Annotated in this window: 32 protein-coding genes (2 of these 32 only partly in view); 9 read left to right on the top strand and 23 right to left on the bottom strand. The window is 56.4% G+C overall.

The window, feature by feature from the left end; translation table 11 throughout:
• From tssC to tssA, 3 genes are all read right to left on the bottom strand, one after another.
• Positions 1-485, bottom strand: the start of a protein-coding gene (gene tssC / locus SV7mr_RS18710) for a type VI secretion system contractile sheath large subunit (protein ID WP_145275597.1). It extends 1015 nt beyond the left edge of the window; only the first 485 of its 1500 coding nucleotides appear in the window; it begins with the start codon at positions 483-485; its stop codon lies beyond the left edge, outside the window.
• A 20-nt stretch (positions 486-505) separates the two neighbouring features.
• Positions 506-1024, bottom strand: coding sequence for a type VI secretion system contractile sheath small subunit (gene tssB / locus SV7mr_RS18705; RefSeq protein WP_145275594.1), 519 nt, complete (start codon positions 1022-1024; stop codon positions 506-508).
• A 64-nt stretch (positions 1025-1088) separates the two neighbouring features.
• A complete protein-coding gene (tssA, locus tag SV7mr_RS18700; protein WP_145275592.1) occupies positions 1089-2315 on the bottom strand; it encodes a type VI secretion system protein TssA in 1227 nt (408 codons plus the stop codon).
• 484 nt (positions 2316-2799) lie between these two features.
• Between tssA and SV7mr_RS25580 the strand changes: the two genes are divergently transcribed.
• The gene (locus tag SV7mr_RS25580; RefSeq protein ID WP_419187594.1) at positions 2800-2976 is read left to right on the top strand and encodes a hypothetical protein; all 177 of its coding nucleotides are present in this window, start codon (positions 2800-2802) and stop codon (positions 2974-2976) included.
• Between the two features lie 205 nt (positions 2977-3181).
• On the opposite strand, the gene SV7mr_RS18695 is transcribed toward SV7mr_RS25580, so the two are convergent.
• The gene (locus SV7mr_RS18695; protein ID WP_145275590.1) at positions 3182-5812 is read right to left on the bottom strand and encodes a hypothetical protein; all 2631 of its coding nucleotides are present in this window, start codon (positions 5810-5812) and stop codon (positions 3182-3184) included.
• 812 nt (positions 5813-6624) lie between these two features.
• Here SV7mr_RS18695 and tssK point away from each other — a divergent pair.
• The 3 genes from tssK (at position 6625) to SV7mr_RS18680 (ending at position 11246) form a co-directional block, all read left to right on the top strand.
• Positions 6625-8055, top strand: a complete 1431-nt coding sequence (gene tssK / locus SV7mr_RS18690; protein WP_145275588.1) for a type VI secretion system baseplate subunit TssK — start codon at positions 6625-6627, stop codon at positions 8053-8055.
• 102 nt (positions 8056-8157) lie between these two features.
• Complete coding sequence (locus SV7mr_RS18685) at positions 8158-8808, top strand: DotU family type IV/VI secretion system protein (protein WP_145275586.1); 651 nt, start codon at positions 8158-8160, stop codon at positions 8806-8808.
• Positions 8809-8957: 149 nt separating this feature from the next.
• Complete coding sequence (locus SV7mr_RS18680; RefSeq protein WP_145275584.1) at positions 8958-11246, top strand: type VI secretion protein IcmF/TssM N-terminal domain-containing protein; 2289 nt, start codon at positions 8958-8960, stop codon at positions 11244-11246.
• A 163-nt stretch (positions 11247-11409) separates the two neighbouring features.
• On the opposite strand, the gene SV7mr_RS18675 is transcribed toward SV7mr_RS18680, so the two are convergent.
• The 10 genes from SV7mr_RS18675 to SV7mr_RS18630 form a co-directional block, all read right to left on the bottom strand.
• Positions 11410-12027, bottom strand: coding sequence for a bL17 family ribosomal protein (locus tag SV7mr_RS18675; protein ID WP_145275582.1), 618 nt, complete (start codon positions 12025-12027; stop codon positions 11410-11412).
• A 96-nt stretch (positions 12028-12123) separates the two neighbouring features.
• On the bottom strand, positions 12124-13113 hold the full coding sequence (locus SV7mr_RS18670) for a DNA-directed RNA polymerase subunit alpha (protein ID WP_145275580.1): 990 nt from the start codon (positions 13111-13113) through the stop codon (positions 12124-12126).
• Positions 13114-13292: 179 nt separating this feature from the next.
• Positions 13293-13676, bottom strand: a complete 384-nt coding sequence (gene rpsK, locus SV7mr_RS18665) for a 30S ribosomal protein S11 (protein WP_145275578.1) — start codon at positions 13674-13676, stop codon at positions 13293-13295.
• A gap of 327 nt (positions 13677-14003) precedes the next feature.
• The gene (gene rpsM / locus SV7mr_RS18660; RefSeq protein ID WP_145278633.1) at positions 14004-14375 is read right to left on the bottom strand and encodes a 30S ribosomal protein S13; all 372 of its coding nucleotides are present in this window, start codon (positions 14373-14375) and stop codon (positions 14004-14006) included.
• Positions 14376-14733: 358 nt separating this feature from the next.
• Positions 14734-15267 carry a dihydrofolate reductase gene (locus SV7mr_RS18655; RefSeq protein WP_145275576.1) on the bottom strand — a complete coding sequence of 178 codons (534 nt, stop codon included), beginning with the start codon at positions 15265-15267 and terminating at the stop codon, positions 14734-14736.
• 135 nt (positions 15268-15402) lie between these two features.
• Positions 15403-16197, bottom strand: a complete 795-nt coding sequence (locus SV7mr_RS18650; RefSeq protein ID WP_145275574.1) for a thymidylate synthase — start codon at positions 16195-16197, stop codon at positions 15403-15405.
• 163 nt (positions 16198-16360) lie between these two features.
• Positions 16361-16690: a thioredoxin gene (trxA, locus tag SV7mr_RS18645; RefSeq protein ID WP_145275572.1), complete on the bottom strand. Its 330-nt coding sequence runs from the start codon at positions 16688-16690 to the stop codon at positions 16361-16363.
• A gap of 212 nt (positions 16691-16902) precedes the next feature.
• Positions 16903-17781 (bottom strand): NUDIX hydrolase, encoded by an 879-nt coding sequence (locus tag SV7mr_RS18640; protein WP_145275570.1) that lies wholly within the window; start codon positions 17779-17781, stop codon positions 16903-16905.
• An 80-nt stretch (positions 17782-17861) separates the two neighbouring features.
• Positions 17862-18608, bottom strand: a complete 747-nt coding sequence (locus tag SV7mr_RS18635) for a sugar phosphate isomerase/epimerase family protein (protein ID WP_145275568.1) — start codon at positions 18606-18608, stop codon at positions 17862-17864.
• 447 nt (positions 18609-19055) lie between these two features.
• Positions 19056-20072 carry a 6-bladed beta-propeller gene (locus SV7mr_RS18630; RefSeq protein WP_145275566.1) on the bottom strand — a complete coding sequence of 339 codons (1017 nt, stop codon included), beginning with the start codon at positions 20070-20072 and terminating at the stop codon, positions 19056-19058.
• Between the two features lie 292 nt (positions 20073-20364).
• Here SV7mr_RS18630 and SV7mr_RS18625 point away from each other — a divergent pair, with 292 nt between their 5' ends.
• A complete protein-coding gene (locus tag SV7mr_RS18625; RefSeq protein ID WP_145275564.1) occupies positions 20365-20856 on the top strand; it encodes an acyl-CoA thioesterase in 492 nt (163 codons plus the stop codon).
• A gap of 95 nt (positions 20857-20951) precedes the next feature.
• Here SV7mr_RS18625 and SV7mr_RS18620 read toward each other — a convergent pair whose 3' ends face one another.
• Complete coding sequence (locus SV7mr_RS18620) at positions 20952-22319, bottom strand: sulfatase-like hydrolase/transferase (protein WP_419187592.1); 1368 nt, start codon at positions 22317-22319, stop codon at positions 20952-20954.
• A 499-nt stretch (positions 22320-22818) separates the two neighbouring features.
• Here SV7mr_RS18620 and SV7mr_RS18615 point away from each other — a divergent pair, with 499 nt between their 5' ends.
• Complete coding sequence (locus SV7mr_RS18615) at positions 22819-23472, top strand: response regulator transcription factor (protein ID WP_145275562.1); 654 nt, start codon at positions 22819-22821, stop codon at positions 23470-23472.
• Between the two features lie 30 nt (positions 23473-23502).
• Here SV7mr_RS18615 and SV7mr_RS18610 read toward each other — a convergent pair whose 3' ends face one another.
• From SV7mr_RS18610 to SV7mr_RS18600, 3 genes are read right to left on the bottom strand one after another with little or no spacing between them, the layout of a single operon-like run.
• Positions 23503-26874, bottom strand: a complete 3372-nt coding sequence (locus SV7mr_RS18610) for a hypothetical protein (protein ID WP_145275559.1) — start codon at positions 26872-26874, stop codon at positions 23503-23505.
• A gap of 55 nt (positions 26875-26929) precedes the next feature.
• Complete coding sequence (locus SV7mr_RS18605) at positions 26930-27478, bottom strand: KdsC family phosphatase (RefSeq protein ID WP_145275557.1); 549 nt, start codon at positions 27476-27478, stop codon at positions 26930-26932.
• Between the two features lie 60 nt (positions 27479-27538).
• A complete protein-coding gene (locus tag SV7mr_RS18600) occupies positions 27539-28711 on the bottom strand; it encodes a KpsF/GutQ family sugar-phosphate isomerase (RefSeq protein ID WP_419187591.1) in 1173 nt (390 codons plus the stop codon).
• 339 nt (positions 28712-29050) lie between these two features.
• On the opposite strand from SV7mr_RS18600, the gene SV7mr_RS18595 reads away from it, so the two are divergent.
• The 3 genes from SV7mr_RS18595 to SV7mr_RS18585 all read left to right on the top strand — a co-directional run bounded on the left by SV7mr_RS18595 (position 29051) and on the right by SV7mr_RS18585 (position 32130).
• Positions 29051-30112, top strand: a complete 1062-nt coding sequence (locus tag SV7mr_RS18595) for a transporter (protein WP_419187590.1) — start codon at positions 29051-29053, stop codon at positions 30110-30112.
• Between the two features lie 51 nt (positions 30113-30163).
• Complete coding sequence (dusB, locus tag SV7mr_RS18590; RefSeq protein WP_145275553.1) at positions 30164-31207, top strand: tRNA dihydrouridine synthase DusB; 1044 nt, start codon at positions 30164-30166, stop codon at positions 31205-31207.
• A gap of 203 nt (positions 31208-31410) precedes the next feature.
• Positions 31411-32130, top strand: coding sequence for a sialate O-acetylesterase (locus SV7mr_RS18585; RefSeq protein ID WP_419187589.1), 720 nt, complete (start codon positions 31411-31413; stop codon positions 32128-32130).
• On the opposite strand, the gene SV7mr_RS18580 is transcribed toward SV7mr_RS18585, so the two are convergent.
• From SV7mr_RS18580 to SV7mr_RS18560, 5 genes are all read right to left on the bottom strand, one after another.
• The gene (locus SV7mr_RS18580; RefSeq protein WP_145275549.1) at positions 32120-35182 is read right to left on the bottom strand and encodes a protein kinase domain-containing protein; all 3063 of its coding nucleotides are present in this window, start codon (positions 35180-35182) and stop codon (positions 32120-32122) included. The two genes, SV7mr_RS18585 and SV7mr_RS18580, sit on opposite strands and share 11 nt — an antisense overlap.
• Positions 35160-35945 carry a sigma-70 family RNA polymerase sigma factor gene (locus tag SV7mr_RS18575; protein WP_145275547.1) on the bottom strand — a complete coding sequence of 262 codons (786 nt, stop codon included), beginning with the start codon at positions 35943-35945 and terminating at the stop codon, positions 35160-35162. Before SV7mr_RS18575 ends, SV7mr_RS18580 begins: the two co-directional genes overlap by 23 nt.
• 371 nt (positions 35946-36316) lie before the next feature.
• A complete protein-coding gene (locus SV7mr_RS18570; RefSeq protein WP_145275545.1) occupies positions 36317-38497 on the bottom strand; it encodes a peroxidase family protein in 2181 nt (726 codons plus the stop codon).
• Positions 38498-38762: 265 nt separating this feature from the next.
• Entirely contained in the window at positions 38763-44984 is a 6222-nt protein-coding gene (locus tag SV7mr_RS18565) for a WD40 repeat domain-containing serine/threonine protein kinase (RefSeq protein WP_145275543.1), read from the bottom strand.
• Positions 44985-45027: 43 nt separating this feature from the next.
• Positions 45028-57671: the 3' portion of a beta strand repeat-containing protein gene (locus SV7mr_RS18560; RefSeq protein ID WP_145275541.1), read on the bottom strand. The gene runs 2014 nt beyond the window's last position; only the last 12644 of its 14658 coding nucleotides appear in the window; its start codon lies beyond the right edge, outside the window — the gene reads right to left on this strand; it ends in the stop codon at positions 45028-45030.

The following is a 57671-nucleotide window of genomic DNA, read 5'->3' as shown; positions in this document are numbered from 1 at the left end:
CAGCCGTAAGGCTCGCCACCGAATTGGCCGTACTCTTCTTCGTACATCTTCTTGAAGATCGGGCTCTGATCCCAAGCGGTGCCTTTGAATTTCTTGACGGTTTTGTGAAGCTCCTTCTTGGTGATATTCATCACTCGGATCTTCAGCATTTCGTCGGTTTCGGTATTGTTCACCAAGTGGTGCAAACCGCGCCAAGCACCTTCCAGTTTTTGGAAGTCTTCGTTGTGAAGAATCTTGTTGACTTGCTCGCTGAGTTTGCCATCAATCTGAGCGATGATGGCTTCGATTGATTTCAGCACATCGTCTGAGATCAAGCCGGTTTGGGCGAGGGCTTGTTCGGCAAGCGTTTGGACGGCGGTCTCGACGGCCTCTTTGGCTTGGTCAGACTTGGGGCGGAACTCTTTTTGGAGGAGCGAGGAAAATTCGCTTGCTTCGAGAGTTGCTCCCTCTGCCGATCCTCCGGCAGCTGCTTCTTCAGTACTCATTGTTTTTTTCTCCCTAAAGGTTATTCGCCGGATCCTGCGTCATCGCTGCCGTCAGCAGGGGCTGAGGACAGAGACTGCAACAAAGCTGGATCATTTAATGCTTTGGCCAACAGTGCTTCTGCACCTTCTTTGCCGTCCATGTAGGTCAGCAGGTTGGAAAGCTGTTCACGGGCCTGCAACAATTTGTTCAACGAATCCACTTTGCGAGCAATTGCGGCGGGCGAGAAATCGTCCATGCTCTCAAACGTCAGGTTGACCGCCAAGTTCCCTTCACCTGTAAGGGTGTTTGGAACTTGCATTGCCACGCTTGGTTGCATGGATTTGAGACGTTCATCAAAATTATCAACGTCGATTTCCAGTGCCTTGCGCTCGCTGACCGGTGGTAGCGGTTCTGCCGGTTTTCCGGACAGATCAGCCATCACACCCATCACGAATGGGAGCTGGACCTTTTTCTCCGCTCCGTAAACTTCGACGTCATATTCAATTTGTACACGCGGAGCACGATTGCGCCCGATGAACTTTTGACCACTACTTGCCATTAGAAACTCCTAAGGAACGTAACGCATTACGACGAGTGTCGAATGCCTTTAAGTTGTCTATACCTTACCAACCATCAGATGCCTCTTCTTCCTGCGGAGCAGGAGAAGATTCTGAGGAACTTGCTGCAATGCCGCCGCCCAGCAGTTCTGCTTGTGAGACTGCGTCGGGAGCAAGGTCGCGCAAAATATCGAGGAAACTCTTCGATGCGAGACGCTGCGCCCGCCGGATCAGCAGCGGCAAAGGGCTTGATGGTTCGTTGGATTCGTAAAAATCGCAGACCGCGTCGAGCGCCTTAATGGCGTCTTGACGTGTGTTGATGCGCCCTAATTGCATTCCTGCTGCTGGAGCTGCCACGGTTCCACCCTGTTGCACGCCCGGACTTTCGTCTCCGGCGGCCTGCTCAGCCGGTTCGTCACTTTCAGCCACAGCGAACACACCTCGGCGTTCAAGCTGTCGATTGACAAACTCTTGCATCTCTTTAAGCAGATTGCGGACCGGCGCCAACGAAACCGCAAAGTTAAGGCTGACGTTGGTCGTTACGTTGGATTCGATCTCCGTAACATGCTCCAGCGTTTGACTGACCAGCTCTTCGGTCGCTTGAATCGTCTCGATTTCAACATCGGTGAACGCAGCTTCAATGGTGTCTAAACCTGGAACGCTGCTTTTTTCTTCCGTGCCCCCGGTGTCCCAGGATTCTTCATCGGGTTTGCTGGACGAAGAATGTTCCGCGGCATGTTCGGCGCGATGCACATCGGCCATGCTAAAGCGTCCCACCGCCCGTGACGCCACCAATGGCGCGTTACCGAGTTCCTTCAACAGGCCACCTTCATCGCACAGCATGATTAAGGTGTTGGTGCGGTACGTGGGGTCGTCGTTGTCTTCTGCGTCCAGTTCGGGGTGTAAAGTGGGCCAGAACGATTCGACGTAGTGACGGAGCAAGCGCATCGAAAACTCAAAGCCATCGAGGCCTTCTAAGTTCAGCGTTGCCCGTCCCCAATACACTGCCACACGCATGTCTCGCGTGCGAGTGAGCAGGTCATCGGCACACTTCTTGACCTCTTTCCAGTTCGCTCCTTCAGCTTCAACGATCGTGTCGCCGTATTGCTGTTCAGACGTTCCCTGTGAGGCGCGTTCCATTTCGCCGAAAACGGCGTCGTATTCCAAGTCGGGACCGCAGGGCTCGTCGTCCGAAAGCGGTTGAATCAGAGAATCAAAATCAGGCAGTTCCATTTTCTGACGATCTCGCTGGTGTGCAGTCTTGTAAATGGAGGAGTGATCAGCCGATTTCATGATGCGAACGCAGTTCACAATCAAAAACGACTCAATCGCATCCGTTAATTGTTGGAAGTTTGGTTTGAATTCATCGGCAAATTCAATTGCCTGCCAAGCCGTTGCCGCCTCCAGGCCCCAGCAAACGTTTAGGGCCTCAGCAAACGTTCAGGGCCTCAGCAAACGTTCAGGGCCTCAGCAAACGTTTAGGGGCGTTCCGCCTCCCAATGTTCTGCACCATCGAGCAGTCTTTCCTGTTGGGAGTCCGATACCAATCTGGCAGCCACTCGCCTATCATCTGTCCTGATAAGAACAGTCGTTATAGCTGTTTTGCCAAGCGATTGTGGTGCGGAAAAGGGTTCAGACGCCGAAATCTATAGGTTTTCACATTGCCCTGCGATGTCGTCGATCGATGATGTTTGAAATGGAGTTTATCGTCATGCTGTTTTCTTATCTATTTTCACATCATCTCCCTCTGGGAGATAGGTACTGATTCACCAATAAGATGGAAATTCACTCAGTGGTGAACGGTCCGTCGACAACCAGCACCCGTCGAGCGTTAGCGTTTGAAGCTTGCAGTGGAAAAGGTCCATCGATGGGGCTGGCGTTGGACGAAGGATACAGTTCGCTTCATCGGCTACGGTCGACGAAGGCACAACCGGAATGTCAACCGGTCGCTTAAAATCAGGAGCAACCGTGTGGGCTAGAAATAATGACGCGATCGTGTCGGTCGTGCCGGTTTCGGCGAGCGTATGAAAAGGGCCAGTTGGAATCGAAACAGGGCTGACAACATCGGTCGCCCATCCACCTGATGCCAGTGATTGCCTGCAGCACAGATAAGCCGAGCGGGCGTGGCATCACCAGTCAGCCTTTTGGCCCCTTCGCCTTTAGAAGGTCCAGCGAGCATCCAGGCGAATGATTTTGTCGTACCAATGTCGTTCAGAGATGGTAAAGCCACCGTTGAGGCCGAGCTCAAACACCGTTCCGGAGGAGCTGCGATCGCTGACCAAACGCAGGCCTGGATAGAGGTTCAAGATGTTCTCGCCATCGTAGGTCTCTGTTAAACCAAACTCGTTGGTCTTTTGTCCGTTGAGCGCTGACCAACCGACGATTTCGAAGGTGGGAATGATCGCGAACTGATCGCTGTCATACCAGAGGTGGGCGAATCCAGCTCCGTACCGCAGCACTGGCCCCGAAAAGCCCGGTTCGCCACCGAGTGGGAACCACAGCTTGAGTTCGTTGTTGATGATCGTTCGATCGGTCCAAGCAAAGCTTGAGACGAAACCTGGCTCCATGGACACATGGCCGTTGCCACGTCCTTTGGATGGAGTCCCGGTCGGCATCTGTGTGAGCAAGACTTGCGATAGTTTGAATCGCTCTTTGTCCATCATCAGTGTTTTAGCCACCGTCACCATATCACCCATGCCGCCGGTGTTCGGAGTGCTGGTGGGATTGATGAACCGCAGGGGGATTTCAGTGGTCATCGAAAACCTGGCGCCGCCGACTTCCATCGCCAGGCGAAAGTCTTGAAAGTCCACGCTGGTCTCAGGCGGGATCGAGACGCCCGGTCCCTTGCCACCAATGCGTGACCACAGGTATTCCGCTCGATCGGGATACTCCCAGTTATAGGCCGCTTGGGTGCGGATACGAAAATTGTTATTCGGCTGAGCGGCATCCATTTCAAACAAGGCGAACGCCAAACGCTCTTGTCCGACTCCAGCGTCATAACGTGGTTTGGTCTTCAGCGCTCGAGCCCCAGAACGGACCAGTTGCCAAGCCCGTTGCCGGACCGGCAGCGAGTGATCACGCAGGGGAGCTGGAATCCACAGCACTTCAGACTGTGAATCTTCAACGGGTAATTCGAGCACACTTCCCGACTGACCTTGGGACGCATCGATGATTTCGACGACGCTCTCGGCACCCTGATCTTGGCCGATGAGTGCCGCAACTGAAATCGTTGGTCGCAAGATGGAACGACCGGCTGCATCGCGAGCGGGCACGGCCGGTTGGAACAGAATACGAGGCCGTCCCGTTGCGGCGTCCACGTCGACACCACTGATCGCCTGAGAGCCAATGAGCTGCTCGCTTGGATCGTTCGGACGGATGGTTGCCAGTTCCGATGTTGCCACAGGCGGCAGAGCGATCGGTTCTTGCTGGCCGGGCTGGGACAAGTCGCTGACGGGATGGCTGGCTAGGACGCGGTCAGAGGGCGACGAATCAGGCGTGAACGAATCTTGGTCGATCAGGTCAAACGTGGCGACCTGATTGACACCAAGGTCTTCTCGCTGCGTGTCACTCACTAAATCCGCAAACTGGACTGAGCTCTTGCCCGCTGCTTCAATCGGGGGCAGGACCATCGGATCCGCCGTCGCCAGTGCATTGGGGGTTGCCGATTCTGGGGCCAGTCCTGGAGTCGGTACCGGTGCTGATACCGGTGGACCAAGTTGGCTGGGGATCGTTGTGTTGGGAGCTGCGTTGGTCTCCGATGGCAGCGAAACGCGTGGAGCCAAGTGATTGGCATACCGATCAGCCGCTGGAGGTTCAGTTGCCGACTCGATGGTTTGTGCGGGAGACGCTGTCGGCGCTGGACTCGCTGCTGCCACGATCTCAGGCTCAGCAGTGGGGAAAGCACCAGTGGGTAATGTGGCAGTGGGTAATGTGGCAGTGGGTGGTGTGGCAGTGGGTGGTGCTTCGCCGGTCACTCGCTGGTCTTGGGCGATCATCTGCTGCGAATCTAGAACAGCGCCGCTGGCCGGGCCAGCCGGTGAGGGAAAGAAGCTTCGCCGTGGATGGAGTGCCTCGCCAGCGCGATCAGGCGTTGGCACATTCGCTGTGGAACGAGCCAACGCAGGCGGTTGATTGAAGTCCAGTTCGACGGATTTGTTCGATCCTGTCCCCGATGGAGGTGCCACGGTGGATCCGACGCGGGAGGCAAGGGACGCGTCGCCCTGCCAGCCGGCTCCAGGGCTGGCATGCTGGACAGCGCCGTGTTGGGCGCTAAGCATCTGGCGGCCGCCCAGGGCAGGGAAGAAACCGGAGGTTTGCGCCACACTGCCCGGTTGATTGGCTGAATCAGAAGGCTGGCCAGCGTGATTGGGGCCAGTGCGATTGGGGCCAGTGCGATTGGGGCCAGTGCCCTGAGCGGGGACGGATTGGTACTCGGCCAGTTCTAGCCAGGAGGGCTGGTCTGGCTGTGCTTGCGATGCAGTGGCGACTCCACGATCTGATGTCGCTCTCCGGTCTGGTTGATCGACCAGCCAGGAAGGCATCGGTGGTTTGACTTTGCCATCTGCGATGTCTGCTTTGGCTTGCTGGATCTCAATCATTCCAGCGGCGGCCGGTTGGGGCGCCGGTGCACTGGCACTCGATGGGCCGCGTGTGGAACGCGACGAAGGGCGCAGAGGCCAGAAACCACTATCTGCCAGCGGTTGTGCAGGTGCGACCGCCATCACCAGCAAAGCCCCGCCAGCTAGCTTGGTAAAGGTCGATCGGCGTGTGATAAAGCGTAGGTCTAGCACAGTGCTGGTGTCAGAGGGGCTGTGAGGCTAGCGATTTGGAAGGTTCGAGGTTGTTGTTGGCAAAACTGCATGGTTCCGTTGTCCCAACATCAAACCACTCGCTCAGGGCAATTGGCATTCCTGGCACCGCCGCCGGCAGATTCACAGCCAGATCGATGGGTTTGACATGAGGCGTTTGCATTGGAGATTCAGACGCACTGATCGACGCAATCTCCCTGTAATGGTTGTATCGGACCTTCGGATGTTTCCGGTCATCAAAATTAGGTAAGATCTACCGGTTATTTTTTGATCGCCCCCAGATTCCGAACTGAATTGCCGCAGTTGCGACAGCTCCAGCATGCGGTTTGCCGATGACGAGCGCTAGAGGGTCCTGTATTTAGCTGCCAAAAACGGGCGTTGGTGGTTAGCCGCAGGGCCGAGTTGTTGTCGGTGCAGGAGCACTGGCGGCAACGGTTTTTTGCTCCGATGAATCGTCGCCGAGCTTCGACGCTCTGTGCAGTGAATTCGTTAGGGTTGCTTGTCCGCAGGGTGCTCAGAATTGGGCCCGCAGGTTGGTGACCCGTGAACGCGATTCGAAGGGGCGAATGAAATGTCTGCCGCAGCGCCCCGCAGCTGGCAGGCGATAGAATGTTGGCACGTCAGCCGATGAGTTGCCGGCGTCGATGGGGGGGATTGGCACCTGCTGGTCCAAGTGATTCCTGACTCCCAATGCCAGCCAACTCAACCAGCTAAGTTTCCTTGCAATTGCCGGTGCAACACTTCAGTCGCAGGATTGAAATTGCCCCAACGTAGATCGAAGGCCGAATCGTCGAATGAAAAACCCACGTGTGCATTGGTATCAAGGCCTGTTCATTAGGCCTCATCACCTGCAAGCCGCTGATCGTTTCTGGATGGAAACGGTTCACACCAGCGAGAGCTGGGATCATCCGTATGGTTATGGTGTGCATGCCATTGCCTATAGCCAAGATGCGTTGGCAAGTGGCCGGTTTCGCGTTGAGTCGCTCGAAGCGCGACTTCGCGACGGAACTCTGGTTCGCCTGAACGATGGTGAAGAGCTGGAGATCAACCTGAAGCAAGCCTTTGAATCCGCCAGTGATGTCGAAGGGGATTCAACGCTGATGGTCTACGTGGCGATCCCGAAATTGAATCTGGGAGGTGCCAACGTATCGGAGCCCGGCAGCAATGCGATCGCGCGGTACTCCTGCCAGCAACGCAGTGTGATGGACGAGAACGCTCAGGACGGCGGGCAACCGATTGAATTTCGAGGTCTGAATTTGCGTTTGGTTGCCGGCAATGAGATTCCTGGTTTTGAACTCTTGCCGATCGCCCGCATCAAGAGTGCCGGTGACCGAGACGTGCAGCCAACGGTGGATGAAAGCTACATCCCGCCGGTGCTTTCCACGCAGTCTTGGCCGCAACTGCGACGCCACTATGTGCAAGGCATTCGGGATGTGATCAGCGGAAACATGGACGCGCTCTGTGAACCCGTCCGGCAACTGAGTGTTGGTCGTCACAGTTTGGAACCGGCTGATTCCGGTCGAGTCTCCATGTTGGACCGGTTGAACGAAGCGTATAGCGTGCTGGATGTGATGTCGCCTGCTCAGGGTGTCCATCCTTACACTGCCTACATGGAACTGGCGCGGATCCTCGGACGTTTGTCGATCTTTGGTCCCGATCGTCGCGCTGTGGAAGTTGAACCCTACGATCACGATAACATTGGCTACATCTTTTCCGACTTGCGTGAAAAGATCTTGGGCATTCTGTACGCCACCAAGTTTGACGAATACCTTCGAGCAAACTTCGAAGGGCATGGCAACCAGATGCTGGTTCAATTGGGGCCAGAGTGGTTTGATCCCGAATGGGAATGGTACTTGGGTGTCGAGCGTGGCGGTGCCAGCGAATCGACCTTGCGCGACCTGCTGGAGAACTCTCCGGATTGGTTCGCGGTCTTTGCCAGTACCGAACAAGTGGAAAACTATTTCCATGTTCGGCAAACCGGCCTGCGACGCGACATTGTCAGCACCACCATTCCTGACCTGCCGTCACGACAATATTGGACGTACTACAAAGTCGCTCAAGACGAATATGATTCCCCTGCCTGGGCTGAAATTCGCCGGACTCAGTCGGTCGCGATGCGAGTGCGTAACTTTGAAGAACTAACCGGTGCCAGGCACCTGGATGTGGTGACGCCCGATGGTAACCGCGCCCGTTTACGGTTCGCCATGTTTGCCGTTCGCGGTTGATCCCGTTGTCGGTGTTTGTGTCCATCGTCGGTGGTTGCCCAGTCAGCCATCGTGTGATCCCCAGCAATTGCCAATCGCAACTCATTTGCTCACTGAAACCACATGACTCCACGTTTTGCCGATGCCGTTGACCCGATCTTGATTCATGCGTTTTCCTTGATGGAACGCATTGATGCCGGGGAAGATCTATCGGTAGCGGAAGAGAAGCGAACGCTTGAAGGCTTGATTCAGCAGGCAGATCAACGCTTGCAAGGGCATTGCGCTGATTGGCCGTTGGCAAAGTACGCCTTGGCTGCCTGGATCGATGAGATGCTGGTCGATGCGCACATTTGGCAGGGCCAAGACTGGTGGCGAGACAACGTTTTGGAGTGGTCGCTGTTTAAATCTCGGCGTTGTAATGACTTGTATTATGTTCACGCCAAGAACGCACTGGGTGAAGACTCCGATGACGCGTTGCAGCTGATTTACATTTGCGTGATGCTTGGCTTTCGCGGTTTGTATCGCGATGAAAAATTCAATCGCATGTTGATTGATCAGCACGGTTTGCCAGGCGATTTGCAATCCTGGACGACTGAGTACGGCAATGCCGTGCGTTTGGCGCGTCAGCGTTGGAATGATGCCAACGCCGGTCAAGAATGTGATCGAACCATTGAGCCCGCTGTGCCCTACTGGTCTCGCTCGCGAATGGTCTGGCCTTGGTTGATGGTTGTTGTGATGTGCGGTCTGTTGACCTTGATGGTTTATCGATCGTAATTCAGTGCTGCCAGCGAGCAATAACGAGCTGGTTGCTGTTGAATGAACTTGGCGTTGTTTGTTTTGGCAACACTTCGTTTGTGATTTAATCTTCGCATGATGCGCGGATTCAATTTGGTGTTATCGGATCTTTAGTTACCAATAGTCTCATGCCTGACGAACCACAAGAAGCTCCCAAACGCCCGTTCTATCGACGGCTTTGGCCAACCACGATCGCTGGCAAAGCAGCACTGGTGACCACGTTGGTGTTGACGTTGATCTTGGTCGCAGTCTGGCTGCTGCGTTTCTTTGGTCCCGATAGCGTCCGTGTGTTGCACGCGGTTTCAAACACCCAGGTGGTGATTGAAATTCTGTTGGTGATCCTGATTCCCATCGTCTTGTACTGGGGCATTCGACGCTGGAATCAAGTCATTGAAGGTGACTATCCCGATATTGATCTGGCCTGGAAAGCGGGTGTCGCTGCCTTGAAAGCCAAGGGCGTTTCCATTAGCGATTATCCCGTGTTCCTTGTGCTAGGTAGCCCTGATGACCACGTTGAATTTGGTCTGATGAGCGCATTGGATAGCGATCTGGCAATCTGTGGTGTCCCCGAAGGCGATGGCGTCAGCCACGCGCTGCGGTGGTTCATGAGCGAAGATGCGATCTACCTGTTCTGCCCGCATGCCAGTTGCCTAAGTGAATTGGTGCGACGCTGGAAGCCGTCCCTGCAACCCGGCCAGCGGCAGGTGCAACGGATCCGTACGATGTCTTCAGCAGCGGAGACCACCACCGGAGCTGCCCAGCCGACCGCCGTCGATAGCCAGATGGAGCTGCCGAGGATCGAGCGGCCAGCGACGGCAAAGACTCCCGTGCCATCTCCAGCGGGACAAGAGAAATCGGCTGTCCTGACGAAGCAATCCAGGATGCCCGCAGCGGCGCCAAATGCACCTGGTCAGTCCGGCTTAAGTGCGTCCGGATCGCCGTCCTCCGGCGGCGGGCAAGGTGGTTCGGAATCCTACATGGGCACCATTGGCAGTTTTAACATGCCTGCGGCGAGCGCTTCACCGCCAGGTTTCTCACCGCCCGCAGCTTCAGCGCCGTCGGCGTCAGCACCCAGTGTCTCAGCACCCAGTGTCTCAGCACCCAGTGTCTCGGCACCCAGTGTCTCGGCACCGGCGTTCGCCCCGCCCAGCGTCAGCGCTTCGGGAGTCAAGCCGCCCAGTGTTTCAGCGCCCAGTGTTTCCGCACCTAGTGCTTCAGCACCTGGTGTTTCCGCACCTAGCGTGACGCCACCGAGCGCCTCATCGGCTCCTTTCAACATGCCGCCAGCGAACCCGCCAGCGTCTGCCGCCGCAGGTGGCGATGCCTTGCGACCGGCGCCAAAGTTTGAAGGAACGATCATGTTTGATCAGTACTCCTCCGAGCAAGCTGTCAAGCCTGAACCGCCCGCGGCAGCCGCACCGGTGGCCAGGCCGCAGACCGCCCAGCGACCACCAGCCCAGCGACCACCAGCCCAGCCCACTGCCGCCCAGCCCCCATCAGCGCAGCGACCTGCAACTCCGGCGCCCGCAGTTGCCAGTCCCGCCGCACAGCCCGCGACGGCCCCACAACGCTCCGCTCCGCTCGCCTCTCGCGCCACCAGCGGCAACCAAAAAGAGATCGCGTTGCCATCAAACCTTGATACCACCAACCAGATTCCGCGCTTGAAGTATGTCTGTCGTTTGTTGCAGCGTTCGCGTCGCCCGCGCTGTGGCGTCAACGGCTTGGTGACTTTGTTGCCCTACGAAATGCACCAAGTCAATCCACTGCAGCTTTCCGCGATTGCTCAATCAGCACGCAACGATGTTGCGACGATTGAAAAGACGCTGCAGCTGCGGATTCCAGTGACCGCAATGCTGATTGGAATGGCGAATGACAAAGGGTTTACTGAACTGGTTCGTCGGCTGCAGAGCACTTTGCTCTCGCGCCGCCTCGGTGGTCGTTTCGACCTTCGCAGTCGTCCAACGCCCGACGAGCTCAACAGCCATAGCGATCGGCTTTGTGATGCGTTTGAAGATTGGGTGTATCACTTGTTTGGCCGCGAGGAAGGGCTTTCCCAGCAACGGGGGAATCGCAAACTCTATGCGTTGACGTGTAAGATTCGTCACGAACTGAAGCCACGGTTGCGAATGGTTTTGGGGAAAGCCTTTGGTTGTGATGCGTCGGCCGACGCAACGAACGCCAGTGGTGAAGACGGTTTCTTCTTCAGTGGTTGTTACTTCGCCGCAAGCGGTGGCAGCGATGGCGATGCCGCCTTCGTCAAAGGTGTCTTGCAGGACAAGCTGCTTGATGAGCAGAGCCAAGTGCAATGGACCGAAGCAGCCAAGCAGCGCCATACGGCGTTTCGAACGCTGTCGGTCATCGGCTGGCTGATCGCCATCTGCCTGGCCATCGCCGTGCTCATCATGCTGCCTCAGTAGCCGCATTTCCCATCAGCGGTTTTGGCGTTCGCCACGGTTCTGTCGCTGTCACTACCGCATCAAAAAAAACGGGCCTAACGGCCAGCGGTAAACAGGGGCGGCCGTAAAAAAACGCCGCTCAATGCTGAGCGGCGTTCTTTGTTGGATTGAGCTTCGCGGACGACTATTCGTTGTCGCTGGCTTCTTCGCTGGCGGGAGCAGCAGCGGTTTCTTCTGCGGCACCGGCGAACGCAGGCGCTTCGGCTTTCTTGCTGACTCGGTCGTTCTTGCCGACGAGTTCCAGGATGGCACGCACGCCAGCATCGCCCAGACGAGGAGTCGCCAAGCGAACCACGCGGGTGTAACCACCGGGGCGGTCAGTGAAGCGAGGTGCGATTTCGGAGAACAGCACGGCAGCCGCTTCACGGTCGCCGATCAGTTGAACGATTCGGCGTTGAGCGTTGACGTAAGGGGCTCGTGCTTGAGCCCACTTTACCCAGTTCTCGCTTTCACGCCAGGCTTTGTACTCGTCGCTGCCACGCTCAGCATCGGTGCTGTACTGCTTGGCTTCTTCCAAAGCGGGCAGAGCTTTCTTGGCGATGGTGATGCACTTTTCAACCAGAGGTCGAACTTCTTTGGCTTTGTGCAGCGTTGTGGTGATTCGTCCTGGAACAGCAGGCGCGTTATCATCAAACTCAGCGTCTCGTTCAGTCAAGAACAGGGCGCTGACGAGGTTTTTTAGCAGGGCCTTGCGGTGGCTGGGGCTACGTCCCAGGGTGCGGCCGCGTCGTCGGTGTCGCATGGCGATTTCGGATAGGTTAGTAAGTTCAAGACTTGCACAGCTTGACGCGTCGAAGGCATCAAGCTGGCGATCAATGTAAGGGACGGAGGACGCAGTTTAGAACAACGGTTGCGTGGGAACACGCATGCCCAAGTGCAGTCCATACTGAGCAAGTTTTTCGCGGACTTCGTTCAACGTGGTGTCACCGAAGTTGCGAACTTCCAGCAGTTGATCTTCGTTGCGTTGTACCAGATCGCGAACCGTTTGAATGTTTTCGCTTTCCAGGCAGTTGTTGGCACGAACTGACAAACGCAGGTCAGCCAACGTCATGTTCAATTTTGCTTCCAGTTGAGCCTCTGGTGACCCGGCACCACCGCGAGCTGCGGAGAAGATGCTGGGGCCAAGCTCTCTGTACTGAACAAAGGGGTTGAGGTGCTTGCGAAGAATCTTGGCGGATTCAACCAACGCCAATTCTGGATTGACGCTGCCGTCGGTCCAGATTTCCAAAACCAGTTTGTCGTAGTTTGTTTTTTGTCCGACGCGAGTTTCTTCGACGTCATAGCGAACGCGAGTGATCGGGCTGTAGACCGCATCAACAGGGATGATGCCGATCTCGTGATCAGCGGTGCTGTGTTCGGTGGCGGGCACATAACCGCGACCATTCTCGACGACCATTTCCATCATGAATGGAATGTCTTCGGTCAAGGTCGCCAGGACCAAGTCCTGGTTGATGATTTCCACGTCGGCATCGGTTTGGATGTCCGAGGCACGAATCTCGCCGGCGCTATTCGCTTCGACGGTGATCACGCGAGTGGCTTCGCTGTGATTGCGAACCACCAAGCTCTTGACGTTCAAAACGATTTCGGTGACGTCTTCCAGGACGCCAGGAATGTTCGTGAACTCGTGTTGAGCGCCACGGATTTTAATTTGAGTGACCGCGCTGCCGATCAGGCTGCTGAGCAGGACTCGGCGAAGGCTGTTGCCAACGCTGGTACCGAAACCACGCTCAAACGGTTCTGCCAGGAACTTGCCGTAGGTTGGCGAAAGTGATTCGCGATCGACTTCCAAGGTGCTGGGAAGTTCCATTCCACGCCATCGGATATGCATCGTTGAAATCCTGTCGTTCAGAGTTGAAGTGCGAAACTATGACGAAGCGTCTGTCAGAGGGGTTGGATGTGCTGTTCAGTCGGTGCGTGTAGCAGTTCAGGCGGAGGCCTGTTGCTGGATTCGCATCATCGACTGACAGCGGGAGGGAACCTCTGGCAGACGAGCAACAAACGCAATTTCTAGACGCGTCGCTTCTTGCGGGGGCGGCATCCGTTGTGAGGGATCGGGGTCACGTCCTCGATCAACTTCACTTTCAAGCCGGCTGCTTGCAGCGCGGTGATGGCGCTCTCACGTCCCGAGCCGGGGCCTTTGACGCGGACTTCCACGTCACGCATGCCGAACTTCGTCGCCTTTTCGGCGGCTTGTTGAGCGGCACACTGTCCAGCAAAGGGAGTGCTTTTGCGGCTGCCCTTGAATCCACTGGTGCCAGCACTGGCCCAGCAAAGGGTGTCGCCTTTGACATCGGTGATGGTCACCGTTGTGTTGTTGAAGGTCGCGTGAACGTGGGCAACACCGTTGGTGACGTTGCGCCGGACGCGTTTCTTTTTATTGCTCTTTGCCACGGCAAAGTCCTGATTGATAGATCAACGAAAGCGAGGTTACTTGCTCTGTGGTCCGCTGGCCAAACCTGTTGGCGCGGTCGACACAAAAGCCCGATGATTGGTGTTTGTTTGATTCGGTCGCAGAAAACGCGTGTGCATGTTTTACGATGCCTTCGAGCTTCTGCGGGTCGCACTGGTGTGCGACTTGCTTGGCAGACGAAACCGTGCGAGCTGTCTCGCGTGGGGTTTGCCGCCAGGCCAAACAGTCTGCCGTTGCAAACTGATCAGCCCATAGTGTGAGCCAGAGGTCCGATTCAGGCCAGGGCCATCACGAACCATTCCACTGGCTTAGCGCAAGTCTTTCACGCCCTTCTTACCGGCAACGGTCTTCTTGGGGCCTTTTCGAGTGCGCGAGTTGGTCTTGGTTCGCTGACCACGCACTGGAAGTCCCATGCGGTGACGCATGCCGCGATAAGATCTGATCTCACGCAGTCGGCTGATGTTGGTGGTCACCAAGCGACGCAGCGGACCTTCGACGGTGTAGTCGCGCTCCAACATGGCCGCCATTTGACCCAATTCATCTTCACCAAGCTCGCTGGCTTGACGAGTCGGGTCGATTCCAAGTTTCTCACAAACCTCACGCGCGGTGTGCAGGCCGACACCGAAGAGGTAAGTCATGGAATACTGGATCGGTTTGTCGTTTGGGATATCAACGCCCAACAAACGGGGCATGGCGATGCTCCTACAAAATCAGTCATACAAAACGGAAGAAAGCAGCTGGTCCAACACACGTTCTCTGCCCAAATTTCGCGGGAAATTCAAGGTTGCCAGGGCACTTGTTTGGTGCGTTGACAGACAAAGGGCAGAAAAGTGCTGCTCAAGAATCCCGAACTATAGCGAATGGTCCCCTTTTTGCTCAATGGCCACTTTCTTGGCTTTTCAGGAATTTTGCCCAAAGCCCCAGAAAGTGGGCTCCAAGTTCTCTTCTTTCCCCGTCGCCACGCGATCTCGGTGGCGGGTTTTGCCGGTAAGGTTTGCCTAAATTGAAGGTTGGCCGTCAAATGTTGGCGCACTCAGCTCACGTTTCGCCCCCATCGGGACCTCGTTGCCAAGTTTCGAACTGCGTTTCATGGTCGTCTTTCGGACCCGCCGGCACCGCTTCGCTGCTGAGCCGGCTAAAGGCGCTGAGATCCAGTTCCAGATGCGTGTCGCCAGGGACATCCGCCAGGACACGCGTCAGGTGCACTCGATCGCAGTGATCCATCATCTGGCGATAAATCTGGGCACCGCCGACCACATAGGCCTGGCGATCAGCGATCAGTGTTAATGCTTTTTCGATCGAGCCGGCAACCTGCACCGCCGGGTCAGCAAAGCTCCAGTCCGGCTGGCGCGTGATCACGATCGTGCCTCGGCCAGGCAACGGACGGCCGATGGAGTCAAACGTTTTGCGGCCCATGATCAGCACGCCGCCCATGGTCAGCTGTTTGAAACGCTGCAGGTCAGATCGCAGCCGCCATGGCATCGTGCCATCCTTGCCAATCACGCCAGCATCGGTCATCGCGACCAATGCTGTGAAGCCAACGCGTGGAGTTGAGTTTGCCTGCTGTTGCATCGGTCGCTGGTGGTGTTGCCGCTGAGAGGAGGGTTGTGCTCGGTGATGGGCCGGTAGCGCTGGTTGTTAGTGAGCATCAATGGGTGATGCGGTGCTGGTCTGTCACGCGCAGCAAGGCTGTGGCGGGCAATCCGTCTACACGGCGACTTTGGCTTTGATGTGTGGGTGTGGGTCGTAGTCCACGATTTCAAAGTCTTCGAATTCGAACTCGTCGACATGCTGGGGAACACGGTGGATCAGCAATTTCGGTGGCGTCTTGGGTTCGCGAGACAGTTGCAGCCGAGCTTGGTCGAGGTGGTTGTGATACAGATGGACGTCGCCAAAGGTGTGAACGAATTGGCCGGGTTTCAGTCCAGTGACGGCAGCCATCATCGCCGTCAGCAGTGCATAGCTGCCGATATTGAAGGGAACGCCTAGGAACATGTCGGCGCTGCGCTGGTAGAGCTGGCACGAAAGGTGCTCGCCATCGACGTAGAACTGAAACAGCGAGTGGCAGGGCGGCAGGGCCATGCTGCTGACTTCGCTCACATTCCACGCGGAAACAATCAGTCGCCGCGATTGTGGGTTGGTGCGGATCTCGTTTTCGACCCAGCTGATTTGGTCAATGGTTTCGCCGCTTGGGGTCGGCCAGGACCGCCATTGGTGCCCATAGACAGGGCCCAGGTCGCCGTTCTCGTCGGCCCATTCGTCCCAGATGCGGACGCCGCGTTCGTTCAGCCATTTGACGTTGGTGTTGCCTTGCAGGAACCACAACAGTTCGTAAATGATCGAGCGCAGGTGAAGCTGCTTCGTCGTCACCAGCGGAAATCCATCCGTCAGGTCGAAATGAAGCTGGCGTCCGAAGAGGCTTCGCGTGCCGACGCCGGTTCGGTCGGATCGGTCCGAACCCGATTCGACGATCTCTTCCAAGAGTCGCAAATACTGCAGCATGAGCTAATTAGACACCTGGAGAAAGCTCGTTCAAAAGCGAACGAGCCGTCAACGATGTAGGGGGCAGGAGCAAGATTAGTAAATTCGACAACAGCCCAAGAGCGCCCGCCAAATTCAACGCGCGGGACGCTTGCGGTGTCCAGTTGAAGTGTCTGCGATCTGGTTACAGAGCCGCGTCAATGGCGTCCTGAAGAACGGATTTGGAGTTGTTCCCACCGCGGAAGCTCTGTTCGACTTGCCCGTTCTTGAACAGCAACAAGGTCGGAATCGCAGTGATCCCGTACGACTGAGCAACGCTGGGAGCGTCATCGATATTCACTTTGCCAACCTTGGCGATGCTGTTGTCGCCAGCCAGTTCGTCAATCATCGGCGCGATCGCGCGGCAGGGACCGCACCACGGAGCCCAGAAGTCAACCAAGACCGGAACGTCGGATTTTAGGACTTCAGAATCAAAATTATCTTCGGTGAATTCAAGAACAGCTTCGGAAGCCATTTGAGTTGCCTCGTGGTTGATGATGTGAACAGTCAGCGAGGGAAAATCTAAGCCCACGGCGACTGCCTTTGCAAGTGGCAATGCCTGCAGTGGGTTCAAACCTGCCGCAATCGATCACCAGCAATAGATGCTCGATTGTAGAGTCATTCGAAGTGTAGGACAGTAGGCCAGTGCAAAAAAGAGAACTCATGAATCGAGCGGTGGATTTTCCCTCAGCCACCCATGGCTTGTTCAATCGCAACGGCCAACTGCTCGAGCAATAACCCCGTCGCACCCCAGATCTGATGGGTGCCGAAATGAGCCCCGGTGAGCTGACCGGATGGCTGTTCAGGGTGCTGTTGGACATGCCAGGAGTGCAGCCGCTGGAACTGGATGGCGCGATACGAAAAGCTCAGCGAAATCGAGGTCGCCGACTCGTTCTGGGGCGACTGTGGTTTGCCTCGCCGATCCACCGTGCAGTCAACGATGTCGACTCGGGCGTCAGGGACGGTTGTCGATCTCGGCTTCGCAACCCTGCCCAGCTGACTCAGGGGGACTTCCAGCACGGTGTCGACTTCGCCAGGGTCAGGGGCCCAAGGAAGCTGTGGTGTTTCGATGGTGACCACATGCGAGGTCACCTGATTGTCGCTGGCAAACACATACATCGGCGGCAGAGTTCCGAGATCGCGTCGCAACTGAGCCTTCACACCCAGTTCTTCGTGGAATTCGCGCAGGCAGGCCGCTAGCGAGGTTTCACCGGATTCGATCCGACCGCCGGGCAAGCAAACTTGGCCGCCATGATGAGCTAACGTGGTCGGCCGGCGCGTCAAGACAACCACCAGCGAGTCTTCGTCGTTGGCAGCTTCTGGGGTCTGATAGATCGCTGCCAACACAGCCGCTTGGCGAGAGTCCTTTCGATCGGGCCCGCGATGTCGCCCATACGAGAGTTGGGGGCCCAGTGGCGAGCCGCGAAACAAATCCGGTGACTGACGGCCGCTCAAGATGGCCGGAAGCTTGCGTTCTAATTCGGTCAGGCTAAGCGTCATCGTTGCTGGGCTGAAGCAGCCCTTGGCAGTTTGGTTCCACTGTTCCGCGACCTCCCCCAAGTCCATGTAACAGCGCGGTTCATCGGACGGTCGCCACCACGGAGCGTGACGTGGGCAGGAGCATCAGCAGGCTGTTTGCGCGGCGATTAAATCAACGTTTCTAGCAGGCGACGCAACTTGCGCAATTCGACACGGTGATCATGTTCCGCCATGGGAAGCATGTTGACGACCAAGCTGCGATCGTATTTTTCGCGTTCCAACTGGGTGACCAGTTTGCCATAGTCGACTTCACCTTGCCCCACACTGACCTGAAAGGCATCCGGTCGCGTGTCTCGAAGCTGGACGTTGCAAACGTATTTCAGAATGTTGTCAAGGGTTTTCCCATTGGCAGGGCCGGCAATGTAAACGCTGGGATCCAGTGTGATGCCCAGGCCGTCCACGTTATTGCACAGCACCATCAAAGTGTCCGGGTCTTCGCTCAGGCAATCCAGTTGGCTGCGGACGCTGACGCGGACGCCTTCGGCTTCGCCGATCTTGACCAGCTTTTCTAGTCGCTCGACTTCTTCGTTAAACGGAGTGCCAAGTGGCGAAGATGGGATCGTGACCGAGACAACTTTGGTGGTCTTTGCCAGCCAGCACAGCGTGGCGAAGTCTTCGTAGTGCTGCTGGCCGGTGCTGGCGAGCTCGATGCTGTAGCCGGAAATTTCTAAGCGGTGGGTGTGGCGCAGCATCTGAATTGCTCGATCCACATCGCTCAATAAATCACTGGGGCGAACAATGCCAGTCTCATGCAATGAGATCTCGACGGCAGTGAATTCCAAATCCGATGCCAATTCAATCGCGTCCAAGAATTCGAGGTCGGGAAAGCAGTCGAGGGAAGCGGCGATGAACACGGGAAATCCTTTCGTCAGGTTGCTGATAAACGGTGTCAGTCGAGTGGCAAAGCCTGCATTTCTCGACCGCAAGTCAGTTGCCTTGACCAGAATTCATGGTCCGGCAACAAAGAGATTCAACGCCAAACTACTCATTTCTGGCCCCACAACAAAAGGCCGGTTTTGCAGGTTTCCTGGCAGAAGTGCATCTTGCGAAACTCCTCGCGGCAAGCCGCCGCGGAGTGGAGATCTGGCAGCCACATCCGGCCGCGTTGCAAATGCGATTGGCTCAGCAAATCACCTTGCCGAGCGATTTTTTAACTGCTGCGGTGACCGCGTCACCGCGCGCGGTTGAAGAAGGCTCATCCTGCGATGCCAAACGTTGCTGCTGGCAATCGAATCGGCATCGCGGGTTGAAGGTCTCGGGGCGACTGGCACTTGATGCGGCCAGACGCCGCGTCGGGAGGCTTATTTCACCGGCAGGCGGACCAGTTTCATGAGCCGGCCAGAGACATTCCAGTCTTGAACGTACAGGTTTCCGTCTTGATCCCAGTAAGACCCGTGTGTGCCGCTGAAGACACCTTCGACCCATTGATTTTGTGGCACGTTGAACGAACGGCCTTTCTTGGGATCAGGATTGTTTCCTAGCACGGCAATGATGGTGTTGCTTTTGTTCAAAATCACCAAGCGTCCGTGCAGATCAGGAACGGAAACATAGTCGCCTTGAATCGCGACGGAGGTTGGCATGCCCAGTCCGGTGACCACTTCTTCAATGTAGTTGCCCTCCAGGTCGTAATGGACCAAACGGCCCTTGGGCTGGTGATTGCGATCGCAGATCAACAGTCGATTGGGCGTGTAACGGGTGTCCAACGTCATGCCATGGGCCGTGTTGAATTCCTTTTCGCCGTTGCCTTTGGTGCCGAAGTGACGCAGGTACTTGCCGGTTTTGTCAAACACAAAAATATGGTTGCTGGCATAGCCATCGGACAGGTAAATGTCTCCGTTGCCAGCGACGGTGATTGCTGTGGGGCTAAAACGCTTCAAGCCCAGTCCCGATTCCTGGGGGAACGGCAAACGCAACACCACGTCGCCGCCTTTGACTTTGAACTTGATGCCTTCCGCATTTTGATTGCGAGCACCATAGATGTACTCTTCGCCTTCCTCTTCGCGGATCTCCATGTCGTGCAGGCTCTTGTAGTCATCGCCCAAGTACGTGTGCACGACGGTGCCTTGGGGAGAAAACACGAACACGCCCTGGTTGGTGCTGGTGTAAATGTTGCCTGACTTGTCCACCACCACACCACCGTGAGTCGCTCCCAGTGGCGAGTTGCCGTCCGGTCGCAAGCCCCAACCGGGAACGGTCTGGAAGGTCATGGCGCCACTGCCCATCACGACCGGCTCTGCGGCCTGGAGAGCGGGGGCCAGAGGGCTGGCAATCAATAAGCTTGCCGCAAGCAAGCACAGCGAGTGAATGGTTCGTTTCATTATCATTCTGTGGTGGGGAAAGGTGGGGGGATGATCAATGCATCCAGGTTGCAGAGACGATTATAATCCACGATCGGATTTCAGGGCGCGAGGTCTTTGTGGTACCACACTTTGAGGCCTACAAACTTGCTAGTGGACCAGAACGATTGCCGGCAAGTTAGCCGAGTGGTGGCGATCGGTCGCTCTGGGGAGGTGGTTGCTCGTCCACTGATTCGGGTTGTCGTTGACCAGTCGACCGGCTTACAACTCGACCGACCATTGCTTGATGCCAGAAAAATCACGGAACCACACCATGACCGATGATCGTGATGCTGCCAAAAATCGTTTGGCCAATTCGCTTGACGCCCTCGATCAAACCAATAGTAACCGCAACGCCTTGGTCTGTTACGACCACGCGTTTCGTGTCTCTTACTACCAAACCGATGGCCAGCGGCGGGTGCACCATTCTCATTTCATCAACTTTTTTGAAGACGCTCGCGTCGAGATGCTGCGCGCCGCTGGCATCCTGTACAAAGACTTCGAAGATGCCGGCCGCATGCTGGTGGTTTCACAAATGAATTTGGAATACCACGCCGCAGCTGACTTTGACGATTGGTTACGCGTCCGGGTGGAATTGACGGAAGTGCGAAAGGTGCGCATGACACATCGCTACACGGTCTATCGTGACGAGCCAGAAGACCGCGAGCAGACAAAGATCGTGACCGGCCAAAGTGTGATTGCCTGCGTTGACGCCACCGGTCGGCCTCGGAAGTTGCCACCGCAATTGCTCAGTGCCTTGAGTTGATTCACAAGCCACACGCAGGCGGCACTGGCAAGTCAGTGCTCTGGAATTCCCGCCATCACGAGCAGACGCGTCTCTCTTGCAGGCATGCCAGTCGATTAGCGAATCTTTGACGCGGCGCTGGGATCCTTCGAGCCCTGCTTGGATTCCAGTTTCTGCATCAGCTCTTTGAGCTCGGCCACTTTCTCGGGATGCTGCTTGGCGAGGTTGTTTTGTTCACCAAGATCGTCGCCCAAGTGATACAATTCGTCGACTTTTTCGCGGTCGTCTTCGACGGCATATCCGTGGAAATGGGCGTTGGGCTTGAGGTATTTCCAGTCTCCTTGGCGAACACCCGCATTGTGGAAGTAAAAGAAGTCGCGACCACTGTCACGTTTTCCTAGCAACAGTTCCGTTTGGTCAATGCCATCGATGTGACGATTCGTTGGGGCTTCAAATCCCGCCAGCGAGGCGAAGGTCGGTAAAAAATCGATGGTGGCAAAGATCGCATCGCTGCGTCGCCCGGCGGGGACTTTGTCTGGCCAGCGGACAATGCAGGGCAGGCGGTAGCCGCCTTCGTAACAGGAGCCTTTGCCATTGCGCAAGGGACCGGAGTCACCCCAAAAGACCGATCCGTCTGGGTGTCCCTTTTTACGCTTGGTGTACTTGTCCTGATTCCAAGGCCCGTTGTCACTGGTGTAGATCACTAAAGTGTCTTGTGTCAGACCGAGTTCATCCAGGCAGTCGAGCAACCGTCCGGTTTCAAAATCGAACTCCTCGACCACATCACCGTACAGGCCGCCTTGACTGTTGCCTTTGAAACGCTCTGAAGCATCAATGATGGTATGCATCATCGTATGTGCCAGGTAAAGCACGAACGGTTTTTCCGGATCACGTTTTTCTTTCAACCAATCGATCGACTTGTCGGTGTACAGCGTGATCAATTCGCCCATCTCTTTGCTGGTGCCAGCGGGTTGGTTGTTTTCGTGGAACTTGACAACGCCAACATCATTGGCCCCCAAAGGCCCAAAGTAATAGTCAAAGCCCTGGGCGTTTGGCATGCGAGGCACAATGGCTTTGCGATTACTAACATCCCATTTACCGACGCAAGCGGTCTGGTAACCGGTCTTGCGAATCAGTTCTGCAAACGTGACTTCATCAGCTGGCATGCCCCAGCCGCCACTGCGAATCGGCTGGCGACCGGTTAGCAACGCCGATCGCGAAGGGCCGCAAACGGTTTGCGAATAGAACGATGTGAACAAAGTGCCTTGTTTGGCCAAGCCATCTAAACGCGGGGTCCGATTGGTCTTGCTGCCGTAACATCCCAGGTCCCCATAGCCTTGATCGTCGGTGAAAATGATCAAGATGTTAGGTTTGGTCGGCTGCTGCTGGACTTGCGTTTCCTGGTCGGCCCCAGCCGTTTGGTAAGGGCTCAGCAGGTAGAGCAAAGCAAGTGTCATCAGAATCGCGGGGCGGTTGCTATTCATGGGGATTAGAGAGGTCTGGAGGGAGGTTCGATCGACGGCGCCCGCTGTAAAGCGTTCAGGTGGCAGCCTGGAAAGCATTCAGGTGGCAGCCTGTAAAGCATTCAGGTGGCAGAGCATCACGTCACGTTTCAGATCACAGCGGCGAGTTTCAGAGCATAACCGAACCGGCTTTCGATCGCTGTGAGGATCTCGAAATTGTGACTCCCCGTCGGTTCCAAATCGGAGCCCCGCCAGGTTTTGGCAAGGACGCTGGGGATGAAGATCACCGTCCATGTGGGCCCCGTGATGGCCGCTGGCGGTGACGGCACTGGGGGGCGGGAGCGCCTGCTGGGGGCGTCCCGGGTCCGCCAGATAAGGGCTCGCCTTGCCGGATTGGCGCGACCGGTGTGGTGAATGGCAGGCAAATTCTGCGGGCAAGTGAGTAGAAAAAGTGGCATTTGTGCGGGCTAAGGGATAGCAGTCACCTATTGCTAGCTTACAATCGAGCGGGTCCAGACTCATGCTTCAATCGGATGGAAAATCAATCATGATGGCCGAAGAATCAACTCCCATGTATGGTTCAAACGACGTGGGAGCGGACAGCATTCTGCTCGTTGATGACACGTTGATTCTGCGTGATCGCCTTGCGATGGCCATGCGGCAGCGTGGCTTTCGAGTGCAAACGGCTGGAAATTACGAAGAAGCGATTGAAGTCTTCCGGCACTCGCCCACCGATCTGGCTGTGTTGGACCTGCGGATGCCCGGACGCTCTGGATTGGATTTGCTGCGCCGCTTGCTACAAATGCACCCTCGAGTTCGCGTGATCATGTTGAGCGGTTTTGGCAGTATCCCTGCCTCGATTGATGCCGTTCGTGCCGGTGCGGTGAACTTTCTTAGTAAACCAGCCGATGCCGACGACATCCTGGCTGCCTTTCATCGCGGTGACGAACCTTCCGTGCCCACCGGCGAAGTGAGTTTCCCCGCACCCTCGCTGGCCAGGAACGAGTGGGAGCACATCCATCGAGTGCTTTCGGATTGCGGCGGCAACATCAGCGAAGCGGCTCGTCGTTTGGGAATTCACCGTCGCTCGCTGCAACGCAAGCTTCGCAAACGAGCCCCCGAAGATCCAGCGACTCCAGAAGTCATTGAAGATCAGGAAACGCTCTGCGATTGATTCCCTGTTGATCGTCGAAGGGCGAAGCGCTTAGTTGTTCGAACGAAATTCAGGCGCCGCGCTGACTTGAACGTCGCGAATCTGCGTTTTCATCTCGCCGTTGGTGTTGACTTGCAGATTGCGGAAGCTGCCTCGGGTGCCCGGAGTGCCATCGGGCAGTGTCTGCTGGAGTGTGACGCTTTGGGCGCCAGAGCTCTCCAGGGAGAAGGTTGACTTGAGCGATTCAAATGAGGCGCGGGCGGCACTGATTTCCAGTAGCCCCTCGGTTTCATGGAGATGGCGGAAATTGACACCGCCATCAGCGACCAACTCCCACGGCGGCGGAGCCGATCCCACACGCGGACGGTTAGGAAGCTGGCCTGGATTTGGATTCGGGCTTAACGCCATTCGTAGTTTTTCGCAGTCGATCAACAGTTCACCGCGAGCGAGTCGATCCATCTGAGCAACATCGACATTGTCTTGACCCGATTCCAAGGGCCGCATCCCAATGCGCACTCCGCCAGAAAAACCAGCTTGTTGGCGTCCGATACTGACCGCCAACTGGTCGCGGAACGTTAGGTGATTTCCGAGCCACATATAGGGGCCAAGGTTCGCAGCACCAGCGTTTGGATTCTTGGGGATCAGTGAGCGATCGCTGCGCGTCAGCAACCAGCTGCGATGCCAACCAGGACCGATGCCGACAAGTTGTCCGCCATCATTCGGTGTCAGGACCAATTGATTGCAGGCAATCGCATGTCGGTCGCTGACCAGAGGTTCCGATCCCCGGCTAAGCGCTTGATCAACCTGCTGAGCTTGAATCATCACTTGCTGGTTCTCAGACCGCTGCATCAGGACTCTGTCAACGGCGGCGGTTGCAAAGCTGGCTTTGTCCATCAAGTCCAGTGGTTGAGCGAGATCGATTTGCATTTGCTCGCCAAACAACGCGGCCGACCAAGGACCTTTTTCGCCCTCGAAAACACACTCCAGATTCACGCCACCGTCAAGCGTGACGCGTTTGCCATCGAAATACAGCGAGTTGCTCCAGCGGCATTCAGGTGTCTTCAGGAATTGAACCGACGTGTCGGTCCCAGTCTGATTGTTCGGCGGAACCGTGTTCGTTGCCACCGTAGTCCCAGGATTGGCGGCGGTGGCTGGCAGCATGGACTTGAGTTTGAAATTCTCCAGGAGTGACCGTGGCACTTTAAGCTGCCCGGCGCCGGAGACCTTGACAATGTTGTCGCTGGGCAAGACTTCAATCTTGGGACCGATGAAATAGCCATCTTCCATGTCCAGTCGGCAGGCTTCGTTGGCACTGCCAACCAAGATGATTCGATCTTGGCCTGAGGACTGCATCACATCGGCCATCTCGATTGCCAAGTACTGGCCTTTTAAGCGGATCGGCAGGTCCTGTTGCTTGCCGACTTGGTGCTCGACGGTGATGTCGCCGGTGACTTGCACATTTTTGGCCTGTAAGCCGTCGGGGGTCAGCAGAAGGTTGGCAACAAGGCTCTGTCCCCGAACGATGGGGCGCGGTCTGGCCACCGGTTCGCGCATGGAGACCGGTCTGGTCGTTGGAGTGTCTGGCTGCCGGACCGCCAATCGCTCAAAGTCACGTCGCTGCTGGGCGCTCTCCTGTGATGACGCGTCTGAGATCGGCTGCCCAAAGTCAGCAGAGGTTTCAAAGAACAATTTTACATTGTTCGCAGACGCAAGAGCCAGCGGCGAATCGATCTGGATGCCGGCGGGAGCCTCTAGCTGTTGCGGGACCCAAGTCAGTGTGACCTTGTCTTTTTGAGACGCTGTAGGGGCGGGTTTGATGACTCGTTTGGGGACCAGTCGGCCAACAAGTGACGGAGTCTCGATCGTGCCGCCATCAGAGAGTTTGGCGGTCACGTCACCGGCGATGTTAAAGCCAACGGCTCCGCTGGCAATTTTTTCGGTGAAGTGGCTGATCGAAACCGGTTCGTCGGCATAGCCACCCAGAGACAGCAGCTTGCTCCACTGCACCACCGAAACCATTTTCTCGGGGTCTTTGATTTCAACTCGCCCTGCCCCGCCGACAGATACGGTTCCCAGGACATCCGGTTGTTCGGGGTTGTACTTGTAAGTGATGTTCTGCAGCGTCGCGTGAAAGAGATCGTTGGCCACGGTCACCCAATCACGCCCCAGAACCGTTAGCAGACCATTGTTGCGGTCAAAGTTCAGTTCTTGTGCGACGATTTCAAGGCCACCCTGTGACCCCAGAAAAACCTCCGCGCCGGTTGCATCAATTCGATTGATCCAATCCAGCTCGCTCTTGCGGACAAGCGATTGATTGGCGGGTTGATTGAGCGTCAGATCAAGGACTTCAAATCGAGCCACGTCGACTCGAGTGCCATTGATTTCACGAATCAGTTCGACCTTTCTCTGTTTGGACCTGAGCGAGAGCTGGTTGATTGCAAAGTCGTAAACCAAGCGTTCGTCGGCTTTCAGGATCACAATCCCTTGGTCGGGTGAGCCATCTGAATTCTTCCTGGACATGCTGGCAAGCAGTTGCTGTTGAGCAGTGGAGTCGCTCGGCCCGCCGGTACTGTCGATGCGCAGCGGCGCAGTGGTTCGGCCAATGCGATTGGGACGCCCGATGTTGGCGCTGGGCACGCGCTGAACCGATCGAGGGTAATCGTCGGCGGAAGTGCCAGGGTTGAGCGGGATCCGCAGTTCATCCAAATAGATCAACGTCAGCTTCGATAGAAACGCAGCCTTGGATTGGCCGGAGTCGGTCTCCTGGGGTCCGCCCAGTTTGCCACCGGCAAAGTTGCTGGCGCTGCTGGTTAACTCGATGGATAAGTCACGACCCTTGAGGTGAGCACCACCGATTCGCAGGTCGATCGCGTTCTGGGTGCTGATTTCGTTTTTGTCGATCCTGACCCCTTTGGTGACCAAGTCGAGCTGATCTTTCAGCGGCACGTCGCCGGGGCGATACACGTGAACATTGCCATCCAAACGTGCCCACTTGATCGGCGCACCAGAGTCGCCACGGCCAAGCCTTGTGATCTTACCCGAAAACTGGATCTCCGCGCCTTCATCAGCGGTCATTACAATGGGCGACGCTGAGGTGCCTTCAAGACCGTGTCCGATGATCAATGTCATCGGGAACAGACGCCACGCGTCTTCTTTCTGTTCCGACTTTTTCCAGTCTTGATACAGCAGAATGCCGTTCTTGGTCAGCATGCGACTGCAATTCCCACGCTGCCAACTGCCTTCGGGAAACAAGGCTGCGGTGCGCTCATCCAAGCTGATGTGTGGCCCAGCTTGACGCAGTGTCAGTTGTTCGTTTCTGGGATGGTCATGCAACCAACTAAACAGCCCCTGGTAGCCAGCGGCGCATAGCATCAGCACACCGAAGGCAGATAGGAAGTTCAGTAGGTTACGACGTCGACTCATTGAGCTGCCTGTTGGGCTGGCGCTAGGGCTGTCTCAAAACGATTGGATCAGTGTGTTAGGCTGATTGATCCGGTTTCAGACGATCAGATTCGAGCTCCCAGGTTGCCTGAGCACGCATGATGCGCTCAATCAATTCACGCACCACTCCGGCACCGCCATCGGTTTTCAAAATCCAATGTGCCGCCTGTTTGGCATCCCTGGCTGCATCGGCTGGGACCGCTGCTAAACCCACTTCACGCAATAATTTGACGTCCGGTTGGTCATCGCCGATGTATGCCATTTGGCCTAGCGTGCAACCGACCGTTTCTGCAATCGCATGGGCGTCTTGTAGTTTGTCGCGGCTCGCTTGGACCACATGAGTGACACCAAGCTCCTCGCACCGACGCGACACAATCGGGCTGCTTCGCGCTGTGATGATCCCGAACGGCAATCCGGATTGCATCCAGCGTTTGATGCCCAGCCCATCGCGAGCATGGAATTCTTTGCTCTCGTGACCCTCGGAGGTGTAGATGATCCGTCCATCGGTGAGGACGCCATCAACATCCGAGAGCAGGCAGCGAATGGGTTCGCAAATGACTTGGTCAGATTTTAAGCGGACTGGCATGGAATCGACGTAGCAGAAATCTAGTAATTGGCTTGAACGCGGCGAGTTAGCAAGGGCTAACTAGGAAAGGGTGACGGAGTCGCGAATGGGGATCGTCGCACGGTCATGGTCCCACAGTTGTTGGGGTTCGACTTCGCCGATTGCAATCAAGTCGGTGATGTCTAGCATGCCAAGCGGGCGGCGATAATCGTCCACCACCGGCAGTTCGCTGATGCGCAACTGGCTAAGCAGCGAGATCGCGTCACTTAATAGCGTCGCCGGATCAACGCAGTGAGGATCAATCGCCATCTGTTCGCTGACGGGACGATCAAGGGCGGATTCGGCACGGGATTCCAGCAAGCGTGCCAAGTCGCTATCGGTAAAGACGCCGGTCAAGACGCCCGCATCATTGACGATCATGATCGCGCCACTGCGGCGGCCGGTCACTGAACTCAATGCCATGCAATCGCGAATCGTGACGGAGTGATGCGTCATCCGGCAAGTGGATAGCGGACGCATCAGTTGTTGCACGTCGCAGAATTTTTTGCCCAACGCTCCGCCCGGATGAAACCGAGCAAAGTCATTGGCTGTGAACTGCCGCAGTTCGCTGGCTAGCATTGCAACGGCATCGCCGACTGCCATCATCACGGTGGTGCTGCTGGTGGGCGCCAGGCCTCGGGGGCAGGCCTCGGCATGTTTCCCAAACACAATCGAACAATCAGCAACTTCCGCCAGCGGACTGCTGGCATCGGCGGTAAAGGTCACCAACCCACTGCCTTGTTGACGCAACTGGCTGGCGATTTGCACCACTTCACTACTGCGTCCGGAATTCGAGAACGCCCAGATTAAATCCCTTTGTTGGACGCGCCCAAAATCGCCGTGAATCGCTTCGGTGGGATGCAGGAAATGGGCTGGGGTGCCGGTGCTGGCCAGCGTCGCCACCAGCTTTTGGCCCACCAGACCCGCCTTGCCGACGCCGGTGACAATCACACTGCCCTGGCAGCGGGCGGTCAAACGAGCGGCTTGAACAACACTTTCGTCCAGAATCTCGGCGGCACTGGTCAGTGCAGCAGCTTCTTGGCGGACGGTGTTGCGGATCGATTCGAGTTGCTGGCCCAACAGGTCGCTCGAACCTGTCCGTTGTGAGCCTGCCTGACTGGGGAAAGTCTCTGCCCGGCTTGAAAAAGTCCCTGCTTGACCCGGTAAAGCCTGGGAAGGCTGTCTTGATTGATCATAACGGTGAGCGGCTGACACGGTCTCGTTCCATCGATGGGCCAAGGATCTCCCAGCGCGTCCTGCGCTGGGACTCTTCATCCTAACCGATCGCCCGGCCGTAACGAAAGGTCAAGAACAGCTGGCCCGCTGGTGCTGTCCAGGCGGGGCTCTGGAGCCACCCGTTGATGACACGGGATGTGAGTTTAGGGTCTTTGGGAGGGATTTGGGGATGCATTGAACTCCTGGGTACTGCCCGCTCTCGCGTGTCGATACTGACAGCAACCCATTGCTTTTCCTTCCCGCTAAGATCGACTTGGCTAAGCGAAATGGAAGAAAAGCGGCTGATTCCGAACCGACACAACCTTTTCGAACCGATTGATGATTCGCTCCCGATTGCCACGTTTTCTAACAGCCTCTTTTGCCTGTCTCTCCTGCTTTGCCGTGGTGGCGATGGCGGATGATCACCATAGCGGTCGCCGGAAATTGGCTGACAAGCACGCTCCGGCAGGAATCATGGGGGATCATATTCATCAGCCCGGGCAGTGGATGGTGGAGTACAAGTACATGAACATGTACATGGAGGACAATCGGATCGGAACGCAAACGGTCAGTGATCAAGCGGCCATTGACTGGGGAGCAACTTCTCATCCGGTCACCAACCGCGGGGCGACGCCGACTCAGATGACCATGGAAATGCACATGATGCACCTCATGTATGGTTGGACGGAGGACATTTCGCTGTATTCGATGGTGATGTTACCGGCCCTGACAATGGATCACCTGCGTGGTCCGGGAAATCCGGCAGGATCGGGCACGTCATTCACCACGCACAACAGCGGCATGGGCGATTTGGGATTGGGCGCATTGATGCGGCTTTACAGCGATGAACGCAATGATTGGTTGCTGAACCTGGGCTGCAGCGTTCCCACGGGCGATCTGTTTCGGACGTCCAGTGCGCCAACGGCAGGCATGATGAATCAGACCCTGCCCTACCCCATGCGGCTTGGCAGCGGGACGTTCAATGCGCGGCCGGGCGTCACGTATCGTCACTTCTTTGACCTCTGCAGTTTTGGTTCGCAAGCCACTGCCGATCTGCCGATTGGCCGCAATGACCGCGGCTATCGCTTGGGCGAGCACTATCGTTTGTCGAACTGGTTTCAGTGTCTGATGACGGACAATTGGGCGCTGTCGATCCGTGATCAGCACGATTGGCGCAACAACATCAGTGGGCAAGACCCCGACGCGACGGACATGTTGATCAGCACGAACGTGGAAAATTTCCGCGGCGGCTACTGGTACAGCTTGGCGGTCGGCACTCAGTTCACCGTTGGCAAAAACTACTTCAATGCCGAGATTGTGCCGACGATCGGTCAGAACTTGGACGGGATTCAGTTGGAGACGGACTATTCGATCATTGCCAGTTGGTCGCTGGCGTTTTAGAGTGAAGGGATTGAAATAGCGATCCATTCCTCTTGCGATTCCTAGACAGTCATGTCTCGCCCCTTTCCGCCACCCGCTTTTAAGATCGGCGACCTTGTCGTTGACCCGCCAGTCCTGCAGGCTCCGATGGCAGGATTCACCAATGCCGCCTTTCGGCAGATGGTGCGCGAGTACGGCGGCGCCGGTCTGATCGCCACGGAAATGGTCAATGCGCGTGGGTTCCAGTGGATGGACGAGCACACCACCGAACACCCGGACCGGCTGTGGGGTGTCGCTGAAGAAGCACGCCCGCTGGCCGTGCAAATCTGGGACAACGATCCAGAGACCATGGCCAAAGTCGGCCGACGTTTGGTCGAGGAGTACCAAGTCAGTGTGGTCGACATTAATTTCGGCTGCCCCGTTCGTCAGGTCACTGAGAAAGCGCACAGCGGAAGCTACTTGCTGCGGACGCCTGAACGCATGTTTCAAATCATCTCCAAACTCGTCAAAGCCTGCGCACCGACGCCGGTGACTGCGAAGATCCGCTTGGGATGCAGTCCGGAGTCGATCAACTGCAATGACATTGCCCAAGTCGTCGAAGAAGCCGGGGCGGCGGCGTTAACCGTTCACGGTCGCACCGCCAAAGACATGTTCCGTGGCCATGCTGACTGGGACAGAATCAGCGAAATCAAATCACACTTAAAGAACATTCCGCTGATCGGCAACGGCGATCTCGATTCGGCGGAAAAGGTCGTGCACGCGTTCAAAACCTATGACGTCGATGGCGTCATGATCGCGCGAGCCTGTTTGGGACGCCCCTGGTTGTTTGCTCAGGCCGCTGCCGCGTTGCAAGGTCAACCCGTTCCTCCTGATCCGAGCCTCGCTGAACAACGTGACTGTATGTTGCATCACTACACGTTGGTCAAGGATCGTTTCGGCGAGGAGAAAGGCACTGTCTTGATGCGTAAGTTCGCCTGCTGTTATGCACAAGGCAAATATGGCGCACGCATGTTTCGCACGCATGTCGCCAAGGTCTCCACCGCTGAGGAATTCTATCACGTCGTGGATGAATACTTTCCACTGACGGTCAAGGAAAAGCCGGTCTCGGCTCAATAGCAACTGCGTTTCAAATCTCACCAGGCTCCGTGCGCCCCACGCCGCGGGCCAGTCTCATCGTTGCCGCCGGCGCCGTGAATCGTTGCCGCCGGCGCTGTGAATCGTTGCCGCCGGCGCTGTGAATCGTTGCCGCTGGTGCGTCGCAATGGATTAAGCTAATGGCTGTTTCAACTCGCCAATGCTTTTTTCCCCAGGAGCTCCTCATGTTCTCTCGCCGCCATCTTCTGTCTTTCGCCGCCTTGGCTGCACTGGCATCCACCGCAACCATTCCATGCGTGCAGGCTCAGGACGCCGCAACCGGCAAGCACTTGATGATCCTTTCGGGTCAAAGCAACATGGCTGGCATGGACCCCAACGCCTCGTTCACCCCAGCGGTTGAGAAGCAGTTTGGCAAGCAGCATGTGATCGTGGTCAAGCACGCCCGTGGTGGTCAGCCCATTCGTCGTTGGTACAAACAGTGGCAGCCGTCAAGCGGCCAAGCGGTTAGCAATCCGGACAGCCGAGGCGACCTGTACGATGCTCTGATGGAATCCGTCAGCAAGGCGATTGAAGGAGAAGAAATCAGCAGCGTCACCTTTGTTTGGATGCAGGGTGAGCGAGACGCGAAAACCAATGAAGTTGCCGTCTATCAAGATAGCTTAAAAGGACTGGTGCAGCAGATTCGCGACGACCTCAAACAAGATCAAGTCAACGTCGTCATCGGAAAACTCGGTGCCGGCCAGTTAAAGGGTCGGCCGTGGAGCCAGAACTGGGCTAAACTGCGCAAGGTCCAAGAGGAAGCGTGTTCGGAAGATCCACGCTGGACGCTGGTGGATTGTGACGACCTGGAAATGAAGAAGGACCAATTGCACTTTACTCCCGAAGGCTACAAAGGCATGGGGCAACGCTTTGCCGAGGCAGCCATCAAGCTGATCAGTCAGTAGACTTGGCAGGTGTTTCGGGGACGCTTGGGGGCGACGTTTGATTCGGCGGGCCAAGTTGCTGGTTCGGGCCAGTGAGACCGGGGCGAACCGGTCCGATTCGGCCCGGTCCTCTGCCTTCGGGGCCTCTGCCTTCAGGTCCTCTGCCTTCAGGGCCTAATCGGTTTGGTGCTCGTCCCTCTGGCCCCATTCGGCCTGGTCCTCTGCCCTCTGGTCCTCTGCCGCCAGGCGGAAAGACCCTGCCAGGGCCGAACTCACTGCCAGGTCCAAAACCATTGCCGGGGCCGAACTCATTGCTAGGTCCAAAACCATTGCCAGGGCCGAACTCATTGCGGGGGCCGAAGTCAAAACGTGGCCCTCCAGGTCCGAACGAGCGTTCTAAGCTTCGTCTTGGCTTGGCTGCTTGCTTGGGCGGCCAGACCTCTGACTCAGCGTCAAACCACTCTTCATCCAGCTTGGCCACGTGCTGTTCACGTTCCTTTTGGTAGCGCGTGACCTGGGGGCTCTTCTCAATGGCTTTCTCGATCACTTCAGCGGCTTCCAGAAAGTAGGGATCCGCTTTCAGGAACATGTTTTGAGCGTCGTAGATCTTGCCAACATTGCTAAGCGTGTCGGCAAGGATGCTATACGATTCTGGATGGTCGGGCGCGACTTTGACAAGCTCACGCGCTCGCCGCAAGGCAACCAGGAAATCATTGGTCGCATGAAGTCTGTCCCCCAATGACGCGCGGCTGAGCGCCAAGTGGTTCATCGTTGCCACCAGGTTACGCAGATAGTCAGGACGATCGGATTGACGACTGTTCAGTTCGTGCGCCAATTCAACGGCGTCCAGGTCGGTCTCAATCGCTTGGTTGAATTGGCCAGCATTGTACTGAGCGGCAGCAACGTGAATCAACGTGACCACATAGTCGTTGGTGACGTCCAGATCATCTACCTTTTGCTCTCTTAGCACCTTGTGAATCGCCTGTGCTCGCTTGGCATCCTCGACGGCGCGGAGCGGGTCACGATTTTGATTCAGGGTACTAAGGTTGCGTAGGATTCTGACTTCCAGTCCACGGTCGCTGTCTTCGCCCAGAGCGTCCAGGGCATCCTGGAAACGCTCGAAGGCTTTGGCTTCATCGCCTTGTTGCGTTTGTAGCAGGCCCAAGTTATTGAGCGTGGTTGCCAAGCAGCGTTTGATTTCAGAGTCGTCGCCCTGGTGGTTCAATCGTTGCTGGGTGGCCAGCGCATTGGCGTAGTATTGCGTGGCTTGTTCATACTGGCCGCGTCTGGCATAAATCTCGCCAAGATTGTCTTGGTTGACGGATTCGTTCAGTTGCAGCGAGAGGTTGCTGGAGTCGGCCTCCAGCAGCTCCTGCAGCATTTTTTCGCTCTGGTGCAGGTGTTCCAGTGCGGCGTTATCGTCACCGAGTTCACGTTCCAGTCGCCCCATTTTTCCCAGGGCCAGAGCCATGTCAGTTCGCAAGATGGAATCGTCTTCTGGCGTGGTGATGAAACGCTGATAGAACGCCAATGTGTCTTCAAGGAGTTCTTTGCGGATCTCACTTGCCGCCGGGATTCCAGCCAAACGCTCGGCGGTCACCAGCGCCAGCGAATCAACTGCTTCGCGTGCCATGCGTTCTTTAAGCTTGGCATTGTGAGCGCTGTTTTCGGCTTTGCCTTTTAAGTCAGCAAACGTCATCGTCGCAATGGACAACCCTAAAGTGGCCAGGACCATGAAACTGACCAGCACTAATGCGGCACTGCGGTAGCGTGCTGCGAAAAGGGAAACATGGTCCAGCATCGACGGCGGCCGGGCCACGGTCGGTCTGCCGTGCAGCACGTTTTGAAGATCCTCGGCAAATTCGGCAGCGGTTTCATAACGCGCATCACGCTGCTTTTCCATGCCTTTGCTAATCACCGTGGCCAGATCACGCGGTAAATCGGGACGCAGTTTTAGCAGCGGTGTCGAGGTTTGATTGTCAATCTGCCGAATCACTTCGGTTGCCGTGTCTGCATCAAAAGCCGGACGCAGCGTCAGCAATTCATAAAGCGTGACAGCCAAGGAGTAAACGTCACAGCGTCCGTCAACCAGAGCCGACTTGCCGCTGGCCTGTTCGGGGCTCATGTAACGAATGGTGCCCAGCATGTCGCCACTGCCGGTCAGCGACAGATCCGCCAGCCCACGAGCCAGTCCAAAGTCCGTGACCCAGATCTTGCCCTGCCGATCAAGGATCAGGTTGGAGGGTTTGATGTCACGATGAATCACACCGTTGACATGTGCCTCGTGCAAGGCTTTGGCGGTATCGCTGGCCCAGCCCACGATGCCTTGCCAGTCAACATCCTGCCGGCCAGACTCTGGCGGTGCACTGTTTTCTGAAGCAGTGTTTTCCGAGGCAACCGATGGTTCGTTGCCCGATTCCACTTTGGCACGCACCCAGCTGTCCAGCGACACGCCGTCGATCAGCTGCATCACGTAATAGTACAGCCCCTGGTCACTGCCGATGCTGTAAACGGGGACAATGTTTGGGTGCGATAGCAATCCTGCGGCGCGCGCTTCGTTCTTAAAGCGAGCCACCTGAATGCTGTCCAAGGTCGACGACAGTGGCAACAGTTTGACGGCAACGCGCCGGTCCAGCCCTTCCTGTGTGGCTTCATAGACGATGCCCATTCCGCCACGGCCAATGATTTTGAGCAGTTCAAAATCGCCCAACCGCTTCAGCGACTCCGGGTTAGCCGGAACGTGCGCAGCGGCATCGGCTTGATTGACGCCGTCAGCCAACGCGACGCCGTACAGTTGATCAAGCTTGCGCAGATAGCTTTCAAAGGTTTCTGCGATGTCTAGATTGTCTTCGATCGCTGCGCGTACGTCGAACGCTTGGCCTTGTTCCAAAGCGACCAAGTACTGATCGAGCAGGTCCGACAATCGCTGTTGTTGGTCCGCGGTCAGGCCGTTGTCACCGGAGGACCCCGCCGCTTGGGAGCTTGTTGAACCTGCTTGCGATTCAGGGCTCTCGATGCGGGTGGCATCCTTCTGGCCGTCAGTGGTTAAATCAGTCCGATTTGTCGTTCGCATTGGCTTCCTCTTCGTGCATCTTCAATGCGTCTAATGCTCGTAGCCATAGCATTCGTACCGCTCCGTTGGATCGGTCCATTGCTTTGGCGGTTTCTTCAAAGGACAAGCCTTGAAAGATTCGTAGCTGAATGACTTGCTGATAATCGGGCTTGAGCTTTGCGAGTTGTTCGGCGACTGCTGATTCGCTTTCGCTGCGCCGCATGGCAGCACTTGGTGGATCGAATTGACCGGGAATCACTTCGACGATGCCTTGGGCAGAATCGTCCATTTTTTGCGAGACCGCATCGATAGAAATCTCGCGACGAATGTCTCGCTTTTCAACCTTGAGGTGTCGATCGAAACTGCGATGCAGTGTGTGGATCAAAATGGTTCGCAGCCAGCATAGCAACTCCCCCTGTGACTTGCCGCGAAAGTCACCAAAGTCACGGTGGGCTGCCATCATGGCTTCTTGGACGATGTCCGATGGATTCAAACGTCGAGCCAAGCGGCGGTCCAGTCTGGACGAAGCCAAGATGTTTAAATAGTTCGCATACCATTGCAGCAATTGGCCCGTGGCTTCACTGTCGCCCGCGCGAGCCGCCGATAGCAACCGCATGAAGTCGCTATTGCTGGGATTGGAATGAGTTCGGTTGGGATCGCTTGACGCAGAGGGATCGGTGTTGGGGCCCGCTGAGGAGGTTGGATCGGGTTGGGTCGAACCCCCGGAAGTGTCCTGGTTGGATGGGACATTGTCCTGGTTGGATGGGGCGTCATGCGTGGTCATCGCTGTTTCTCCAATCAAACGCGAATGAATGGGCTGGGGCGTCGATCGCGTTGCCTGTCTGTAATTAAACCCCTTGGCTTGGCCTGTGTCGTCAGATGATTGACGTTTTTTCAAAAAACAGCTCTCTGTCGGTCTCATTCTTCCTAACCTTGGGGGGCGTCGAACAGGGAAAGGTTGCTTGGCAGCAGTCAACGCAGTGCTGCCAAGATGGATGAAAGCTTGGCAGCAGTGGCAGGCTGGCAAATCGTTTACCAGCGGCCACTGCTGCCAACACAAGGAGAGCGGAAATGAAATCAGAATGTCGCCGTTCGTTATTTGGCTTCAAGCACAGTCGACTTCCAGAACTCGCTCAACCGCAAACCGCCCGCTGGTCAGACCAGCACGAAATCCAGCTCTCGCAGTTGCATGTCGCCCGTTCGGATCAGGACATCGATCGTGTCACCGGTCTCCGCTAGCCGAATCTGGTAATCACCGGTTTCATTGAATTGTCGGAATCGGTAATTGCCACGCATGTCGGTTGTCGTCGACGCGATCACGTTGCCGTCTTCGTCCAGTAATTCAACTGGCACGCCAGCGACTCCGTCGGAAGCCGGTCTGTCGCGCAGAGGCCGATCGCCGAGCAGTTCTTGATCTCGAATCAAGTCCAGTGTGGTGACCTGGCCGCGGACTTCAGCGCGGAAGAAGAACACGTTGTCTTGCAAGCCACGAACCTCGGTGTTGCGTTGGATGATGTCTGCCAATGAGGTGGATCGAATGCGATGCAGTTGCTCGCCCTCGAAGACATTCTCGTAGTAAAAGCGATCGCCATCACGCAGACGCTGGAACTGTTCGGCAATGATCGTTTGTGTCAACTGACCGACCGCGGCACCCGGCACGTGATCTTCGGCCATCAAGCCGACCCACAGATCGATATGGTTAACATCGCCATACAGGGTTGCCAGTTTCTCTTGCAATTCAAGATTGCTGGTCAGGTCTGCAAAGGATTCGTAAGCAGGCAGTCCATAGGCAACACGCGTTGAGTTGTAATCAGCCAACCCGTGATCACGGCCTCGTTGAATGTTTAATGCCACCAGGTCCAGTCCGCCGGCACCGGGAGGGCCAAACAGGAAGTTCCGCAAACTGTCGACGACTTCCAGGTCAATTTCCTGAGACAGTGACGAGGCATCATATTTCAGAACCGACCCGATGCCGTTCTCCTCAAGCACGGCGGTATTGAAGAATGCTTCGGCCAGGCTTAACTCTTCGCTGACCGCTCGGCCGTCATTGCCGAAGAATTCGACGTCATCGTTAAGGGTACTATGGCCAAACCGGAACGCGGCTGTCGAGAATTCGGTTGCGATCCCGGGATTGACCGAACTGTCGTAGCCTTCGTAACGCGTGATGGCTCGCCGACCTAGCAGCGCTGGTAAGTACTCGTGATACGTGATGTGTTGCAGTTCGGCGATCACCATCGATCGGGCGTGCTGGAAAATTTGCTCGTCGTTCCAACCCTCATGCTGTCGGGCAATGTGCTCTGCCATTCGGTTGTGCTCGCGCAAGAACAGCGCGTGCATTGCGGTCAGTGAGGGGTTCTCTGCTGCGCGAATGTCGCCTGCCAGGATGTTGCCATCTTCGTCCAGCGGTGGCAGTCCATTGTCGCGAATCAACATGCGACCGCCTTCGAACTCTCTGAGCAATTCCAGTGTCGCTGCGTCACTTCCGTAGATCTGAGACCCATCAATGAAGCTCGTGATCGCATTCATCTGTTGCCGTGGGTTGTCGACAGAGGTCCCCGTCTCAGGATCATAGTCACTTCGAATCAGTGGAATCTCCGCTTCGCCGGTTCCGGTTGGATCAAACCAGGCGTCACCGGTGGGAACCTGAATATTGAACAGTTCATAGTCGGCCGGGTTGTCGGGATGCCCCGACAGATCAATGTCATGATCAAGGAACTGTCCCCAAACATAGACAAAGGCGCTGAGATCACGCTGGCTGACTTGGCCTTCCGCTTCGATCGCTGAGAGCAGGTTGCTAATCTCTCGAGTGCTTGGGCGATCAGATCCGGCGGGTTCACTGATCCCATCGGCATACTGGGCTTCTGCGACACGCAACAGGTTTTCACCGGCCGAACCCCACTGCGGGTTTTCAAGATGATTGCCGGTTCCATCGATCGATTGGAATTCGCGACGCTGTTCTGGGACAGGTGGCAGTGGGCGTGGCCCCTGGTCACGCTGGCCACGTTGGTAATCCGTGGGCTCCTGATCGGGGCGATTCAAGCGATTGATGACCATCAACGCGTCGCGAGCCGATTGACGCCCGTCGTTATCAACGTCGGTGAATTGATCGACACGTGATGGGTCAGGCCGGGTCATCGCGTTGATGACCGATAAGGCGTCAATCACTGAAACCACTCCGTCATCGTTGACGTCCTCGGGATGGTAGTGATTGTGAAAAAAGGCATCCGCAGCCAGCATCTGGCGTTGTTCAAGCGTTTCCGGTTGCAGGTGACGCTGCTGTTTGGCTGACTTGCGTCGTTTCCGCTTGGACCATGAGTGAGACGAGAATGGGTTCATGGAGTCGCCCTTGATTGAGAAGAGAGGGAGCAGGAAAAGGCGGGCAACCGCTGACGATTGCTCCGTTCTCTAACAGGGATGAATCCAGAGAGGATGTCACAAAAAGAATTTCCGCTCGCCCCCTTTTTTGACAAGCCACCGGCGGGTGTAGGTGGCTTTCCTACGCAGGGGCTCGAATGCGCAGGTCTCTCCGGGGCGGGGTTCTCCTGCGCGGGGGGGCGCAGCAGCAGGGATGCATACCGCATTCGCAGTGCATTGCGGTCGCTTACGCTCGCTCGGCGGCCTTGATGGCTGCGATGCTGTCCGGTGCGATCGGTTCGTCTCCGTTGATCTGCTCGGCGTCTTCGAGTTCGACGTCAATGATCACGGACAGTTTTGTCGGATACAGTTTTTGTTGATTCTCTGTCGCAGCTGAATCGTGATAGCCGATCTGTTTGACACCGATTTCAATCTGACGTGCGGTGATCACATTGAGTTGTTCCAAGATCCCATCGGATTCGTCTTGGTCTTCCGCGTCACTGTTTTCATCGGTCACAGTTTGTGCGACGGGATTGATGTGATCGCCTGCCGATACCCCTGGGTGAAATTGAAAGGCAATCGAGCGTAGCAGTGTTTGCACGGCGGCTTGATCGGCGTTTTCGTTCAGAGCACATTCTAGCTGTGTGGTCGGATTGCCCGCCGCTAGGGCTCGCCGAACCGAGAGGGTTCCAATGTGGCGTGCTGTTGCGTTGGGGCTAGGGATGTACATGACGTTGACAGCGCCATTGACTTCACGGACTTCAATGCTTCTTCCGGACGAAGTGCGGATCGGCAAGAGGCTCAGCTCTTCGTTGATCTGATCGTCTGAATCAGTGATGGTGGCATAGACCACTGCCGAACGAAAGTCAGCCAAGAGACTCGGATCGTGCAGCATCAGTGACTGCTGAAGTGCGACTTTGCCTTGGCTGCTTTGGTAGGCAAATTGTGCGCGGTTACCGGAGAGCGAAATGGGTAGGATGGGGGCGCCATTCCAGAGAATGGTTTGCCCTTCGGTTCCCGCTGTGACCAGCGAGCGGTTGTCTGGCGAGAGCGAGATCGAAGTGACCATTCGGTGCGCTTCATTGGATAGCAGCTCTTTGATGTCTGAACTCTCACCGTCACCTGGCTGATTCTGTCCGCGACCAACACCACCCAGATCCCAGATCACGATCTGTTTCCCTTGAGCGGTGATCATGCGCAGGCGATCGTTGGTCAACACCAGGTCGTTCACCGGTTGCGTGTCTTGTTGGACAAGCTTTGTCACCGGTTCACCGGCATCGTCCCAGATCGAGATCGTGCCCTGATCGTCACAGGTGACCATCCAGGAGTCATCATGTGCAAAGCAAACGCGTTCGACGCGTCCGGATTGCCAGTCAATCAAACTTCGCTGAAACTGGCCGTTGCCATCGGTTTTCCAAATCAGGCCGGATGTTTCGTTGCCTACCAGGAGAGTGTTCCCTTGATGGCTCAATCGAGCGCAGTTCGCGACGGTAGGCTGCTGGGGTTGGTGCTCTTGGGTCACGCTCCAGGATTGATCAAACGTCCAAACCAGCCAGCGTCCGGTACGATCAACGGACAGAAAGCGGCTGGGATCAGACGGGAAAAACTCAGTCATCACAATCGGCGCTAAATGGGCACCTACTAAGTGAACGGCTGCATCACCTTGTTCACTCCAACGACCATCCAGCAAGTCCCAGACGCGAAGGTTGCCTTCATTATCGCCCATCACCAATCGAGTGGACTGGCCTGTCAGCGGGTCGTTCGCAAAGTCAAGTGACTCAATACGAGTCGATGGACGAAAGCTGGCTGTCAGCGTTTCGAATGAATTTGCGTTGCTGTCGCTTTGCTTCAGCAGCTTGGCACCTTTACCGCCAACGACCAACAGTTCAGTGGTCTCGGGTTTTTCCAACAGCACCGTGGAGGCCACTTCGGATGCTGCTTTGACATCGATGGTTGCGAAGTCTTGGTCAGCTTGATTCCATTGCCAGAATCCACTGACATAGGGTGAGACTTTTTGCAGTGAATCAGTGGTGGGGAAATACAGGCTCACCAGGGCTCGCTGTCCGTCTTTGGCGAACTGCACCGATTGCACAGTTGGCTGATTGCTGGACCAGTTTCGTGAGCCGGCTTTGTCAACAGGCAACAATGTTGCGACCAGTTCTGGCGTCTGATCGCTGAGATCGAAGACTCGGCAGACCGGGCTTTCCAGCGGATCTCTTTGCAAGCGACTATCAATCGGTGCGTGACCGACGATCAGTTGTTTGCCATCACTGGAAACATGGACACTCATGACGGGCTCTCTGCTGGGCAGATCGGTAAGCTTTTGATACGTCTGAGCGTCCCAAAGAGCGACCTGTCCCGCACTGCTAGCGGTGACCAAACGATTGGAGTTGGGGATGAACCTGCATGCCACAATCGATGTGCCATGAGCCCGCAGGACTTTCTTCAGCTGACAGGTTTGTTTTTGTTCGGCGTGCTGATGATCGAAGAGATAGCAGTTGCCATCCGAGTCGCCGACGATGAATTGGTCGCCATTTGCATTGAAGGAAGCGGCGGTCAGCACTGGCATCTGGCGTCGCAGTTGCGTGAACAAATCGTGCTGTTCAGAATTCAGTGACGTGAGCGTGATCTTGCCCTGCTTGTTCCCGCTAGCCAGCGTTAGCTGTCGATCGATGACCGATCGGATCAGTTGTCCCAGGAGTGGCGTCTTGGTGATGCTGCCATCGCGGTTGACGACCCAGAACGTTGCCGGCGCGATGCGGTTGTCGCTGCCAGTGACGACGGTCGCGGTTTGTTGGTCATCGTTCCAGTGAATCGCTGCGGTGCCGCGAAAGCCAGTGCCGATCAAGCTGGCGAGGTTGGTTCCCGACTGCACGTCCCACAACCGCGTGGTGTTATCGCCAGCAGCAGTCAGCAGCCGATTGCCTGAATCGTAGAACTGGCCCGTGCTGGTTAACAAATCATGCCCGTCGATCAAGCGTTGGGCTTTGCTTTCCCCACCGGACGCCATGTCCCAAACGGCGATCGTTCCTCCGGCATAACCGGTGGCAATCCAGCGCTGGTCAGGTGAATGCTTGGTGACCGTTGCATCAGAGAGGCCAATTTCACTGGGACGGAATCCCATGCGACGTTCAGCAACGGGAAAGAGCGTGCGCGGCATGGAATAGTTTTGCCAACGCCAAACTTTCGCGCCGTCGAAGGCTGCCGAAATGATCTCCTGGCCGCCGGCGATGAATGCAGCAGAACGAACCCAGCGACCGTGTCCACGCAGGACTTTGTCCAGATTCCATGACGGATCAGCGATGTCTGGATCAGCCGATTGGCTCCACAAGCGGATCGTGTTGTCATTGCTGGCAGAGAGCAAAAAGGTGTGCCCTTCAATGACTGCCGCTCGGATGGAACGCACACTACCATCATGTTGTTGCTCAAGATCGCCGAGCAACGAAAAGGGATGCTGTTGGACGGTTTCGCCCGACAGCCTGTCTTCAAGTTGCTCGGATTCCTCGGCCATCTTTTCACCATTGCCTGGTTTCCAGATCAGCAGTTGTCGGTCGAATCCACCGGAGACAATGTGTTCGCCATCGGGCGTAAACACAGCGCAGTAAACCGGTCCCTGATGACCGCGGAAGTCAGCAATTTTTTCAGCGGTCCCCGCTTGCAACGCCAGTCGCCAAACACGGACTCGGCCGTCTTCGCAGGCTGTTGCCAGCGTCTTTCCGTGAGGAGAAAATCCCGCGGACCAGACTTGTTGTTCCAAGTGGTTGCGAATCACAATCGTTTTTGCATCACCCTGATAGTCCCACACTCGCGCGGTTCGATCGCTCGCACTACTGGCCAGTCGGTTGGATGTTTTTGAGAACGTCAGGCAGTTGATTTCAGCTTGGTGACCGACAAGTCTCTTGACGGGTGTCTCCAGCCCAGCCTCGCGATTGAAAATCCAAATCGGATGCACGCTTGCCGGCGCAGGGCCGGCTAAATTGGCTTGCACGTTCTTTGCCACTGCTTGATCATTCAGTGGCAGTCCGGCCACAGCAATGGTTTTTCCGTCCGCTGAGATCGCCACGCTATCGATTCTTTGGGCGACGTGATGAACGCTGTGGTCTTGAAACAGTGTTTCCTGTTTTCTGATCAATTGATCGTCTGCAGCGATGATGGGGTTGTGCCAAAGATGGAGTTGTCCCTCTTCGGTTCCCGCAACGACCACGCTGCCGTCCGCCGAACTGTCCAGTGTGCGAAAGGCTTCATTCGGTGACAGGTCGAGCATCGCCGGTGGCTGCGATGCCTCTTTTAAGATGCCCCATTCGATATGGCGAAGCTTTGGTTTAAGCGAATTGGGATCTGCATCCACTGCTGGATCCAGGCGATCCATGATCGAGGTTGCGCGATTGAACTGGTTTTGCCGAATGGATTCGGCAGCCAAGCCAATCTCGGACCCATAGCCGGCTTCTTCGGCGCGCAGTTTTTCCTCGCGCGCGCTGGCTTCTGCGACCAACGCAATGTTCAGGTGATCGACGGCAGCGAGACGCAGGATTTCGGCGCGGTCCGACATTCTGTCCGCGCGATCTCGTTGCTTGACCGCTTGCTTGCGATCGTTTTCCGCTTTGTCTTTCAGGTCATTCGCTGTCTGGGCGGTAAGTTGTTGATCGACGCTGTATCGGTAGGATGCAACCAAGAAGCCGACGACGGCTAAGATCGCCACGCCAACGGCGACTCGTGTTAGCATCGCTAATCGTCGCCGAGCGTTCCGACGCTCTTTGAGCTTCTTGATCAGGCCCTGGTGTTCAGCAACCGTCGGATCCAAAATGCTGATGCCGAGTTCGAAGTTCTCTTGCTCCAGTGCATTTTGTGCATGATCTAGAGTGGCAACCGCCAGGCCTTCGACAGCTGCAGTGTTGCCAGCCCAAAGTTTGACAGATTCCTCGAAGGCAAATCTTGCTCGCGCGAACTCGTCGCTGCTGTTTTGCTGACGGGCTTCGTCTAAGTGGACTTCGGCGCTTTCGGACAGTTTGATGCTTTCGCTATGCGATTGGAATTCGCGAATCGCGTCTTGTAATTCTTGAACGCTTTGATAGCGATCGTAGGGGTTGGTTGCCATGGCGCGATAGGCAATGTCAATCAACTCGCCGGACTTGTCGGTCGGAACGATCTCGTTGGCAGCGGCGGCCAACAACGCTTCACGGGCGTTGCCGCGTTTGGGGTGGGGGGGTGTGCCGGTCACGATCTCGTACAGCACCGCACCGATCAGATAGATATCACTGACCACGCCCAATTCTGAAGGGTTGTGGGCTGCCATTTCCGGTGCCATGTAGGCTGGCGTCCCGGCTGGACCGGTGGCCACTGAAGCCCACGGTTTGTTGGGGTCTTTGGCGATCGCAACCGCGATTCCCCAGTCCATGACAGAGACTTCACCAAACTGTCCCACCATCACGTTGTGTGGCTTGATGTCTCGGTGCAGAAAGTTGCGATCGTGTGCGAAGGCCACGGCATCACAGAGCTTCATCAAGATTTCTAAGTTCTCAATGTCGCTCTTTTCATCAATCAGCTCGTTCCAAGGTTTTCCCTGGACGTGCTTCATCGAATAAAAGGGGACGCCGTTCTCATCGCGACCCAGTTCATAAATCGGAACGATGTTGGGGTGTTCTAGCTGACCCGTGACAACCACTTCTGAAATGAACTGGCTTTCGCCAACACTGCCGGAATTGGCCAGTTCCTTCATCGGCACCTTGACCGCAACATTACGGTCCAAGGAGTTCTGGCGAGCCGACCAGACACGCCCCATGCTGCCTTCGCCGATGACTTTGTCCAACCGGTAGTCACCTTGCTTGGCCCCTTCGGTCAGATCGGCTGCTTGCTTGATCGAACGCGTGGCGATGCTAAGTGTGGGCGGTTCTGATTTTGTTTCCGTCGAGGAACCACCCGAGCTAAGCGTGTGCTCGCTGGTGCTTGAACCACCAAATGTTGATTGCCACGTTTTTTCAACGTGACGACGAAACTGAGGCGATAGCTTGCGAGGTTGAATCAAACCAGCCGACTCAGCGCGACTGGGAATCCCAGGACTGTCCGATTTAATGGCCGTCGGATCAAACCCAGACGCATCGCTAGCGGGAGGCGTTGCCGGGGGAGCTGTCGGTGAGGGCGCCGCACTGGCTGAGGACGCCGCAATCGGACCCTGCGCTGGTGAGCTGGCCGAAGGCCGATCCGATGTGGGGCCGGCTAGTGGAGCTCCTGCTGGCAGGTCACTGGGCAAATCACTGGGGACATCACTGGGGGGCTCAGGCGGTCCAGCGCTGGCTGGCTGCTTAGCGGCGGCTGACGGTGTCGAGGCGACGTCCGTCGCATCTGAAGCCGCCGCACTTGCTTCCATCACTTCTTCCGCACCGGTAAAGAAGCACGCACAACTACCGCAGCGTCCTGCAGCCTGTTCGCGCTCGTGACATTCTGAACCACAGTAGGAGCAGATCACGATCATGTTAGGGCTTCCCTGAATGTTTGACGAAAGGTTTGTTGGGCGGTTATCGTTGGCGAGCGGAACGCTTCCGCAGCTGGTGCATGCTGGCCATCATCAGTGTGCTACCGGCGGCCGCGACAGGCATGGTCCCTAAACGCTGTGCAACGCTTGGCGTTTGGTGACGCGGCACGCTGGCATGTTCAGGCAGATCATCGTTTGCAGACTCGGCTGGCTGGTGATCGATGTTTTCCGCGTCGATGCTCTTTGCGGCGACCGCTGTCATCTTAGCGGGCACGCGTCGAGAGACTGGGCTGGTTAACTGCAGCGTTCCATTGGCGTTGGCATCATTTCGTTTTCGCTGACCCGCATTGACTCCATCATCAATGACCGGTTCTAGCTCAAACTGTTTTTCAACGGCCGGTTGATCGGCTGCTGCGGGTTGTTGGGATTCTTCGGCTTCCGCTTCGATTGGCTGGCCATCACGAATGATAAATTCCAAGACCAAGCGTTCCGTTTGACCGTCGATCAAATAGATTTTGTATCGGTCATCAGGCAGGCGATCAAACAGTTCTGGCAACTGATTCAGCTGAAATCCAGCTTCGGAATCCGGGTCATCCAGGTTGGGAAGCCGATATTCGCTGCCGTCTTTCATCAATTTGATGTCGCCTTCCTCTCCGAAGCTGACGATTCGCAGCACATAGTATCGCTGTGAGACTTGTTCGGCGGAACCAATCGAGCTGGCGATGATCTGGTTTGACGTCATCGACAGGGTGCGGCGAACCTTCGAGGGAGCCACCAAGACGGGATCACTTGCTGGCTGAGCCAACTGAGTGTTGTCTTCAGGAATTGACAGGAAGAACGGGAGGATCGCCGAATCCACTTCGACAATCACTTCGAAATCATCGAACCGTGGATCATCAAAAACGGAGACGCTGTTTTCTTGCAGGCTAATGGTGCCGGCGGCAAACTGATTGATGGAAACCAGAACGGGAATATCGTCTGAAGGATTGTCTGGATCTGGCGGATTCTGGTAGTCGTGAATGAAGTCAACGCCGCCTGCAGGTGCCGGCATGGTGGACTGAACGACAAAGGCTCGGTCGTCGCCTGGCGGGGCGGAAATCACCGGCGTCATTTCATCGGTGTCGCCTTCGCCCCAGTTGATCAGGACTTCGACATTGGTTGCACCGGAGTCCGCGATCACAACGCTGATGATCGCGTTTCGATCCGAATCAGACAGTGGTTCCCCGGTGAAGGCGGTCCCGGAAAAAGGATCCGCAGCATTGATAAGTTGTCCACTGATGCTTCCTTCGTCGGTGGTTAACACGGCCCCATCATCAATCGTTAGGCCGCCCGCGTTGCCCGCGTCGATGGAAATGTCTCCGTCATCGGTGGTGATGTCGCCACCGGCGCTCAGTGAAATCACCGGTGCGGATAAGGAAATGTCACCCGAAGTCGTCGCCGTGATAGCGCCGGTCAAGCTAATGCTTGTGTCGGAGATCAATTCCGCGTCAGCACTATTGGTCCCGACGCCCGTCACTGTCAATCCATCAGAGTCACGCAGGTAGACGCCGCCGGTCGTGGATGTTGCTGAAATGCTGTCTACGTCGACATCCAGAGGCCCATTGCCAGCCAATCCAACGCCGGCGGACTGGCCAATGTCACCAACAGCAGTCAACGTCACCGTGCCGGTTGTGGACAGGCTAACGGTTGAATTGTCGCTGATCTCGTCGATGGTGCCTGCACTGTTGACCGTGATGATCCCCGTGTCACTGGCCAACGCGAAATTGCCAAGGTCGATGTTGCCGGTGGTGGAGGTCAAACTGATGCTTCCATCAGCCGTGTTCAGGATGCTTTCGCTTCCCAGTGAACCATTGTTAATGGTGATGTCACCGCCAGTGACTTCAATGGTGCTTCCCGCGCCAGCACCTGTCAACTGGTTGCCTGCGGAGACCGTGGCGGTTCCTCCACCGCTTAGTTTCAGGTCACCCGTGGTGGCCGACACATCGGCGCCAACGCTCATGGAGTCGTCGACTGTTAAATCCAATCCGCTAAACGAGCTGGCGCCGCCGCTGAACGAAGCGGTGGACGAGCCGCCGGATCCCGTTAACGTGACCGTGCCAGTGATCGTGCCCGATTGTGTAAAGGCCTGGACGTCAAGATTGCCCGCTGTTGTCATGGTCAGGCCCGTAGCGGTCATTTGACCGGCATCCGCGTTGCTCAGGTTCAGACCGTTGGCGATAGCAGCCGAGCCAAGGCCAATTCCGGTGCCATCAGAATCGTTGAACGTCGTGGATGCCGCTCCCGAGGAAACCGTGCCGGACAGAGAAATTGAGTCCGCAGTGACAACCAACGCGTTATTGCTAGTGTCTAGAGATCCGGTGGCCGCAATGTTGAACTGCCCATCGTTGTCGCCCGCATCCGTGTCTGCATTCACTGTCAACACGCCGCTGACGGTCATGTTGTCGATGATGTTGACGTCGTCGGCAGCGTTCAGGTTCAGTGAACCGAGACCAATGATGTTGCCGTTGGCGGCTTCCAATGTGATCGCATCGGCTGACGTCAAAGTCACCGCACTGGAAAACTGCAACACATCCGATGTTTCCAAGACATCGTTCGCATCGCCGTCCAGTGATAGGCTGCCGGTATCGGTGGTGACGTCGACGAAAACCCAAAGCCCGTTGTCGGCCTGTGCATCGAGCGTGTTGAAGGTGGACGCGTTGTTAGAAAAGAACAATTGACTTCCAGCGTCTAACAGCGTCGTGCCGGCCAAGTTGTCACTTGAGGCGGCCGTGATGTTGTCGACAACGAGATAGTTCGACGTGATGAACTGGACGTCCGTGCCGGTCACGTTCTGCAGTTCGCTGGACGACAGATTGAAACCGTTGACAAAGCTGCTGTCGCCGATCCCCATGCTGGTTCCATCGGAATCCGTAAACACCGTTGTTGCGGTTCCCGAATCCAGTGTGCCGGACAAGTCAATGTCATCCGCCGTGATCAGGAGTTGATTGTCGTTGGTGTCAACTGATCCTGTGCCTGCAACCGTAAACGTCCCCGAGTCGTCTCCCGCGTCGTTGTCCGCAATCACCGTCAACGTTCCCGAGGTGTCCAGCGCGGATTGAACGGTGATACCATCATTGGCGGTCAAATTCAGTGCCCCTGCAGCCGTCATCCCGCCCGTGGTGGCCTGCAACGTCATCGAGCCAGCGCTGTTTAGGCTGGTGCCGGCAACAAAGGTAATGTTGTCGGTTGTGTCCGCTGCATCATCGCTGTCGCCGTTTAGCAATAGGACACCGCTTGAGGTGACAACACTGACGTTGACTTGGATGCCGTCCTCTGCCTGAGCATCCAAGCCAGGGAAGGTCGAAGCATTGTTGGAAAACTGAATGCTGGAACCGCTTTGCAAAGCTGTCGTTCCGGTGATCGAGATCGGCAGCGAAACATTGTCCACCACGATCGCTCCGGTCGACTGAATGTTCAGCCCGTCGGCCGTAAAGGAGGCTAAGTCCACCATGGAAATGTTTAGCCCGTCGGTGACCGCTGTGTCTCCAAAGCCAACACCGTCACCATCGGAATCAATCAGGGACGTCGCGGCCGTCCCACTGGTGACTGCGCCCAGAACATTCAAGTCATTTGCCGTCACCAATAATGCATTGTCGTTCGTGTCGATGGTCGCTGCAGCATCAATAAAGAGGGTGCCGTTGTTGTCGTTCGCATCCTGGTCTGCGTTGATGGTCAACACGCCTGAAGTCGCCAGTGAATCATTCAAATTCACACCGTCGGCGGCATTCAAGTTCAGCGACCCAGCACCTGTCATTCCCCCGGTCGTCGCGGACAGATGCAATGTTCCCGCCGCTTGGACGGTGGTGCCTGAGGCGAACGCGATGTTGTCGTTTGTGTCGGCGGCATTGTCCGAGTCGCCGTCGAAGGTCAAGTCACCGCCGGTGGAAGAAACATCGATTCCCACGTCGATGCCATCGTCGGCATTGACGGTGGCTGAATTGAATGACGACGAAGTTCCCGCGAAGAACACCGTTCCACCGGCCGCCAATTGGATCTCATTGGAGATCGTGCCGGGCTGGCTGATTCCGTTCACGTAAATGTCGCCACTGCTGGTGCCGATAAAGTTGACCGCCGTGATTTGGTCGAGCTCGGCGTCAGAGATGTTCAAGCCATTGATAATGACGGAGCTTCCCAGTCCCAAACCGGTGCCATCAGAGTCTGTCACCGTAACATCAGCGGCACCACTGTTGACCGTGCCGGTAAAGTCAGCATCATTCGCCGTGATGGAAATTGCTTGGCCATTTGAGTCCAGTGATCCGTTGACAGTCACGCTGAACGTTCCAGTGTTGTCGCCCACGTCGGTGTCGGCGTCAATGGTCAGCGCACCGCCGGTGGTGGCCAGTGCGGTGTCCACCGTGACCCCGTCGCTGGCGCTGACCGTCAGCGTGCCAAAGCTTGAACCGTTGTTGATGAATTGGATTTGCGAACTTGTTCCGTTGGCGACCAGGAACGCTGATCCCGTGATGGAGCCAGGCAAGGTTGCGTTGTCCACGGTGATGTCGCCGGAGGTCTGCAGGGTGAAGTCACCGGCAGAGAAGTTCAATAAGTCGGCGGCGGAAAAATTCATCGCACCGGGAACGTTCGTGTCGCCCAGGCTAATCCCATCACCATCCGATTCGACGATCGTTGTGGCGGCGTTTCCGCTATCAACACTGCCGTCGATCGACAGACTGTCGGCGGTGATATTAACGGCTTGGTTCGTCGTTGAAATCGTTGCCCCGGTGTTGATCGTCAGCGTGCCATCGTCATCACCGGGTGAGGAGTCGGCATTGATCGTCAACGTTCCGCTGGCCGAGAGCGAATCGTCAAAGGTCACGCCATCGTCGCCATTGATCGTCAGTGCGCCGGTCGCTGTCATGTCACCGGTGGTTGCGGCCAACGTGATCTCGGCCGCACTCTGTAGCACAACATTGGCTGCAAACAGAATGTTATCGCTGCCGTCGCCAGTGTTGTTGGCGTCTCCATCAAGCGTTAGCCCACCCGTCGTCGTGGTGATGTCCTGGCCCACGGAGATGCCATCGTTGGCTTGTGCGTCCAGTGTTTCAAAGCTGGACGCGGCCGTTGCGAAACTGATGCTGCCGCCAGTCTGGATCGTCACCGTGCCGCTGATCGAACCGGGTTGAACAAAGTTGTTGACCGTGGCGTTGCCGGTGGTTGTCAGGGTCAATCCGGTGGACGTGATTTGGCCAGCGGTGGCGCTGGTTAGATTCAGTCCATTGACGATCGCAGTGTCTCCCAGCCCGATGCCTGTGCCATCGGAGTCGTTGATGGTCGTCAGTGCAGCACCACTGTTGAGCGTGCCCACTAAGACGAGGTCATTGGTGGTGATGTCAGTGGTGTTGTTGCCGCTCGAGACGCCAATGCCAGCGTTGACCTGGAAACTGCCCACTCCGTCCCCGGCATCTGTATCGGCATCAATCGTCAGACCATCAGCGGTCGTGCTCAAGTTTGCCGCCACTGTCACGCCATCGGAGGCATTGATGGCCAGGCTGTTAAAGCTGGAGGCGTTGTTTAGAAAACTGACCGTGGACGTGGCGCCATCAGCGGTCAACGTCATCGCTCCACTGATGGTCACTGGCGGAGAAAAATTGTCGACCTGAATGTTCCCTGCCGTTCCGACGGTCAGCCCATTGGCGGTAAAGTCTTGCAGATCGGTCACCGAAAGATTCAGGCCGCCGGCGATCACCGCATCGCCCAGACCGACACCGTCTCCGTCGCTATCGCGGATGGACGTCGCTGCGGTGCCGCTGGTGACGCTGCCACCGATGCTTAAATCATCCGCCGTGATGTCGATCGTGTTGCTGTTGCTATCGATCGTTTGGCCGGCTGCTAAGGTCAGTGTGCCATCGTCATCGTTTGCATCGGTGTCGGCATCGATGGTCAACGTGCCATTGGTGCTAAGCGAATGGTCGATGTTGATTCCATCGGCAGCCAACAACGTCAGCGCACCGGCTCCGGACAGCCCACCGGTGGAGGCACGCAATGTCATCTCGCCGGCTGATTGCAGTTGAGCACCGGCAATGAACGTCACATTGTCAGTCGCATCGACATCACCATCGGAGTTGCCATCTATCAATAGATCGCCAGTGGTGGTGGTGACATTGGCGTCAACGCTGATTCCATCATCCGCATTGGCAATCAAGCTATTAAAGCTGCTGGCATTGTTGCTGAAGCTGATTGTCGTGCCAGCATCCAGAGTTGTCGTGCCGGCGATGTTGACGGGCTGAGACAGATTGTCGACGATGATTTGTCCACTGGTTTGAAGCGTCAAGCCAGTCGTTGTGAAAGGATCTAAATCCGAATCGCTGATGTTCAGTCCACCGAAGACCGGTGTATCCCCCAATCCGATGCCATCTCCATCACTGTCTGTAATGGTGGTCGACGACGCGCCGCTGCTGATGGTTCCCTGGACGTCCAAGTCATCGATCGTTAAGGCGATCGTATTGTTAGCACTGCTGACGGCGGCACCAGCAGCGATGGTCAGTGTGCCTACGTCATCGCCTGCATCGGTGTCGCTGTTGAAGGTCAAGGCACCACTGCTGGTCAGCGAATCATTGACCGTGATTCCATCCGCAGCGTTCAGCGTTAGGGCGCCGTTGCCAATGATGCCACCGGTGGTTGCATCCAGGGTCATCAACCCCGCGGAGGCAATCTGCACGCCAACTCCGATCAGGATGTTGTCGTTGGTATCAAGTGCATCATCGGCGTCGCCGTCCAGCGAGAGACTGCCGACGGTGGTGGTGACGTTCACATTGGCCGTGATTCCGTCGTCCGCCTGAACGTTCAAGGCGTTAAAACTGGAGGCGGTGGTGATGAAGTTGACCTCTCCGCCCGAGATCACGTTGGTGACGCCGGAGATAGTAATCGGCTGCGACATGCCGTCAATGTCCACGTTGCCAGCGGTCTGCAGCGTTAATCCCGTTGCGGTAAAGTCCTGCAGGTCCGTGACGCTCAGGTTAAGCCCGCCAACAATGACGGCACTACCTAGGCCGATGCCGTCTCCGTCTGAATCGATGATCGTTGTGGAGGCGTTGCCACTCACAATCCCACCCTGAATGTCGACGTCATTGACGGTGATCACAATCGCATGGTCGCTAGATGAAACGTTGACGCCTGGATCCACCGTCAGCGTGCCCACGCTGTCCCCGGCATCGTCGTCTGCGTCAATGGTCAATGTGCCTGTTTCGGTGGTTAGGTCGGCACTTACCGTCACGCCATCATCAGCCTGCACATCGAGTGAGTTAAACGTGCTGGCGGAGGTCACAAAACTGACCGCCGACGCGTCCAGTGTGACCATTCCAGAGATGTTATCGCTGTTGGTTGCACTGATGTTATTGACGACGATCGATCCGCTGGTGATCAGGCTCAGGTTGGTCGCCGACAGGTTTTGTAGTTCGGCCCCCGTCAAGTTCAGGCCGCCCGCAACGGTCGTGCTACCCAAGCCGATCCCGTCTCCGTCACCTTCGGTGATTAAGATGTCGGCGGTGCTGCTGATGGTGGATGTCACGTTCAAGTCATCGGTCTGCAGCGTCAGAGTGCCGGTCGCAGCGAGCTGGTCGGACACTGTGACCGTGCCGTTGGCAATCAGGTCGAGAGCTCCCCCGGTTTGCAGGCCGCTGGTGGTCGCCGCTAACGAAATGTCGGTCGCCGAGTTCAGGGTGACACCACTGGCAAACTGAACATCATCATTGCCATCTGCAGCATTGTTGACGTCGCCATCAATGCTGATCGCTCCGGTGTCTGTGGTCAGGTTCACGTTGACGATCACACCGTCATCTGCCTGCACATCAACCGCGTTAAAGGTGCTCGTGGTACTTAAAAAACTGATGCTGCCACTGGCGTCTAGAGTGACCGTGCCGGCGATATTATCGCTGTTGGCGGCCGTGATGTTGTCAACCGTGATCGATCCACCGGTGATCAGGCTTAGATTCGCAGCAGTGATGTTCTGCAGGTCTGCACCAGAGAAGTTCAACCCACCGACGATCGCTGTGTCGCCAAGGCCGATCCCATTGTTGTTTCCATTGGTGATCGTCAAGGCGCCCGTCACATTCAGAGCATCATCGATGTTCAGGTCGCCGCCAGCATCGAGGAACAGATCACCCGCTGCACTGATGCCACTGGTCCCGGCAAGCGTCAGATCCGTCGTCGCCGTCAGTGTGATCCCGGCGCTGAGCACAACGTCATCATTCCCATCGACCATGGAGTCAGCGTCTCCATCGATCGACAAAGCACCGGTGTCCGTGGTCAAATCACTCGTGATCGTCACTCGATTGTTTGCTTGAATGTCGAGCGCATTGAAGGTGCTGGCGTTGCTGTCAATCAGAATCGAACTAGCCGAATCAAGAATCACAGTCGCGACATTGTTGCTGTTGGCTGCCGTCACGTTATCGACTTCGATCGCACCGGCGCTGTCCAAGTTCAAATTGGCTGCGGTGATCAGTTGCAATTCCGCGCCGCTAATGTTCACTCCGCCAACAATGGTTGCATCACCCAAGCCAATGCCACTGCCGTCGTTGTCGGTGATGGTGACGTCATTCGCACCAGCGTTAATCGCAGCGGAGACGGTCAAGTCATCGGTCGTGATGCTCAGATCGCCGGTCGCCGTGACTGCATCGGAAAGAATGACATCGGTCCCCGCGATCAGGTTGGCGTCCTGAGTGGTGATTCCGCCCGTGGTTGCCGTCAGCGTTAGCGATGTGGCTGCATCGATGGTCACTCCGCTGCCAATTTGCACATCGTCATTGCCGTCTGCCGCATCGTCAGCGTCCCCGTCAATGGTGATTGCCCCGGTGTCAGTCGTCAGATTGACGTCGATCGAGACTCTGTCATCGGCTTGCACATCCAGCGTGTTAAATGTGCTGGCTGTGTTTGCAAAGCTAATGCTGCCGGTGGCGTCAAGAGTCACGGTGCCACTGATGTTGTTGCTGTTGGCAGCGGTGATGTTGTCAACCGTGATCGATCCACCGGTGATCAGGCTTAGATTCGCAGCAGTGATGTTCTGCAGGTCTGCCCCAGAGAAGTTCAACCCACCGACGATCGCTGTGTCGCCAAGGCCGATCCCATTGTTGTTTCCATTGGTGATCGTCAAGGCGCCCGTCACATTCAAAGCATCATCGATGTTCAGGTCGCCGCCAGCATCGAGGAACAGATCACCCGCTGCACTGATGCCACTGGTCCCGGCCAGGGTCAAGTCGGTAGCAGCGGTCAGTGTGATCCCGGCACTGAGCACAACGTCGTCATTCCCATCGACGGCTGAATCCGCATCACCGTCGATCGACAGTGCACCGGTGTCCGTGGTCAAATCACTCGTGATCGTCACTCGATTGTCAGCTTGAATGTCGAGCGCATTGAAGGTACTGGCGTTGCTGTCAATCAGAATCGAACTAGCCGAATCAAGAATCACGGTAGCGACATTGTTGCTGTTGGCTGCCGTCACGTTATCGACTTCGATCGCACCGGCGCTGTCCAAGTTCAAATTGGCTGCGGTGATCAGTTGCAATTCCGCGCCGCTAATGTTCACTCCGCCAACAATGGTTGCATCGCCAAGGCCAATTCCGTCGCCATCGTTATCTGTAATCGTGACGTCGTTGACTCCAGCAGCGATGGCTGCAGAGAGGGTCAGGTCGTTGGTGGTGATGTTCAGATGACCGCCAGCGGTTACCGCGTCCGACAAAACAACGTTCGTGCCAGCAATCAAGTTAGCCGTGCCGGCGGTGCTGATGTCGCCGTTGGTTGCAGCCAGAGACAGCGAAGTGGCAGATTGAAGCGTGACTCCGCTGCCGATTTGGATGTCATCATTCCCGTCGACCGAAGCGTTAGTGTCGCCGTCGATCGTTAGCACGCCAGTGTCCGTGGTGACGTCCTGGTTGATCACCACGCTGTCATCGGCTTGAACATTCAACGAGTTAAATGTGCTCGCTGAGCCGCTTAATCGCACAAAGTCTGCCGAGTCCAAGACAACCGTTGCCACGTTATTGCTATTGGCTGCGGTAATGTTGTCGACTTCGATCTCGCCTGCGCTGATCAACGATAATTCGTCTGCCGTGATCAGTTGTAATTCTGCCGCACTTAGATTCAGTCCATCGGTGACCGCCGTGTCACCGAGTCCAATGCCGTCGCCATCATTGTCGGTGATGGTGACATCGTTGACGCCGGCGTTAAGCACTGCGTTTAACGTCAGATCATCTGATTCCATGGCCAACGTGCCGCCGGCGGTCATGGCATCGGATATCACCAAGTCGGTGCCAGCGGTTAGAGTCGCAGTGCCCACCGTTGCGATTCCACCGGTCGTTGCGGCCACCGTCAGTGAAGTTGCAGCATCAATCGTCACGCCGCTGGCAATTTCAACATCATCCGAGCCGTCGGCTGAATTGTTGGTGTCGCCGTCGATGGTGATCGATCCGGTGTCGCTGGTCAGATTGCCGTTGATCGTGACGCCGTCGTCTGCCTGAATGTCCAAGGCATTAAAGGTGCTGGCCACGGTGTCGATCAGGACCGAACTGCCGGAGTCCAGAATCACAGTGGCGACAAGATTGCTGTTAGCGGCTGTGACGTTGTCGACTTCGATCGTACCGCTGGTTGCCAGGGTAAGGCTGTTCGCGGTGATCAGTTGTAGCTCGGCACCGCTCAGATTGACGCCACCAACGATGGTCGCATCGCCAAGTCCGATGCCCGTGCCATCGGTGTCGGTGATGGTCACACTGTTCGCACCGGCACTGATTGCTGCGGAGAGAGCCAGGTCGTTGGTTGTGATTCCCAGGTCTCCGCCTGCGGTCACCGCATTGGACAAAGTGACATCGGTGCCCGCGTTCAGGTTAGCGGTACCGACTGTGGTGATCCCACCGTTACTGGCCGCCAGGGTCAGCGAGGTTGCCGACTGCAGTGTGACGCCGTCAGCGATCTGAATGTCATCGTTGGTGTCGGCTGCCGCATCGGCGTCTCCATCGATACTGAAGGCACCGGTGTCGGTTGTGACGTTAACATTAAAAGTGACTCGGTCATCCGCTTGAACATTCAAGGCGTTGAACGTACTGGCGGCAGTGTTAAATTCCACGTCAGTGGTGGCATCAAGGACCACGGTGGCAACGTTATTGCTGTTCGCCGCGGTGACATTGTCAACTTCAATTTCGCCGCCCGTGATCAGATTCAGTTCGTCCGCGGTGATCAACTGTAATTCAGCGCCACTGATGTTCAGTCCATCGGTCACACTGGCGTCGCCAAGACCGATGCCGTCTCCATCATTATCGGTGATTGTGACGTCGTTGACACCTGCACCGATGGCAGCCGAAAGGGTCAAGTCGTCGGCGTTGATCGCCAGATTTCCGCCGGCTGTGACAGCGTTGGAAATCACAACGTCTGTGCCTGCGGTCAGCGTGGCGACGCCAGCGGTCGTGATGCCACCGGTCAGGGCTGCCAGAGTGAGCACCGTTGCGGCTTCGACTTTCACGCCATCGGCAATCTGAATGTCATCGTTGGTGTCGGCCGCGTTGTCAGCGTTTCCGTCGATGGACAAAGCGCCAGTGTCAGTGGTGACGTCGACGTTGATCGAAACGCGATCGTCGGCTTTCACGTCCAACGCGTTGAAAATGCTGGCGTTGGTGGCAAAACTGACCGAACCCGTCGCAGACAATTCCAAGTTGGTGACGTTGTTGCTGTTCGCCGCCGTAATGTTATCAACGGTGATCGACGCACCGGTCACCAGTTCCAGATTGGTGACCGTGATGTTTGCTAAGTCGGCGCCAGTCAAGTTTAGGCCGCCAACGATCGCCGTATCGCCCAGGCCGATCCCATTGCCACTGTCGTCGGTGATCGTCAGGTCACCGGTGACGGCCAAAGCGTCGCTAATGGTCAGGGTTCCGCCAGCGGTCAAGTTCAGGGCGCCGGCGGCTGTGATGCCATCGGTTCCGGCCAGCGTAAGATCCGTTTGTGCATCCAGGGTCACACCAGCGGCGATTAGAACATCGTCGAACGTATCTGTGCTCGTGTTCGCATCGCCATCGATCGCCAGTGCACCGGTGTCGGTGGTGATGTTGGTGTTGATTGTCACCCGATCATCTGCTTGCACGTCCAGGGCATTGAAGGTGCTGGAGTCGCCAGAAAAGGTGACGGTGTCAGCGTCAATGGTCACGGTGCCCGCAACGTTATTGCTGTTTGCAGCCGAAAGGCCGTCCACGGTGACAGCACCTGTGGTTTGCAGTGTCAGTCCCGTTGAATCGATGTTTTGCAGTTCTGCGCCAGAGAGGTTTAGGGCATCGGTGACCGCCGTGTCACCGAATCCAATGCCGCCACCATCACTGTCGATCAGACTTGTCGCTGCGTTTCCTGAATCGATGTCACCTGCGATTGCAACGTCACCGGCTGTAATTTCCAACGCGTTATTATTGGTCCGCAGATCATCACTGGCGGTGATCGTGAAGGTGCCTGTGCCGTCGTTATCCGTGTCGGCATCCATCGTGATGGCTGCGGTCGCGATCAAGTCCCGATCCAAGGTGATGCCGCCAGTCGCGTACATTTCGATGTTGCTGGTCGTCAGGGCATTGATCGTCGTGTCTGAGTTAACCAGAATCGACGCAGCGGTAAGCGTCGTGGCGCCGGTGCCGTTGTTGTTTGTTCCCGCAGACGTCGCCCGGCCAAAGACCAGCGTGCCAG

The sequence above is a fragment of the Stieleria bergensis genome, assembly GCA_007745635.1.
Lineage (GTDB): Bacteria > Planctomycetota > Planctomycetia > Pirellulales > Pirellulaceae > Stieleria > Stieleria bergensis.
Note: the sequence above shows the minus strand (reverse complement) of the source record. Positions and strands in the feature narration are given on the sequence as shown.

Coding starts and splice junctions, on each gene's coding strand:
- tssB (WP_145275594.1), bottom strand. CDS start 1,024: ATGGCAAGTAGTGGTCAAAAGTTCATCGGGCGCAATCGTGCTCCGCGT.
- tssA (WP_145275592.1), bottom strand. CDS start 2,315: ATGAAATCGGCTGATCACTCCTCCATTTACAAGACTGCACACCAGCGA.
- SV7mr_RS25580 (WP_419187594.1), top strand. CDS start 2,800: ATGGAAATTCACTCAGTGGTGAACGGTCCGTCGACAACCAGCACCCGT.
- tssK (WP_145275588.1), top strand. CDS start 6,625: ATGAAAAACCCACGTGTGCATTGGTATCAAGGCCTGTTCATTAGGCCT.
- SV7mr_RS18685 (WP_145275586.1), top strand. CDS start 8,158: ATGACTCCACGTTTTGCCGATGCCGTTGACCCGATCTTGATTCATGCG.
- SV7mr_RS18680 (WP_145275584.1), top strand. CDS start 8,958: ATGCCTGACGAACCACAAGAAGCTCCCAAACGCCCGTTCTATCGACGG.
- SV7mr_RS18675 (WP_145275582.1), bottom strand. CDS start 12,027: ATGCGACACCGACGACGCGGCCGCACCCTGGGACGTAGCCCCAGCCAC.
- SV7mr_RS18670 (WP_145275580.1), bottom strand. CDS start 13,113: ATGCATATCCGATGGCGTGGAATGGAACTTCCCAGCACCTTGGAAGTC.
- SV7mr_RS18655 (WP_145275576.1), bottom strand. CDS start 15,267: ATGCAACAGCAGGCAAACTCAACTCCACGCGTTGGCTTCACAGCATTG.
- SV7mr_RS18650 (WP_145275574.1), bottom strand. CDS start 16,197: ATGCTGCAGTATTTGCGACTCTTGGAAGAGATCGTCGAATCGGGTTCG.
- trxA (WP_145275572.1), bottom strand. CDS start 16,690: ATGGCTTCCGAAGCTGTTCTTGAATTCACCGAAGATAATTTTGATTCT.
- SV7mr_RS18640 (WP_145275570.1), bottom strand. CDS start 17,781: ATGGACTTGGGGGAGGTCGCGGAACAGTGGAACCAAACTGCCAAGGGC.
- SV7mr_RS18630 (WP_145275566.1), bottom strand. CDS start 20,072: ATGAAACGAACCATTCACTCGCTGTGCTTGCTTGCGGCAAGCTTATTG.
- SV7mr_RS18625 (WP_145275564.1), top strand. CDS start 20,365: ATGACCGATGATCGTGATGCTGCCAAAAATCGTTTGGCCAATTCGCTT.
- SV7mr_RS18620 (WP_419187592.1), bottom strand. CDS start 22,319: ATGAATAGCAACCGCCCCGCGATTCTGATGACACTTGCTTTGCTCTAC.
- SV7mr_RS18615 (WP_145275562.1), top strand. CDS start 22,819: ATGCTTCAATCGGATGGAAAATCAATCATGATGGCCGAAGAATCAACT.
- SV7mr_RS18610 (WP_145275559.1), bottom strand. CDS start 26,874: ATGAGTCGACGTCGTAACCTACTGAACTTCCTATCTGCCTTCGGTGTG.
- SV7mr_RS18605 (WP_145275557.1), bottom strand. CDS start 27,478: ATGCCAGTCCGCTTAAAATCTGACCAAGTCATTTGCGAACCCATTCGC.
- SV7mr_RS18595 (WP_419187590.1), top strand. CDS start 29,051: ATGATTCGCTCCCGATTGCCACGTTTTCTAACAGCCTCTTTTGCCTGT.
- dusB (WP_145275553.1), top strand. CDS start 30,164: ATGTCTCGCCCCTTTCCGCCACCCGCTTTTAAGATCGGCGACCTTGTC.
- SV7mr_RS18585 (WP_419187589.1), top strand. CDS start 31,411: ATGTTCTCTCGCCGCCATCTTCTGTCTTTCGCCGCCTTGGCTGCACTG.
- SV7mr_RS18580 (WP_145275549.1), bottom strand. CDS start 35,182: ATGCGAACGACAAATCGGACTGATTTAACCACTGACGGCCAGAAGGAT.
- SV7mr_RS18575 (WP_145275547.1), bottom strand. CDS start 35,945: ATGACCACGCATGACGCCCCATCCAACCAGGACAATGTCCCATCCAAC.
- SV7mr_RS18570 (WP_145275545.1), bottom strand. CDS start 38,497: ATGAACCCATTCTCGTCTCACTCATGGTCCAAGCGGAAACGACGCAAG.
- SV7mr_RS18565 (WP_145275543.1), bottom strand. CDS start 44,984: ATGATCGTGATCTGCTCCTACTGTGGTTCAGAATGTCACGAGCGCGAA.